The sequence below is a fragment of the Paenibacillus sp. 05T425 genome (assembly GCF_056396205.1).
Genome location: NZ_JBFTLA010000011.1, coordinates 57,672 through 115,342 on the forward strand (window position 1 = coordinate 57,672; position 57,671 = coordinate 115,342).

At 46.5% G+C, this 57,671-nt stretch carries 40 protein-coding genes and 1 pseudogene (2 of these 41 cut by a window edge); 32 read left to right on the forward strand and 9 right to left on the reverse strand.

Annotated features, from left to right (window positions below):
• The 3 genes from AC1DF0_RS23545 to AC1DF0_RS23555 all read left to right on the forward strand — a co-directional run.
• Window positions 1-560 carry the 3' portion of a response regulator transcription factor gene (locus AC1DF0_RS23545; protein WP_477575492.1) on the forward strand. 271 nt of this gene lie to the left of the window's left edge, so the window shows 560 of its 831 coding nt (coding positions 272-831); its start codon lies off the left edge, out of view; its stop codon occupies window positions 558-560.
• Window positions 557-1,945: a sensor histidine kinase gene (locus AC1DF0_RS23550; protein WP_477575493.1), complete on the forward strand. Its 1,389-nt coding sequence runs from the start codon at window positions 557-559 to the stop codon at window positions 1,943-1,945. The genes AC1DF0_RS23545 and AC1DF0_RS23550 overlap by 4 nt, the downstream gene beginning before the upstream one ends.
• Before the next feature lie 359 nt (window positions 1,946-2,304).
• Entirely contained in the window at window positions 2,305-3,126 is an 822-nt protein-coding gene (locus AC1DF0_RS23555) for an alpha/beta fold hydrolase (protein WP_475824266.1), read from the forward strand.
• A 206-nt stretch (window positions 3,127-3,332) separates the two neighbouring features.
• Here the strand turns inward: AC1DF0_RS23555 and AC1DF0_RS23560 are convergent, their stop codons facing one another.
• From AC1DF0_RS23560 to AC1DF0_RS23570, 3 genes are read right to left on the reverse strand one after another with little or no spacing between them, the layout of a single operon-like run.
• A complete protein-coding gene (locus AC1DF0_RS23560; protein ID WP_477575494.1) occupies window positions 3,333-4,502 on the reverse strand; it encodes a Ger(x)C family spore germination protein in 1,170 nt (389 codons plus the stop codon).
• On the reverse strand, window positions 4,499-6,010 hold the full coding sequence (locus AC1DF0_RS23565; RefSeq protein WP_477575495.1) for a spore germination protein: 1,512 nt from the start codon (window positions 6,008-6,010) through the stop codon (window positions 4,499-4,501). Before AC1DF0_RS23565 ends, AC1DF0_RS23560 begins: the two co-directional genes overlap by 4 nt.
• Window positions 5,979-7,103 (reverse strand): endospore germination permease, encoded by a 1,125-nt coding sequence (locus AC1DF0_RS23570; protein WP_477575496.1) that lies wholly within the window; start codon window positions 7,101-7,103, stop codon window positions 5,979-5,981. Before AC1DF0_RS23570 ends, AC1DF0_RS23565 begins: the two co-directional genes overlap by 32 nt.
• A 168-nt stretch (window positions 7,104-7,271) precedes the next feature.
• Here AC1DF0_RS23570 and AC1DF0_RS23575 point away from each other — a divergent pair, with 168 nt between their 5' ends.
• The 3 genes from AC1DF0_RS23575 to AC1DF0_RS23585 all read left to right on the forward strand — a co-directional run bounded on the left by AC1DF0_RS23575 (window position 7,272) and on the right by AC1DF0_RS23585 (window position 10,233).
• Window positions 7,272-8,363 carry a DUF3048 domain-containing protein gene (locus tag AC1DF0_RS23575; protein WP_477575497.1) on the forward strand — a complete coding sequence of 364 codons (1,092 nt, stop codon included), beginning with the start codon at window positions 7,272-7,274 and terminating at the stop codon, window positions 8,361-8,363.
• 227 nt (window positions 8,364-8,590) lie between these two features.
• Window positions 8,591-9,202 carry a DUF47 domain-containing protein gene (locus tag AC1DF0_RS23580; RefSeq protein WP_442052431.1) on the forward strand — a complete coding sequence of 204 codons (612 nt, stop codon included), beginning with the start codon at window positions 8,591-8,593 and terminating at the stop codon, window positions 9,200-9,202.
• A gap of 32 nt (window positions 9,203-9,234) precedes the next feature.
• A complete protein-coding gene (locus AC1DF0_RS23585; protein ID WP_477575498.1) occupies window positions 9,235-10,233 on the forward strand; it encodes an inorganic phosphate transporter in 999 nt (332 codons plus the stop codon).
• Window positions 10,234-11,171: 938 nt separating this feature from the next.
• On the opposite strand, the gene AC1DF0_RS23590 is transcribed toward AC1DF0_RS23585, so the two are convergent.
• Window positions 11,172-11,834, reverse strand: a complete 663-nt coding sequence (locus AC1DF0_RS23590; RefSeq protein ID WP_477575499.1) for a helix-turn-helix domain-containing protein — start codon at window positions 11,832-11,834, stop codon at window positions 11,172-11,174.
• A 136-nt stretch (window positions 11,835-11,970) separates the two neighbouring features.
• Window positions 11,971-12,552 carry a hypothetical protein gene (locus tag AC1DF0_RS23595; protein WP_477575500.1) on the reverse strand — a complete coding sequence of 194 codons (582 nt, stop codon included), beginning with the start codon at window positions 12,550-12,552 and terminating at the stop codon, window positions 11,971-11,973.
• 258 nt (window positions 12,553-12,810) lie between these two features.
• On the opposite strand from AC1DF0_RS23595, the gene AC1DF0_RS23600 reads away from it, so the two are divergent.
• The 6 genes from AC1DF0_RS23600 (at window position 12,811) to AC1DF0_RS23625 (ending at window position 18,089) form a co-directional block, all read left to right on the forward strand.
• The gene (locus AC1DF0_RS23600; RefSeq protein ID WP_020619046.1) at window positions 12,811-13,101 is read left to right on the forward strand and encodes a YerC/YecD family TrpR-related protein; all 291 of its coding nucleotides are present in this window, start codon (window positions 12,811-12,813) and stop codon (window positions 13,099-13,101) included.
• 6 nt (window positions 13,102-13,107) lie between these two features.
• Entirely contained in the window at window positions 13,108-13,887 is a 780-nt protein-coding gene (locus AC1DF0_RS23605; RefSeq protein WP_477575501.1) for a sirohydrochlorin chelatase, read from the forward strand.
• 66 nt (window positions 13,888-13,953) lie between these two features.
• Window positions 13,954-14,862 (forward strand): diacylglycerol kinase, encoded by a 909-nt coding sequence (locus AC1DF0_RS23610; RefSeq protein WP_475824329.1) that lies wholly within the window; start codon window positions 13,954-13,956, stop codon window positions 14,860-14,862.
• A gap of 114 nt (window positions 14,863-14,976) precedes the next feature.
• Window positions 14,977-16,476: a 23S rRNA (uracil(1939)-C(5))-methyltransferase RlmD gene (gene rlmD, locus AC1DF0_RS23615; RefSeq protein WP_477575502.1), complete on the forward strand. Its 1,500-nt coding sequence runs from the start codon at window positions 14,977-14,979 to the stop codon at window positions 16,474-16,476.
• A 193-nt stretch (window positions 16,477-16,669) separates the two neighbouring features.
• The gene (locus AC1DF0_RS23620; RefSeq protein WP_477575503.1) at window positions 16,670-16,993 is read left to right on the forward strand and encodes a hypothetical protein; all 324 of its coding nucleotides are present in this window, start codon (window positions 16,670-16,672) and stop codon (window positions 16,991-16,993) included.
• A 79-nt stretch (window positions 16,994-17,072) separates the two neighbouring features.
• Window positions 17,073-18,089: a type II TA system antitoxin MqsA family protein gene (locus tag AC1DF0_RS23625; RefSeq protein WP_477575504.1), complete on the forward strand. Its 1,017-nt coding sequence runs from the start codon at window positions 17,073-17,075 to the stop codon at window positions 18,087-18,089.
• 626 nt (window positions 18,090-18,715) lie between these two features.
• Here AC1DF0_RS23625 and AC1DF0_RS23630 read toward each other — a convergent pair.
• A complete protein-coding gene (locus tag AC1DF0_RS23630; protein ID WP_477575505.1) occupies window positions 18,716-19,174 on the reverse strand; it encodes a transposase in 459 nt (152 codons plus the stop codon).
• Window positions 19,175-19,357: 183 nt separating this feature from the next.
• Between AC1DF0_RS23630 and AC1DF0_RS23635 the strand changes: the two genes are divergently transcribed.
• From AC1DF0_RS23635 to AC1DF0_RS23715, 17 genes and pseudogenes are all read left to right on the forward strand, one after another.
• The gene (locus AC1DF0_RS23635) at window positions 19,358-19,792 is read left to right on the forward strand and encodes a nucleotide-binding protein (RefSeq protein WP_477575506.1); all 435 of its coding nucleotides are present in this window, start codon (window positions 19,358-19,360) and stop codon (window positions 19,790-19,792) included.
• A 49-nt stretch (window positions 19,793-19,841) separates the two neighbouring features.
• Window positions 19,842-21,374, forward strand: a complete 1,533-nt coding sequence (locus tag AC1DF0_RS23640; protein WP_477575507.1) for a TIGR02677 family protein — start codon at window positions 19,842-19,844, stop codon at window positions 21,372-21,374.
• A gap of 32 nt (window positions 21,375-21,406) precedes the next feature.
• Entirely contained in the window at window positions 21,407-22,639 is a 1,233-nt protein-coding gene (locus AC1DF0_RS23645) for a TIGR02678 family protein (protein WP_477575508.1), read from the forward strand.
• An 11-nt stretch (window positions 22,640-22,650) separates the two neighbouring features.
• Window positions 22,651-26,781, forward strand: a complete 4,131-nt coding sequence (locus AC1DF0_RS23650) for a TIGR02680 family protein (RefSeq protein WP_477575509.1) — start codon at window positions 22,651-22,653, stop codon at window positions 26,779-26,781.
• A gap of 39 nt (window positions 26,782-26,820) precedes the next feature.
• A complete protein-coding gene (locus AC1DF0_RS23655) occupies window positions 26,821-28,230 on the forward strand; it encodes a TIGR02679 domain-containing protein (RefSeq protein WP_477575510.1) in 1,410 nt (469 codons plus the stop codon).
• A gap of 555 nt (window positions 28,231-28,785) precedes the next feature.
• Window positions 28,786-29,961 carry a tetratricopeptide repeat protein gene (locus AC1DF0_RS23660; protein WP_477575511.1) on the forward strand — a complete coding sequence of 392 codons (1,176 nt, stop codon included), beginning with the start codon at window positions 28,786-28,788 and terminating at the stop codon, window positions 29,959-29,961.
• Between the two features lie 136 nt (window positions 29,962-30,097).
• Window positions 30,098-30,643: a hypothetical protein gene (locus AC1DF0_RS23665; protein WP_477575512.1), complete on the forward strand. Its 546-nt coding sequence runs from the start codon at window positions 30,098-30,100 to the stop codon at window positions 30,641-30,643.
• Between the two features lie 317 nt (window positions 30,644-30,960).
• Window positions 30,961-34,224, forward strand: coding sequence for a type I restriction-modification system endonuclease (hsdR, locus tag AC1DF0_RS23670; RefSeq protein WP_477575513.1), 3,264 nt, complete (start codon window positions 30,961-30,963; stop codon window positions 34,222-34,224).
• The gene (locus tag AC1DF0_RS23675; RefSeq protein ID WP_477575514.1) at window positions 34,221-35,639 is read left to right on the forward strand and encodes a class I SAM-dependent DNA methyltransferase; all 1,419 of its coding nucleotides are present in this window, start codon (window positions 34,221-34,223) and stop codon (window positions 35,637-35,639) included. The genes hsdR and AC1DF0_RS23675 overlap by 4 nt, the downstream gene beginning before the upstream one ends.
• A complete protein-coding gene (locus AC1DF0_RS23680) occupies window positions 35,639-37,030 on the forward strand; it encodes a restriction endonuclease subunit S (protein WP_477575515.1) in 1,392 nt (463 codons plus the stop codon). Before AC1DF0_RS23675 ends, AC1DF0_RS23680 begins: the two co-directional genes overlap by 1 nt.
• A gap of 393 nt (window positions 37,031-37,423) precedes the next feature.
• A pseudogene (locus AC1DF0_RS23685) lies at window positions 37,424-37,588 on the forward strand (PHP domain-containing protein); the annotation flags it as partial.
• Window positions 37,554-37,826: a nuclease-related domain-containing protein gene (locus AC1DF0_RS23690; RefSeq protein WP_477575516.1), complete on the forward strand. Its 273-nt coding sequence runs from the start codon at window positions 37,554-37,556 to the stop codon at window positions 37,824-37,826. The pseudogene AC1DF0_RS23685 and the gene AC1DF0_RS23690, both read left to right, overlap by 35 nt.
• Before the next feature lie 478 nt (window positions 37,827-38,304).
• Window positions 38,305-41,457: a DEAD/DEAH box helicase gene (locus tag AC1DF0_RS23695; protein ID WP_477575517.1), complete on the forward strand. Its 3,153-nt coding sequence runs from the start codon at window positions 38,305-38,307 to the stop codon at window positions 41,455-41,457.
• A 13-nt stretch (window positions 41,458-41,470) separates the two neighbouring features.
• Entirely contained in the window at window positions 41,471-41,857 is a 387-nt protein-coding gene (gene mutT, locus AC1DF0_RS23700) for an 8-oxo-dGTP diphosphatase MutT (RefSeq protein WP_477575518.1), read from the forward strand.
• A gap of 175 nt (window positions 41,858-42,032) precedes the next feature.
• Window positions 42,033-45,482 (forward strand): AAA domain-containing protein, encoded by a 3,450-nt coding sequence (locus AC1DF0_RS23705; protein WP_477575519.1) that lies wholly within the window; start codon window positions 42,033-42,035, stop codon window positions 45,480-45,482.
• A 601-nt stretch (window positions 45,483-46,083) separates the two neighbouring features.
• Entirely contained in the window at window positions 46,084-47,469 is a 1,386-nt protein-coding gene (locus AC1DF0_RS23710) for an AAA family ATPase (protein WP_477575520.1), read from the forward strand.
• A complete protein-coding gene (locus AC1DF0_RS23715; protein ID WP_477575521.1) occupies window positions 47,462-48,391 on the forward strand; it encodes a hypothetical protein in 930 nt (309 codons plus the stop codon). Before AC1DF0_RS23710 ends, AC1DF0_RS23715 begins: the two co-directional genes overlap by 8 nt.
• A 135-nt stretch (window positions 48,392-48,526) precedes the next feature.
• Here AC1DF0_RS23715 and AC1DF0_RS23720 read toward each other — a convergent pair whose 3' ends face one another.
• The 3 genes from AC1DF0_RS23720 to AC1DF0_RS23730 are packed head-to-tail and all read right to left on the reverse strand — an operon-like array spanning window position 48,527 to window position 50,175.
• A complete protein-coding gene (locus AC1DF0_RS23720) occupies window positions 48,527-49,171 on the reverse strand; it encodes a peroxiredoxin-like family protein (RefSeq protein ID WP_477575522.1) in 645 nt (214 codons plus the stop codon).
• 27 nt (window positions 49,172-49,198) lie between these two features.
• The gene (locus AC1DF0_RS23725; protein WP_477575523.1) at window positions 49,199-49,891 is read right to left on the reverse strand and encodes a cytochrome c biogenesis CcdA family protein; all 693 of its coding nucleotides are present in this window, start codon (window positions 49,889-49,891) and stop codon (window positions 49,199-49,201) included.
• Window positions 49,891-50,175, reverse strand: coding sequence for a thioredoxin family protein (locus AC1DF0_RS23730; RefSeq protein ID WP_477575524.1), 285 nt, complete (start codon window positions 50,173-50,175; stop codon window positions 49,891-49,893). Before AC1DF0_RS23730 ends, AC1DF0_RS23725 begins: the two co-directional genes overlap by 1 nt.
• Window positions 50,176-50,354: 179 nt before the next feature.
• Between AC1DF0_RS23730 and AC1DF0_RS23735 the strand changes: the two genes are divergently transcribed.
• From AC1DF0_RS23735 to AC1DF0_RS23745, 3 genes are all read left to right on the forward strand, one after another.
• Window positions 50,355-51,068 (forward strand): response regulator transcription factor, encoded by a 714-nt coding sequence (locus AC1DF0_RS23735; RefSeq protein ID WP_477575525.1) that lies wholly within the window; start codon window positions 50,355-50,357, stop codon window positions 51,066-51,068.
• Window positions 51,065-52,099, forward strand: a complete 1,035-nt coding sequence (locus tag AC1DF0_RS23740) for a sensor histidine kinase (protein WP_477575526.1) — start codon at window positions 51,065-51,067, stop codon at window positions 52,097-52,099. Before AC1DF0_RS23735 ends, AC1DF0_RS23740 begins: the two co-directional genes overlap by 4 nt.
• 517 nt (window positions 52,100-52,616) lie before the next feature.
• On the forward strand, window positions 52,617-57,671 hold the 5' portion of the coding sequence (locus AC1DF0_RS23745; protein WP_477575527.1) for an immunoglobulin-like domain-containing protein. The gene runs 2,193 nt beyond the window's last position; the window shows 5,055 of its 7,248 coding nt (coding positions 1-5,055); its start codon is at window positions 52,617-52,619; its stop codon lies off the right edge, out of view.

The following is a 57,671-nucleotide window of genomic DNA, read 5'->3' on the forward strand; positions in this document are numbered from 1 at the left end:
GCTTAGAGCTAGGTGCGGACGATTACGTTCAGAAGCCTTTCAGTCCCGGCGAGCTAATCGCGCGGATTAAGTCGCTGTACCGAAGGATGAGTTCCGAACCGGTCGGCTCGAGCGATTCAACTGTGCAGGGCGGCGGGGACAAGGCAGGCGAGTCGGAGGATTTGCTCAAGGCCGTGCAAGTGTCCAATCAAAGCTTTAGCGGCAGCTATGACCTTGGGCAAGCTCCCGCAGCGGCAACTGCTCCGGCGCTTGAAGTTCGTATTCCGCCATTCGTTCTGTCTATACCTGAGCGTAAGCTATGGAAGGAAGATCGGGAGATCATCCTCACGCCTACCGAGTGGACGTTGGTTCGATTGCTCATGGAGCGCGAGGGGGCGAGCGTGAGCCGCGATCACATTTTGAGCGAAGTATGGGGCCGGTACTATGTTGGCGATCTGAAAGTCGTGGACGTTAACATTCGCCGCATTCGGCAGAAAATCKAAAGTAATCCGTCCGAGCCGTCCTTCATTGAGACGGTATGGGGCTTCGGGTATCGGTGGAAACGAGGCGCTAGGCCATGAGAAGCGTCAAATCGCGGATGGTTTGGAGCTTTTTGCTGCTAATCGTACTCGTCGTTACGGTGCTCGGCACGACGTTCGCAGCGCTGATGTGGAACTATTATTACGGCAGCGCGCAGAGCTCGGTCAAGCAACGGGCGGAGACGGCGCTTACGCTGCATGGCCGTTCCCTCTCCTCGCTAGGGGTTCAGGACCAAGCCGATTATATGCTGCAATATATGATCGAAGGCGGGACAAGACTGCAACTGCTAGACAGCACGGGCCAAATTCGTATCGATTCAGATGGTTTCTCCGAAGACATCCGTTATACGACGGGCGATGTGAAGGCGGCAATCTCCGGTACGACGGGAAGCTGGCGCGGCGTTGACCCTTATTACGGAGAGCGGGTTATGTCCGTCACGATTCCGCTATGGAACGACATGCGCGTCGTCTCGCTGCTGCGATATTCGGCTTCGCTCGAACAGGTCGATGCGATGGTAAGCCTGCTTATTCGTATGGCCGCTGCTGTCGGAACGGCTGTCATTCTGCTTTTCCTGGGGCTGAGTTTGTTTCTAGCTCAACGTATCGTGAAGCCGATTCGCGAGTTGACGCGCGTTGCAAGATACATGGCGGAGGGGGATTGGACGCGCAGAGCAACGAAGAGAAGCGACGACGAGATCGGCCAGCTGGCGGAGACGTTTAATTCCATGGTAGTGGAGCTTAATAAGCGGGAGAAGCTGAAGAACAACTTCATTTCTTCGATCTCGCATGAGCTTCGCACGCCGCTCACTTCAATCAAGGGTTGGAGCGAGACGCTGAAGGAAGGCGATCCTGCGGACGATGAGGAGTTCAAAATGGGGATGTCGATCATTAGCCGGGAGACGGAGCGATTATCCGGACTCGTTGAAGATCTGCTCGACTTCTCCAAGCTGTCGGCACGGACGATGGATCTCCATACGGAGGTGCTGGATATGAACGGGCCCGTCAAGGAGACCGTGCATCAGCTAGCCGTTCGCAAAGGACAGACAGGCGTCAGGCTAATGGCCGAATACGGCAAAAGCCCGCTTGTCGTTCACGGCGATGCCAACCGGCTCAAGCAGGTTATTATTAATCTCATCGACAACGCGTTCAAGTTCACGCCAGCGGGAGGTACGATTCGCATATCGACGACCGCAACGGAGGAGTATGCGCAGGTTACGGTAGCCGACACGGGCTGCGGCATCGACGCGGAGGATCTGCCGCATGTGACGGAGAACTTCTATAAGGCCCAAACGGGCCAAGGCGGTTCAGGGCTCGGCCTTGCCATTTGCAAAGAAATTATCGAGTTGCACGATGGCAAGCTTACGATCGACAGTGAACGCGGAGCCGGTACGATCGTGACGATCCGCTTGCCGCTTATACGCGAATAGAACTATTCTTTATAGAACAACAGCTTCCGGTTGGCGATCACGAAGCCGATTGCAATAATAACGCCTAGGGTCAGCAGAGCCGGAAGCCAATGATTGTCCAACCATTCGAGCCATAGCGGCATGCCCATGCACCTCCTCGCATTTTCTTTTCTCATCCGGTAAAAATACACTCCAACCCTCATACTCCCATGCATAGTATTTCCTGCGAAATTGAAAATTAGTAATACATACCCGTGCTTCTATGACGACTTACATATTCGCATTTGACAGTAGCTGAATCGGATGCTAATATTAGTTTAACTTAATTCATAGTATACGGGTAGGAATTATTATATATGAATCATCAGGAGGTAGTCGGCATGGAAAAACAGATCACTTTGCGTCATGACGGGCTTGAGCTCACCGCAACGCTTCATTATCCGACTGACGGAAGTCATAAGGATTCGGAGAAGAAGCAAGCGATTATCATATGCCATGGATTCATTGGCAGTCGGATCGGTGTCGATCGTCTGTTCGTTAAGGCGGCTCGCGCTCTGGCAGCGCAAGGCTCCTATGTGTTGCGCTTCGATTATGGAGGCTGCGGCGAGAGCGGGGGCGATTACGGAGCGCTCGGCTTCGAATCGATGATCGATCAGACGCGGACAGCGATCGATTACATCTCCAGCATGGATTGTGTAGATCCGCGCCGAATCGTACTGCTTGGCCATAGCCTTGGCGGAGCGATTGCGATCATGACAGCCGTGCGGGATCGCCGTGTTAAGCGGCTCGTCCTATGGTCTCCTGTAGCTTATCCGTTCAACGATATCGTTCGTATCGTCGGTAGAAGCAGCTATGATGAAGCGGTCACATCTGGCAGCTCGGACTATAACGGTTACACGCTGCAGAAGGTATTCTACGAATCGCTGCTCCAGCATCAGCCGTTCCAAGCGGCGACAAAGTTCGGCGGTGAAGTGCTGCTCGTTCACGGAACGAGCGACGAGCTCATTCCGGTCGATTACAGCTTCCTATACCAGAAGGTGTTTTGGACGCGTAACGAAGGATTATGCGACAAAGAAATTATTTTTCAAGCGAATCATACGTACTCCAGCCGCAGCCATCAAGAGGAAGCGATCCGCGTAACATCCGATTGGCTGAGCGGTCTCGACCGCCAGCAGCAGGATTGGCATCACTGGAGCATTTAAGCAGATGGACCGAGTTCCCGAGAGTGACAGGGAGCTCGGTTTTTTTTATTAGACAGAAATAGGAGGGGGAATCCATCCTATTCGCACAAACTTAGGTTACTTGAGGGCAATAGGATGGGAAACCCATCCTATTCGCACAAACATCAATTACTTGAGGGCAATAGGATGGGAAACGCAGCTTATGGATGGTGAGAACGTCGACAACGTTATTGCAGCCGCTTATACTTGCCGAAGTACGGAATGACGACGTTGACGTCCAGCTTCTCGATGGATTGCTTATCGATGGCCAGCTGGTGGCCGTTGTTCGTCAGCTTCTGCCACAGCTTCTGATCTTTCTTATAGAGATGCTGCCCAAGCTGGAATACATCCACATTGATGTCGACGCCCGCCGTGTAGGTGTCCATGATTTGTTTCTTCACGATTTCCGAGGCGATCGCGACAAGCTCCTGATTCGACAACGGCTCCAAGTACTCGTACAAAGCCGCCAGCAATCGGACGGAGATTTGGAAGCGTACCTCGTCGCCTTTGATAATCGTCTTAATCTTGATTTTCGGCCTACCCGCGGAAATTTGTCCGTAGACTTCCCCATCCTTCTCCAGCGTTAACGGCGAGCGATTCGTGCTTTTCTGCATCCACCGATACCCAAGCAGACTTTGGCGCGACAGGAATCCGTTAATGTCATCTCCGTATTCGAAGTAGGCCCCGTTTAGCGTAAGCATCGGCTGCTGGGTTTCGTTTTCCTTCCACTGCGTATTGTTGATGCCTATGCAAGGCAGGAACGTTGTTCGCGCTGGCTCGTTGAACGAGGCCAAGTACTTGAAGAGGAGCACAGGCGGCATGACCGAGTATTGCTGATAGTTTTTCTGCGGATCGTGAAGAATGGTCGTAAGCGGCGATAGCTTGAAAAAGGAGTTCGTCGATAAAATATCTTCAATCGGGCTCTGCGTACCGTACACCCAAGTGTTATAGCGAATTTCGGGAAAACGATTCACCATCTCCACGAACTTAATGCCGATGTTCTTAAGCACGGTCTCGGAAATGACGATCGCCGATATATGTCCCCACGAAATAGGCATTTGAGCGGTCCGATACAGATCGTTAGCCGCAGCGTTCAACGTTCTCCCTCTGCCTTTGCCTACCCATACTTGCGCATCCTGATTCGCCTTGCCGCCTGCATCGGCCTTGGCGATATTGGAGAAGTCCAGCATTTGCACATAGAGGGTGAACTGATTGTCCTTGTAGTCGATGCCCAGAGCTTTAGCATAGCTGACGCTTTGAATTTCAGTTGCGCTCCAGCAGCCGGATAGAGGCAAGCATAGGCCTAGGATAAGCAGCGGCGACAGGAAGAGTCGAAGCCGGCCGGCAAAGGGATTCAACGTTTTTTTCCTGCTTTCGAAGGCTTCTGAGTATGCAGGTACTCGGGTCTGCGGCGATTCATCATGAAAGGCCATTTGAACAGCGACTTCAGCATTTCCTTGAAATTAAGCGGCGCTGCCGGCGCGAGATAAGGAACGCCGAACGAGTAGACCGAGCTTAAGTAAATGACGAACAGAATTATCGACGTAATGAACCCGTACATCCCGAACGTCGCGGCCAGCGTGAAGGAGGCGAACCGAACCAGAATCATCGAGCTCGTGAGCGATTGATTGACGAGCGTTGCGCCGGAAACGACGGTAATGGCGGTCACGACGATCATTAGCGGCGATATTAAGCCTGCCCGTATGGCAGCATCGCCGATGATCAAGCCGCCTACGACGGTAAGCGTCTGTCCGATCGAGCTTGGCAGGCGCACGCCGGCTTCGCGGAACAGCTCCATCATAACCATGATGAAGAACATTTCCAAACCTGACTCCATAGGAAGTCCGTGACGGCCGGAGGAGATGGTTGCGAGCAGCGGGAAAGGGACTTGATCGATATGGAAAGCGGTAAGAGAGATATAGAAGCCGGGCAAGAAAATCGTCGTAATAAACCCGAAGAAACGCAAGATGCGTCCCACGTTGACGGATAGGAACGGGAAATAAGCATCTTCGGGCGATTTCATAAGCAAAAATAAATTGCTTGGCGCGATAATGGCGGTCGGATTGCCGTCTACGAAAATGATAAATCGGCCGTTAAGCAGGCATTCCACGGCAAAGTCCGGTCTGCCCGTATAATGCGTAGGCGGGAACAGAACGATCGGCGAATCCGATAATAAATCTTCCAAGTGGCCGGTCGTAACAAGCTTATCGACGTGAATGTTAGTAAGCTTGTCCTTCACATTCTTGATCATCTCCGGGTTAGCGATATCGCTAACATAGAGCAGCGCCGTCTTCGTTAGCGTTCTCTCCCCTAACTGCGTGTACTCGCAGGCTAACGTATAGGTGCGAAGCCGCTTCCGGATCAGTGCGATATTGGTCGTCAGTTGCTCGACGAAACCGTCCTTCGGCCCCCGGATCGACACTTCAGTCGCCGATTCGGATGGCATGCGGCTTGGGAAGTTCGCGATATCGATCGTCCATATCGTCTGGATATTCGGCAAGCAGAATAGTAGATGGCCTTCGAATACATAGGAGCTGATCGTGCGTCGGGTCACCTGCAGGCTTGGCGAGTAGAGCACGTCCCATTGCAGATCGGCGTTATGATTCATCGTTTCGCGCCGCTGAAAGCCGGTCTCCTTGAACACCTTGTGAAGCTCGGGCAGAATGACATCGTTGATGATCTTCGTCTCCGTCATCCCGCTGCAGTAGATGAATACCGCTTGCACCGACGATCCGGCAGCGCCGAATTGATTCGTCTGAATGATCACATCATCGCAGTTCACGAACCAATTGCGCAATATATGATCGTCGAAATATTCCGGTGGCTGTTGCTCTTCATTTTGATATTTTTGCTTTTGATGCGTCATCGGTAGAGGACTCCTTTCGACTGCGGCGATAGAGCACGGCTATGGCGAGCAGAACGGTAACGGATGAGACAAAGACGACCGTTATCGGAAAATGGATTTGCATCAAATAATCAAGCGTCTGATCGTCTCTCCACAGATGCATGGCAATGACCGTCATGACCGTGGCGAGGACAAGTAACGTAATGAACCGCGATCGGGGCTTGCGAACGTCGAGCATGTCGGTCATTAAGTAAAGCGCAATGGAGACGCGGGCGAAGGAACCGCACAGCCATTGATAGATCGATAGGAAGTCGACATGCTGCAGCAGCTTGCCGATGTTGACGATCTTCCACTGGTCGAAGGCCGTGTGACGCTGCTTGGCCGCTTCGATCGGTCCGAATTCGGTGATGGCGCCGATCGTCGGCCCGATTGCCATCGTAATCATGAACAGTCCTAGCAAAATGAGCTGCCACAAGCGCAGCTTGCTCCTCAGCTGGTGCTGGAAGAGTATTAGTATCCATAGCTCCAGCAGCCCCCCAAGCGCGAAGAAGGCCCCATGCCAGACGGGCTGCCAGCCTCTCTCTAGAATGGGAAACAGCAGGCTGAGATCTTTATACTTCGTATTCGCCGTCGCGACAAAATAGCCGAGCAGAATAACGACGGGCAGCAGGACGCTGCTGGTCATCGCGATGGTTCGGAGTCCGCCGTACGCGGCCAACATGGATGTGACAATGGCGATCAGTATGATCGCTTGCACAGGCGTCTGCTGCATATAAGTAACGACCGTCCAGATCGAAGTGTCATGCAGCGTGTATGTACCTGATAGGAATAAGATGATAAAAGCGGACAAGCGGAAGATCCATGCCGGAATGACGCCGAAGTGTCTAGCGATCCAATCCGGAATTCGCTGGCCCTGAAGCTGCTTCAAGACTGCAAACAGCAGGACGAGCCATAGAAGGAAGAACGGCGTCGCTACAAGAACGGATACCCAAGCGTCCCGTTGGGCTGCGCCAAGCAGCAGCGGAATGGACATGACGTGGCTGACCAAACCCGCGCTAAGCAGCAGGATGGAGAATGACAGCCATATGCTGATTAAGCCGCTCCCTTTGTACATGGAATCACCTCTTCCTCTTTAGGGAGATAGAGATAAGATGTGCAATTTATGGATTTTTAAACCGAGCGATAGCATATTTTGTCGGGACAAGCGGGTTGTTTTGTGATTAAATGGAAGAAAGGTGTAAACGAATTCATCCCTTTAATCGCTTCGCAAAGGATGGTACTCATGATCAACAAACGTCGATTGAAAAAAGGAACGGGAGCGGCAGCCAAGGCAGCCGCGCTTGCGCTTATTCTTCTTGCAACAGCATGCGGAGGCAGCAATAACGCGGTAGCGGATCCGGAAGCGACGGCAGGAACAGATGCGCCGATCGTAACGGATATGCCGACTGAAGAGCCGAATCCGCTTGGCTTTACGGCTTCATTAACAGGCATCCCTATGGAGCAGGAAGTGAAGTCGCGGCCGATTGCCGTCATGATTAACAACTTTGCGGCAGCGCGCCCGCAGTCAGGGCTTACGAATGCCGACGTTGTCTACGAGGTGCTGGCTGAGGGCGGCATTACTCGCCTGATCGCTATTTTTCAAAGCACAGACGCGGCGACTGCTACGATCGGACCTGTACGCAGCATTCGGCCGTATTTAATACATATTGGCGAAAGCTTCGGCGGCGTGCTCGCGCATGCGGGAGCAAGCACGGACGGTTATGCCATTCTGCAGCGGCAGAAGAAGCCGTATTTGGACGAAATATCGAATGCGGGAGGCTACTTCTGGCGAAGCAAGGATCGCAAAGCTCCGCATAACCTGTATACGAGTCTGGAGAAGCTGCGTGAAGGTGCAGACAAGAAGGGGTATAGCACGGATGTGACCGTACCGACCTATACGTTCGCGGAGAAAGGCTCGACGGAGACGGGCGTTCCGGCTTCGAGTATAGCGATTACGTTCATGATGCAGAATTATAAGGTTGGTTATGAATATGATGCGACGAGCGGGCTTTACCGAAGGTCGATTAACGACAAGCCGCATATCGATATGAATAATGATCAGCAGCTGACAGCTTCTAATTTGGTCGTTCTTGGGGCTGACCACAAGACGCTCGATAAAGAGGGGCGATTGGCGGTCGATCTGGATCGGGGAGGCTCGGCTATATTGTTCCAGCAGGGCAAGTCAATCGAAGCGGAATGGGTAAGCGCTCCAGACGGCATGCTTCGAATTGTGAAGAACGGTACGGAGCTTCCTTTTGTACCGGGGAAAACCTTTTTTCACATCGTGCCTAACAATCCTACATTCGCTGAGCATGTCACATGGGTACAAAATTAGTTCATGGGAAACACTGTAGTTACAAGTGTGGATCTATGAGCTGTGGTTATGGAACGGCGGGGTCCTCTTGTGGGATTCCGCTGTTTTTGTGTCGAAAATGAAAACTTTTAAAACTTTCACCAATGTTTACATTCTCTTAACAATTGTCGGCTAAACTATGTTAAGATATTGTGGGCTTGGCAGTGTATAAGTCTAAACAAACATCAAGTCGGGTAAAGGGGATTACGATGTTCAAGAAAAAAGATATTTTCTTTAAGACGTTCGAAGAAATGGCAGACACGTTAGTCGAAGCAGTGGAGTTTTTCTCGAAGGGCATTTCTGATTTGTCGGACGTTACGGCTTTTGCCAAAACAATGAAGGAATACGAAAGCAAGTGCGACAAGTTCGTGCATACGATATTGAAGGAACTGAACAAAACGTTCATTACCCCGATCGAACGCGACGATATTATGGCGCTTACGACATCGCTTGACGACGTGCTGGACGGCATCGAGGCATGCGCATCCCGTTTCGAAATGTACAATATTCGCGAGAAAGATGAGTACATAACGCTGTTCGGAGATATTCTCGTTCGTTCCGCTCACCAAATCAAGAAAGCGATCTATCTGCTTACGGAGAAGAAGCTGCTGGCGATCCGCGAACCGAATATCGCTTTGAACGAGCTTGAGAACCAAGCCGACGACCTGCTTCGCGTATGTATCAAGAGCCTGTTCACCAACGTTAAGGATCCGATTGAGCTTATGAAGCGCAAAGAGATTTACGAAATGTTGGAAGAAACGACCGACTACTGCGAGGATGTTGCCAATACGCTGGAATCGATTATTATGCGTAACAGCTAATAGCTAATCCAAGAGGGTAGGAGTCATTCAATATGGATATGTACGTCTTATGGATCGTTGTCTTTCTGGCGCTTTCGTTTGATTTTATAAATGGTTTTCACGATACGGCTAATGCCATTGCGACTTCCGTATCGACTCGCGCGCTTAAGCCGCGCGTAGCGATCGTTCTAGCGGCGGTCATGAACTTCGTCGGCGCGCTTACGTTCACGGGCGTTGCGGCGACGATCGGTAAAGGCGTAGCCGACCCCTCCAAGCTTGAGCATGGGGTGGAGATCGTTATCGCAGCTTTGCTGTCAGCCATCGTATGGAACTTGATTACGTGGTGGTTCGGTATTCCTTCCTCCTCGTCGCATGCGCTTATCGGTTCCCTCATGGGCGCGGTTATCGCAGGTGCAGGAGTCTCGAATATTAATGCGAGCGGCTTGACGGATATCGTTACTGCACTGATCGCATCACCGCTTATTGCTTTCACGGCGGGCTTCATTATCATGTGGATATTGAAAAAGATATTTGCCAAGTCGAGTCCGCATCAGGTCAATAAAGGCTTCCGCTTCGGGCAGATCTTAACCGCTGCGTTCCAATCGTTCTCGCACGGTACGAATGATGCGCAGAAAGCGATGGGGATTATCGTATTCGCTTTGGTTGCGGCAGACGTTCAGGACGATATGTCCGTTCCATTGTGGGTCAAGCTGTCGGCAGCGACAGCAATGGCACTCGGTACTTCGATCGGCGGCTGGAAGATCATCAAGACGATGGGTACGAAGATATTCAAGATCGAGCCAATCAACGGCTTCGCAGCTGATATTGGTTCGGCTATCGTAATTCTGACAGCTACGATGATTCATTTGCCGGTAAGTACGACACATGTTATTACGTCGTCCATTCTCGGTGTCGGCAGCGCGAAGCGCTTCTCCGCCGTAAAATGGGGCGTCGCAGGCAAAATCGTCGTATCGTGGATTATTACGATTCCGATCACGGTGCTGATGGCGATGTTCTTCTACTGGTTGATTCACTTCTTCTTCCTGAAATAGGAGGGAGAAGGCCGCGGGCTTTGAGATATGAGATAGTGAGGCAATCCTCACTCGCCGTGAACTTGGGTTCACGGGGAATGAGCTTTGCCTCACTATTTTTTTGCTGTCTCGTGGTGTGAGCATATAGCGGCGGCGGTAGCACGGGGACGGGGACCTGGACAGGGGACCTGCGCTATGAAGGAGCTCATTATATAGTGAGGCGAATCTCACTAATTGCCGACTAGTTGGAGCTTCTAGCTGAAGTAGTGAGGCAAACCTCACTTGTCGTGAACCTAGGTTCACGAGATATGAGATTTACCTCACTATTTGATGGTGGAGTCGCTGTGACGGGGCGAAAGTGTGAGGCTAGCCTCATTCTGGATGAGGTTATGCTCATAGATCGCGGTGTATGAGGGTGCGGGATGGTAAGGTTTGTGCGTAGCTCGCTCGGTGGTGGTGCGTGTTGTGCATGGTGCCAGAGTAACCTGATATTGAACTTGGCTGCTCCTATGTCAGGCTGGCTTGAGTATGAAAGAGCTCATTATATAGTGAGGTGAATCTCACTAATTGCCGCCTTATTGGAGCTTCTGGCCGGAGCAGTGAGGTAAACCTCACTTGCCGTGAACGTAGGTTCACGAGGAATGAGGTTTGCCTCACTAATCGAGGGTCGAGTGGTTGTGTTGCGGCGAATGAGTGAGTCTGGCCTCACTGGGATGAGGACAACCTCACCTATTCGGGAACGGGATATGCACAAACCGCTCACAGCTGTGCATGAACGGTAATGAAATCGTGTGTGGCGATGGGCAGCAGCTTGTGGATAGAACAATAAGTCGTCTAAGGTGCACAAATGGGGGACAATTGGCTGTGGACGCAAAAGCTCAAACGTTATCCACAAGTGGACAACGTTTGAGCTTTTTATTCTTATTCGGTTAATTATTCACATATTAACAGAATATTCACTATTCATTGGGGATAGAGAGCTTGTAGAAGGTGATTCGCTGACCGGACTTCAGACCGCGGAAGATCCCTTCTTGTTCATAACGCTTCAGCCAATCGATCGCCGTTCGATTACTGATGCGGAATTCGCGTGCGACCTCGCTGGGCTTCAGCTTGGCATCACGGCGTCTTGCCAGTTGAATAAGCAGCGTCTTGCGGGCTTCCCACAGCTTGGTGTCATAGGCGGTCTGACCGTTATACGCAACCGACCACCAGTGGCCGATCGCCTGCTTGATCTGGGCGATGCATCGCTGAGAGTCATGAGCGGCTTGCCAAGCCGAGAAGCGAAGAAGGAGCCAACCCGAGAGGACGAGATCATTTTGCCTAGCGAGATGATCATTGAACTCACCGGGCGTAATCTGACTGGCATGCGTCGTAAAGCCGTCGAGTTCGATGGCGAGGCGGACGCCGTTCTTCACGAAGACGAAGTCCGCGAAGCGTTGACCGCCCTTGTGATCGATGAACGGAAACTCCGCACGCAGGCCATCATAGTTGTAATCGAACGCCGCTCCCCAGACTTGCTCGAGGAAGACTAGCGCGGTCTTATCCAGTTTGCTGCGGAACTTGCCGGTGAGCGAGGCTTCATGCTCGAACGATTCAATAAAGCGAAGTAGATTAGGATGCAAGTTGATACCTCCTTCGTCGATAGGAACGACAAAACACCCCAAGCCGCAGCGCATAACGCGCTGAAGCTGGGGTGTTCTTCACTCCGATTGATTGCTTATAGATATATCATAACGAATGGCTGAGTGTTCGGCAAGCTTAGCGGCGGCGCTTCTTCGCTACAGGGCGCTTAGTCGTAGTACCTTTGCGGCCAGAGGCAGGTTTCTTGCGGCGTCTCTTGCGCTTAGGCTTCCAATCGGTCGCATCGCTGTCATCGTCATCCTTGGACTTCTTGAAGGAGGCGAGCAGTACTTTCACAAGCGGCGCCATCTGGGAGACACTGGACACAACCTTCTGCACCTTACCCACTGTCGTCAGAATACCGTCAATACCACCCATTCGGTCGATGTAGCCTTTAATATCGCCTAAGCTTGCGAGGGAGAAGCCTCCAGTCTTCGTTATGGCCGGTGCAGCCTCCACGAGCTCGCCGAGCGTCGCATCCTTTGGTATGGTCGGAATGGAGGGGAGCATATCCGGCGTCGGAACGACAACCGGCGAAGGAGGCGGAGCGACGGGAAGGATGGCCGACGTTTCCGCGTCCACGATTTTGACGCCGCTCGATTTCAAACCGCTTGACTTGTTCCTGTACGACTGGCTGTGCTGGCTCTGGCCATGGCGGTAGGTGCCGTGTGTCGGGAACTGATGTTGATCGCCGGCACTCGGGTTATTGCGATAATCCACACGGATCACAACCCTTTTTTTTATTAGTTTATGCATAGGCGCTAGGTCGGATTGGACGAATGCCCCGATTAATGAACTTTTTCCATGATATTCGCCCTGTGCTTGTATGGGAACGGCTAAGCTTGGTCCACTGTCGACCCTTCCGTCCTGTAAAGCGTGAATACGGTAATGTTTGAAAAAACAGTCCAAAAAAGCTACAATAATAGCGATAGTTCGATAATCCGCGAGATACCTTATAAATAAATGGAGTGAATGCTCATGCAGCTTAAGAAGCTGAACGATAAAGCGATTGACCAACTGTTCGAAGCGGTTCTGACTTTGAAGTCGGTTGAGGAATGTTATGTGTTTTTTGACGACCTGTGCACGGTGAACGAGATTCAGTCGTTGTCCCAGCGTCTAGAGGTCGCGCGTATGCTCGGCAAGGGCAGTACATACAATCAGATCGAAGCGGAGACGGGTGCCAGCACGGCGACAATCTCGCGAGTTAAGCGCTGTTTGAATTACGGCAATGACGGGTATAAAATGGCATTAGAGCGTCTTGGAAGGTAAGCCCATATGAAGTCGGGCATTCTCGTTATAAGTCACGGCTCCAGGGAAGCAAGCTGGGTGGAGCTCGTTGATGCTGCTGTTAAGCAAGCCTCCTCTTCGCCTCGTCTTGCAGGCGTACCTATTGTGTCGTCCTTCCTGGAGATCGTGGAGGGACGGCTTATTCAGGATGGTATCGACGAGCTGGAGAAGGCCGGCGTGACGGATATGCTGGTCGTGCCGCTGTTCGTCTCGTCCGGAAGTACGCATGTAGACGAGATCGGGCAGGCGTTCGGCCTGCCATGGGTGTCCGATCTTGAAGGCGATCTCGGCACGTTCCGCGTAGCGGCGAAGGTGACGTACGGTTCGCCGATCGACGACGATCCGGACATTGCCGAGCTGCTGCTCGCTAACATTGCCGAGCTGTCGGAAGCGCCGGAGCGTGAAGCGGTGCTACTGATCGGGCATGGCAGCAAGGAGAAGGTGTTCCACGAGCGCTGGCAGCAAGGCCTTTCGTTGCTCGCAGCGCGGCTGCAGGCGCTTGGCGGCTTCGCTCAGTCGGAGCATGCGATGCTGCTCCCCGACCAGGCTGCGGCTAAGCTAGCGGCGATGCAGAGCGAGCATCCTGAACTGGCGGTGATCGTAGTGCCGCTGTTCTTGAGCCCGGGTTATTTTACAAGCCATGTCGTGCCGACTCGTCTTGCTGGACTTGACTATCGGTATAACGGACGTGCGATGCTGCCGAATCCGGCGATTGAACGCTGGCTGACACGGCAGATGACGAGCTGGCTTGATGGACGGAATGGTTGATAGGTAATGAAGGTTACATAATAGATAGTTGTATGGGATAACTAGGGGTGTGAGAGTCATATGAGTATTAAACGGGCAAGGCTTATCTATAACCCGACATCGGGAAGAGAAGAGATGAAGCGGCGTCTTCCGGATATTTTGCAGAAGCTGGAGCAGGGCGGGATCGAGACGAGCTGTCATGCGACGATCGGCGAAGGCGATGCGACGATGGCTGCGGCTGAAGCTGCGGATCGCGGCTATGATATGATTATCGCGGCTGGCGGCGACGGTACGCTGTATGAAGTGATCAACGGCCTAGCGAACAAGACGAACATTCCTCCGCTGGGCATATTGCCTGTGGGGACGACGAATGATTTTGCCAGAGCGACGGGCATCCCGAAGCATTGGGAGTACGCTTGCGACCTTATCATTCAGCAGTATACTCGACCGATTGACGTCGGCAAGGCGAATGATCGCTACTTTATTAACATTGCCGGCGGCGGATCGCTCACGGAGCTGACTTACGATGTGCCGAGCAAGCTCAAGACGATGGTTGGGCAGCTTGCTTATTATATGAAGGGTCTGGAGAAAATGACCCGCCTGCGCCCGACCGAATTGAAGTTCGAAGCGGCCGGCGTCGGGGAGTTCCACGACGAGTTCATGATGTTCCTCATCTGCAACAGCAACTCCGTAGGCGGCTTCGAGCGTCTGGCTCCGGATTCGTTGCTTGATGACGGCTTGCTCGACGTGCTGCTCATCCGTAAGTGTAACTTGCCGGAATTCATCAAGCTTGTCACACTCGCGCTGCGCGGGGAGCATCTGAATGATCCGCATGTGGTCCACTTCCGGACGAATGAGCTTAAGGTGACGACACCGGATTACGTTCAGATTAATCTGGACGGCGAATATGGCGGCGTATTGCCATGCACGTTCTCCGTGCTGCCGTCGCATCTTCAGATTTTTGCCGATGAAACGGGAATTTCCACATATCGTTAGTAGCTGCGGCTAGTCTCATGACCATGCGAATGGTGCAAAGAGGCTGGCCGTATTGTATGATAGGAGTTAGATTTTTGATTAAGGACGGCTATGAAGGCAGAGCGGAGAGATTACATGCGTAAAGGTACGAACAAGAGCGGCAGCCATAACGGAAGATCCAATAGGGGGCGCAACACGGTGGCCGAGAAGGAACGGGCAGACGCGCCCTTCCAGAAGAACGAAGAGGTGACGCTCGATATTATCGGCCTCACCCATGACGGCGAAGGCGTAGGACGCGCGAACGGCTTCACCCTGTTCATCCAAGGGGCGCTGCCCGGCGAGCGCGTACGCGCGAAAGTGATGAAAGTGAAGAAGCAGTACGGCTATGCCCGTCTGACGGAACTGCTGGAGAAGAGCGCGGATCGTCAGGAGCCGCCTTGCGATATTTATAAGGAATGCGGCGGCTGCCAGCTGCAGCATTTTGACTATGCGGCTCAGCTGGCATGGAAGCGGCAGCATGTCGTCGATAACCTCGTGCGGATCGGGAAGCTGAATGTGGTGGGAGAGGCCAATGGGGACGGGGTATCGTCGGCTGGAATCGTTGTTCATCCTACGGTCGGTATGGACAAGCCTTGGCGCTATCGCAACAAGGCGAGCGTGCCGATCGGCACGCATAACGCGAGCGGCGAGCTGATCGCCGGCTTCTACGCCCGCGGCAGCCATCGCATCATCGACATGGACGATTGCCTCATCGAGCACGAGCATAATGACGAGGTTGTCCGCGTCGTCAAGCGGATTGGGCGTGAGCTAGGCGTCACGCCTTATGACGAAGAGTCAGGTCAGGGAGTGCTGCGCCATGTTATGGCTCGGACAGGCGTTGTGACTGGCGAAATTATGGTGGTGCTCATAACTAACGTTAAGAAGCTGCCTTTGGCAGATCGCTGGATAGAGCGCATCCGCGAGGAGCTCCCAGGCGTGAAGAGCATCGTGCAGAACGTGAACACGCGCGAGACGAACGTTATTTTCGGCGACGAAACTCGTACGCTGTGGGGCAGCGACGTCATCTACGACGAGCTCGACGGCATTCGCTTTGCCATCTCCGCGAGATCGTTCTATCAGGTAAATCCGGTGCAGACGGTTGAGCTGTATAGAAGAGCCGTTGAATACGCGGGTCTAACGGGTAACGAAGATGTTATCGATGCTTATTGCGGCATCGGGACGATTTCGTTGTTCCTCGCTCGGAAGGCCGGCCGCGTCTACGGCGTAGAGATTGTGCCTGAAGCGATTGAGGACGCTGCGCGGAATGCGGAGTTGAACGGTATTGCGAATGCTAAGTTTGAAGCGGGACCTGCGGAGGTCGTTATTCCTCGCTGGCGCGAGGAAGGCGTGACCGCCGACGTGATCGTCGTCGATCCGCCGCGCAAAGGCTGCGATCCTGCGCTGCTGGACACGATCTTGAAGATGCAGCCGAAGCGGGTTGTGTATGTGAGTTGTAATTCATCGACGTTAGCGAGAGACTTGAGGGTGCTCGAGGATGGCGGGTATCGGACGGTGGAGGTAACACCGGTGGATATGTTTCCTCATACGACTCATATTGAGAGCGTTTCTAGCTTAATTTATAGGGGGTTTTCGTGAGTGGATAGGGACATTGGAGACACGAGTAATTTGTGTCCCAAATTTATATTGCAATAAAGCATCATTTTATTGCTTATCCGATGTCGATTTAGAAAATAATCATCCAAATAAAACGTCCAGAAAAGTGTAATCATTTGATTGCACTTTTTTGATGCGGATAGTATAATTTAGGAGCAGGAGGTGAAACATATAGATGACGACGGCGGAATTTTTACGGCAAGCAAAAGCACTCATTTCTAGCGGACGTACTTACTTCTCAAAGCGGAATGATTACGATAGCGTTCAAGCTCTTTTTGATTTAGGTATTGAAGACAGAAGAGGAGCTTGGCGGGAGATCATGAAGTTGAAGCCTAGTGACCAATATAAGCCGCCTGAGTTGGATCGTAGAGGATCCGAGGAGTTGGTTTGGTTTTTTAGGAAAGAACTTAACGGGAAAATTGCATACATTAAGTTAACCATAGATCATAATCTGTGCATGTGCATCTCATTTCATCCTGAAGGATACACACAAAATTAAATACATAGGAAGACGGGGGTTTTCGGAAACCTCGTCCCCTACTTTATATAAATTCCGACCTAATGAGGAGGGAATAGTAATGGAAATATTGAACTATTGTGAGTCTTGTCATGCAGAACATACTTATACCATAAAAAAAGAACTTCAGGTATTTAGATTTAGGGGGCAGGATATTGAGCTAGAACGAAGGATAGCGTTTTGTAACAACTGTGGTTTACTAATTGATGTGGAAGAGTTGGAAACCGAAACAATGGTTAATGTAACGCGAATTTATTCCGAAAAGTATGGTATGACATCATTTGAGATTCAGAACGTGAGGCAACAATATAAATTGGGGGTCAGGCCGTTTGCTAAGTTGCTGAATATTGGAGCTGCAAGTGTAACTAGATATGAATCTGGGAGTTTGCCGCAAGCAACCCATTTAGAGCTATATAAACGATTGCAACAACATCCACATGTTATATTAGAGTTCTTCAATAGAAATAAAGGTTTGTTATCTAGTAGGGAATTAAAAATGGCGGAAACATCACTTGATGCTTGGACTATCGCCTCACAATCATTTCAGACAGACGAACAAATTATTGAATMTATTTATAAATCACATGAAACAACGGATTTGGCTGGTTATAGTGATTTTTCCTTAGAAAAGTTCATTCATATGATCGTTTATTTCACGACAAATGGGGTTTTAAAAACAAAACTTATGAAATTGATGTGGTATAGTGATTTTCTGTATTTTAAAAGACAAACAGTATCAATAACGGGCGCAACTTATGTTAAATACCCATATGGTCCGGTGCCCAAAGATCACGATATGGCTTTGGCCCATTTACAACATATGAATGTTATTGAAGTTGATGAACGTACGAATGATGAAGGCTGGACGATGATGATGATCAAAGCTTCTGAGCCATTTGATTCAACAGTATTTTCTGATGATGAATTAGAGATTATGCAGGAAATTGAAGCGCATTTTAGAGATTATGGTTCCAGAAAAATTAGTGAATATGCACATAATGAAATTGGATGGATAGAAACAGAAGAAAAACAACCAATTAGTTATAGATACGCCGAAGATTTAAGAGAATTTTATTGAAACTATTGAGATCAAATATTGTAATCTACTTAATTTTTAGTAAACTGGAAAATAATTATAAATATTGGGGCGGACTTCAGAAAAAGCTGCTTAGTACTGCCACACGATCCTAAACAGTATTTTTAAAATTCAGTAACATCAATAGTGGTGTTAGTATGGTGCGAAAATGAGATGTGACAGGTTTGCTTCGACTGAATAATGTTGGTTTTTGATGTGGCTGTCCAACCGAGTAAATAAGTGCCCCATTAACCTGCAAGACGCTTCTATGATCACTGAATAAGTGGCTATGGAAGCGTCTTATTTATGTATATGGAGTTGAAAATCAAGCATGCTTTCGAGACAATATTATCATATGCAGACTAAGAGAATTTACTCCAAATAAGAATAGTGAACCAAAAGAAGCATGTGAAAACATCTTGAATAAAATACATTATGAATCACAATGAACCAGACTTTTGATTAGAAATAGATTGTTACTATTTGAAAATAAATGATTTTCGAGTGCCTCGAGTTAATTCCATAGCTAAGTAAAAAATATTTTCCTTAGTTGTGGTTACCGAAAAATCTACTTAACCAAATATATTTCTTCATATGGATTGTAAATAGGGTGGTTGTCTGAGAAAAGGTTACTTTTTTCGTCTGTTTTTGAATTTAGATTCTAGCTGCGGGAAAACGGAGAGAATTTCTTTTCTCCACACGTAATAGGTTTTTGAGGATATCCCTAAGTGCTGGATAATTTCGGTAGGGCTTTTGTTCGTCTTATGAATTTCAACGATGAGGTCAAGGATGGATTGGTGTTTTCTCCTTCGATAATAAAGAGGCTGTCGATTTACGACGTAAGCTTTGCTGCAATCGTGGCAATAAATTCGTACTAATGGAGCTGTTCCATGCTTTCTCACATTGTTGGATTGGCACTCGGGGCAGCGTTTATGAGGATCGCGGGCTTTTGGGTCGCGTTTTTCCAATGAATGATCAACTTGCTTGATTGTATTTTTGAGAAGCTTGCGTAATTCCTTCAATTCGGAAAGACTATTTTGTTTCGTAAATTTTTCAAGCCACAGTTTTATATTAAGTAGTTCCTCCAAAACTAATTTCCTCCATCCATATTTAGATATACGAAGTTTAATTTCTTTTCAACAGAAAAACAACAATTAACTTCCAAAAATGATCTTAATATATCTAAATGGTAGACGATGGATTGCCTTTAGGGTATGATTAGCTAAAATTTTACATGCAAGTTTGGCACGGATTAGGAGGACATCTGGTAGATGAAAATTTTCATTGGAAGCTCGAACTCGCAGCAATCGCTAACAGATCTGAGACAAGTAGCGATGATTATTGAGGAAGAAGGTCATGAGCCCCTGCCGTGGAACAAGCGGGGATTATTTCAATTGGGAAATTATGCACTGGATAGCTTGCGCGACATAAGCTTGAACGTTGATGCAGCAATATTGATTTTCAATGAAGATGATAAGGTATGGTATAGGAATGATTTTGCACTGCAGCCAAGAGACAATGTTGTTCTGGAGTTCGGTATCTTTTTTTCACAGTTGGGTAGAGGTAGAACAATTATTTGTCGACGGGGCCTGGCCAAAATCCCGTCTGACCTTAGTGGGATCGTGTATTGTAATTTAAACAAAGAATTTAAAGCACAGGCTGTATTGATTGAGTGGTTGCAATCTTTGCATGCTGGCAATCGCTAATAACTCTAGTCTACTTTGCCTCATATTTCTTACTTTCTCGGAGGTTCGCTTGAGTAAAATTCCTAATTTAATTTCATTTCGCGGTGTCACGGAGTTGAAATATGTGAATGCCGACAATGTGACTCGTTATCGCGTAATCATGCGTTTTTTGTATGAACAATATCAAAAGCTCAACTATTGGTTAAAGCCAGAGCAGATTTTTGAAGGTGTAATGTCATGGCAGCTGCATAAAAATTACACGTTAGAGCAATGCCATCTAGACCTGGAGCAATTAGTGGAGTGGGGCAATTTAAGCTCTCGCCATGATGGCGGCAGATCGCTTACCGTGGAGGAGTATTTGCGAAAAAAATACCAATATCTGTTGACCCCCTATTCGATTGAGATCGAGCGTTTGCTGGAGAGCTTGGAGAAGGTTCACGGATACGGGGGATCACTAGAGCCAACACTTTTTGACTGGATTGCCGATACGTTATTTGGAATACGAGAGCATGCAGGCGTATACGAGCAGGAGCAGGCGCTGGAGTTATGGAATAGTTTGTACAACTCGTTTCAGAGGCTCCATGAGGCATCTGTGGATTATATAGCGAGCCTCCAAACAAATAAGGCAGAGGAGCTGATGGCCACCGATGCTTTTTTGTTATATAAGGATTCAATTACCCAGTATCTACGGGATTTCGTACAAGCACTGCAGCGACGTTCGTTCAAGATCGAAGGTAATCTGGAACAAATTACAGCAGGGGTAAGAGATTTATTTCTTGAAGCTGTTGTTGAAGACCAATGGCGTATTCCAAAACTGGAAGAAACGATGACGAAAGAGAGATATTTTGAGGAGCTATATGAGAAGTGGAATGGGTTAAAAAGGTGGTTTATAGGGGAAACGGGTTCGACTAGCGAGCTTGAGCTATTAGAAGCAGCTTCTAAGGAAACGGTTGTCAAAATGGTGCGCAGCGCGATCCGCATTCAGGAGCGAAAACGGTCAACGATCAGTCGACGAAAGGAACTTAATTATTTGGGTCAATGGTTTTATCAAAGCGATGATATTGATTCCGCCCATAAGCTAGCTGCGTATGCATTTGGGCTTTTTCCGACTCGACATTTGCAGGGACAAGATAATCGGGAATCGGACAGCTCAGAGATGTCGATGTGGCATGAACCGCCAAACGAAATTACTTTACGATCGCGGAGCCGTAAGAAGAATGAACGTTTGGACACAGATTCGGTTATAGATAAATCTGCAAAAAAGGTGGTATTGAGAAAAGAATACATTCAACGCCATAAACAGGAGCTTCGTTTTGTAATTCAAATGGTAGAAAAAAGAGTAATTCGGATGTCAGAGTTCGATACCGTGTCTGTTTCGGAACGCTTGCAAATTTTGCAATGGATTGGCTTATGTACGGCTACCTCTACATCGTTATTTTATACGCCAGAAGGGGTTAAAATCCAACTAAAGCAGCCGCCCAATAAAGAGCGAACGATCTTACAATGCGAAGATGGAGAACTGGAACTGCTGAACTATGAGTTTCAGTTTGAAGTTGCCAGTGGAGATGCTTGGAACGAGATGATTCATTGGATAGAAGGTTAGAATTGTCCTGAATAACAGAGGGTGGAAGGAAAATGGAAAAGATAAAAATTGGCAAGCCAAATCGGGAGAAAAGACGGCGAACGAATCTTGTCGATAAAGCTGAGCATGAGAATCGGAAAATCGCATGTATGAATGCGCTGCTGAATCGTCCTTGGATTACTAAAGATCATGATCCGCAACTATACTACTGGATAAAAGAGAAACAATCTGAGTTGAAGCAATGGTTTATGGATTTTGCAGGCTATTCTTTATTTGTTAATGCTAAGCTAGCCAAGCTGGACAAAGCTCCTGTAGTAGCATATCCGTGGATGGGATTTCGTGAATTTCGCGAGCCGCTTGATTATGCTTTATTCACGTATGCGCTATGGTTTCTGGAAAGTAGACTAGAGCAAGAACAGTTTCTATTAACTACCCTCGTGAAAGAAATTCGCGAGTATATGTCTGAACAAGGAATGGAAGTGGATTGGAAAAATTATTATCATCGTTTGTCGATGGCGAGAGCGTTAAAAAAACTGAAAAGCATGGGCATTGTGCAAGCTGTTGATGGCCAAGAATCGCGTTGGGCGCAAAGTGACGCTAATACTAGCGATGTCCTATATGAATGTACCTCCTATTCCCGGTATGTATTACGCAACTTCCCAAAGGCGCTTACCGAATATACAACGATGGATGAACTGCGCGAAACTTTAGATTACGGTACGGAGCAAGAAGAACAAAACCGTCGCCGAAAACATCATCTCTACCGTCGCTATTTACTAGAGCCAGTCATCCATGATCGGTTTTGGCTTGACGACTTGTTGTATTTCCACGGGCAACGAAAAAATGTGTTAACACAAATTAAATCGATGTTTGGCTGGGAAGGCAGCAGGTATCGTGAAGGTATTGTTTTTTTTGAGTCGGAACTTATTGCGGAGGCGGAGTTGTTTCCTACGCTGTCTTCTATTTCAGATATAGTCCTGTTAGTATGTGGTGTCATCCGTAATGAAGTGACTACTGCTGATTCTAGTATAAGCGTGGAGCGAGATGGAACGATCCATCTTACTAAAGGAGAGATTGAAAGGATATTAATCCAGCTGCAAAATGATTACAAAAAATATTGGATAAGCGACTACAGTAAAATGAAATCACCTGAATTAGCAGTAGAGGTATGCGATCATTTGACGGAGTGGGGATTTGGAGAGTGGGGAGAAGACGGCTTGTTTGTGCTTTATGCGATTGCTGGGCGTTGGACAGCTCAGTATGGGCCAGTTGAATTAGAGGTATAAGGGGGAGCTTTATGCAAATAGATACCGTAGCGGATGTGGACGTTGCCACGGTCAACCATACTTCACGGTGGCAGATGAACCGGGCAGGCGTTTTGAATTTTTGGCATTATGATGAGGAAGAATTTTGTCTTGAAGAAGGGCGAATTATTTTAAGAGGGACAAATGGCTCTGGCAAGTCGGTTACGATGCAAAGTTTTCTTCCACTTGTATTAGATGGAGATAAAAGACCACAACGTTTAGACCCGTTTGGTTCCCGTGATCGTCGTTTGGAGTATTATTTGCTGGGTGATGCGGAAGAAGGACATACGGACAGAACCGGATATTTGTGGCTAGAGTTTTATCATACAGAAAAAAAACTATATAAAACGATCGGTATTGGTGTGCGAGCGCGTCGTGGGGTAACACAAATTGGCTTTTGGGGCTTTTTGCTGGATGATGGTCGTAGAATTAATTATGACTGCTGGTTGTATGATCGCGAGCTTTGGCTGGAACAAGGAACGAAAACGCCTTTGAATCGAAAAAGGCTGGAGGAAGCGATCGGTGAGGGGGGACAAGTCGTACAGGAGCAAAGCGCCTATCGGGATATGGTCAATAAAACTCTGTTTGGTTTTCAAGACGTAGAGTCCTACCAGGATTTATTGAAGCTGCTATTGGAATTGCGCAGTCCCAAGTTATCGAAAGATTTTAAACCTTCGTCTATGTATGAGATCTTGACGCGAGCTTTACCGCCATTGCATGATGCCGACTTGAATCCGCTCACCGATGTTTTGGAGGATATGGATCAAATTACAGATCGTTTGGAAGAATTGCAACTACATCGTACAGAAATCGAAAAGCTGCATGGCCAGTATGATCGTTATTGTAATTTTTTGCTCCAGACGTATTCTAAGCGTTTATTGGAATTAATGAAAGTGAAGGATCATCTGTCGCAGGAGCTTCATATTTTGGAAGTTCAAAAAAAAGAAGCCGAGCAGGAAGAAGCTGCTATCGTAGATGTCTTAGAGCAAAATCGGCAGCAATTAGAAAAAGCCGAAATGGAGCTTGAGGTTCTGAATAGAGGCGAAGCAATGGAGAAACAAAGAGAACTGGAGATGTCGGAAGGCCAGTTAAATGATACGCGAAATCAGCTAAAGGGTATCGGCGAGCGGATAAACAGTAATACTAAAACATCTGAAAAAATACGGAATGAGATTTTATTTTTAAATGGGAAACTATCTGAATTATCAGCTGTACAGCTTCAAATTATCGATGAACTTGAAGAGCACGCCCGGATGATTGAATTCCGTGAGCATGACATTTATCATGGCTTATGGCAGCGTGGCATGCAAGGAGATGAACGTTGGACAGTTAACTGGAAAAAAGACCTCGACAACCATAAAAAAGCGCTAACTGCAGCCTTAGAGGTGGCAAGAAAGGCGAATGAAGCTGCTAAAGCCGTTGCAGAAGTTGAAATTCAATTGGGAGAAGTTCATAAAGAGCGAAATTTGCTAGAGGAACAATATTCAATTGAAGAAGACGAATTAGACGGGCTTAAACAGACCTTAAGGGAGGAACTGTTGCGTTGGCATGAGAAGTTGAATCAATTAACATTGGAAAGCGAACAGGTGCGGGAATGTTTGCGGGCTGTATCTATGTTAACACCGCTGGAGCGTAAATACGATCTTGTTCGCCAGCCGGTTATCCAAGCTTTTGAACATCAGAATCACGAATTAATCGGACAACGGGTAAAGCTGCAACAGCAACAGGAGTCGCTGAACAAAGAATGTAAGCGAATTGAGCAGGAACTGCAACAATGGCAGGCTTCAAGAGAACCAGAGCCAGCTAGAACGACAGGACGGCTTCTCTCCCGGCAACAAAGAGGGGCTGAAATGGGAGCGCCGCTTTATGCGGCATGTGAATTTCATTCTTCCCTATCTGAAAGTGACAGAGCACAGCTGGAAGAAACGTTAGTGCAAGCTGGTCTGTTAGATGCTTGGATTATTCCAGGCGGGAAGCTCGCACTATGGCATCAAGACAATGATGAAGAGATTTGGCTTGAGCCGAACCCTGTGCAAGGAAGTACACTTGCTGATGTGTTGAATGGAACTCCTCCACTAATTAGCGGGTTATCCCTTGAGGATATTCAACTAGTGCTGAGCAGTATTGAATGGTCACAGGGAAAATTAAGCAATATGCCTTTGAACGGCAATGTGTATGTAAACCGTATTGGCAGCTTCCGCCTAGGCCCGTTGATGGGCAGAAATTTGTCGAAAAGCCGGGCGGAGTACATTGGTACAGAGACACGGTTGCGTACGAAGCAGCTTGAAATCGAGCGTTTGCAGACCGAAAAACAGCATCTTCTGGATCAGATTAAAGATGTTGAAAATGACCTGCAAGCAAATAGAGAACAACAGCAGCAACTGCGAAATGAACTGGATGCTTTTCCGAAAGATGGAGAACTACAGCTCCAGATGGATACGTTGTTACAGACCTCCTATCGGCTTGCTGAGGTGATGAAGCAAGAACAGAAAATGGAAGCTTGGTACAAAGAGAAGGTAACAGCTAAGAAAGAAATTCAACTGCAACTGATCGAACTAACAGAGGGGTGGTCAGGTTTAAAGCAGGAGATTTCGATTAGCGAAGCCATTGAACTATGCGGAGCGTATGGAAATCTAATTTCAGAGTTGTCTTCCACTTTAATACGTACGCAAGAAATGACACGAAATCATGCTAGCTATGAAGAACAGCTAGCGGACATTTTAAGGTTGCTAGAGGACGATTATGAAGAACGACAGGAGTTTGAGGAACGTGAACGCAAATATGCGGCGCAGACCGAAAAGCTGCGGAAGCTTATTCAGGAAACGGATATCGAAGAAGTTTATTTGCAAATTCAGCACCTCAAACATTTAAAGATTGATGTACGCAAAGCAATGGATGATTTGAGAGGGAAAAAAGAGCAGCTTGGTAGCGCTTTAGCGGAAACGAAAGTAAAGCTGGAATTTCAATCCAAGGAGTTGCGGCAATGTGAAACCCAAATGGGTGGGGTCTTGGTAAATTGGCATACGGAGCTTGAGCTTTCCATTACTCCGCAATGGAGGGAGTTTGCCAATCATCACGTGGATGAGAAGGCAACTCGCAAGTTGTGTAAGCAAATAGTAAGAGAATACGAAGCATTGTTTGATCATGTAACCAAGGATCGTGTTTCTCATGATCTTCAGGAGACTTTTTCGATAACCCGTGGCTCTTTAATAGACTATGTCTTGGAGCGTGAGTATCTTGCATCCGGTAGAGTGATAATTGCGTCTAAACGAGATCGTCTGCATCCTTTATCGCTAACGCAACTGTTGGAAGATGTGCGAACATTGGAGCATGAGCAGCAGGTGCTTCTGACGGAAAAAGACCGTGAGCTTTATGAGGAAATTATTTTACGCAGTGTCGGTCGGGCGATTCGACTTCGGATTCACCGGGCCAAAGATTGGGTTGGTCAGATGAATGATCTTATGAAACAACGGGATACATCAAGCGGTTTGCAGTTATCATTGCAATGGACAGCAAGGACGGGAGAAATGGAGTCCGATTTGGATACGGAACCGTTGGTTGAATTATTGTTGCGGGATTCACACCGTTTGGATGATGTAGAAATCGAGCAAGTTATTGCCCATTTCCGTAATCGAATTTTGCTAGCTAAACAAAGCGCTAATGAAGCACAAGGGACATTCCGGGATTATATTTATAATTTACTTGATTACCGTACTTGGTTTAAGTTCACGTTGTTGTATCGCAAAGGGGATAAGCTTGCCTATAAGGAATTAAAAGACGATAAGTTTAATGTCCTGAGCGGTGGAGAAAAAGCAATGTCGATGTATATTCCGCTGCTGGCTGCTACCTATTCCCGATATAGCGATGCTAGCGGAGATGCGCCGAAAATTATTTCATTGGATGAAGCTTTTGCTGGTGTCGATGATGCCAACATTCGAGATATGTTTCTGCTGCTGACCGATATGGGCTTTGATTATATGATGACCTCACAAGTACTCTGGGGATGTTATGATTCGGTTCCACGCCTAGCGATTTATGAGATTCATCGTCCCAAAGATTCGAATACAATTACGTTATTCCATTATCGTTGGGATGGGAAAAAGCGGACACTTGTCGAAAAGTGAAACCGGTAGTAAGCACAAGTGAAGTGAGGCGTTTGAGTAATGGAGACAAGAATCAGGAAATCGGCGAAACAATACTATAGTGATCCGCTGCTCCACAGTTTGTTGGAGACCGCATTTAAGAAATACAGAGGGCAAAATAGGGTAAGGGGAAATATTAACGTCGAAGTGGTATCAAGAGATGAAGCCACAAGGCTGCAAGAGTTTTTTGGCAACCGGTTAGAACGGTTAATTCGGCCAGGCTCTACGATCGAGGTTCCTTTGAAAGTATTTGCCGAGGAGATCGCACAGGGATATAAACTGGATATCCCTGAGTTGTATGAAGTATTATATGGCAAGCCTTTGGTGACTAATGCAGAGCAGCGGCAGTTGGAGGAGCAAGCATGGCACACATTGTTTGAACAGGCCAACAGTATTTTTATGAGCCGTATGGGATTCAGTGCCACTAATCAAACATTAGTGGACAAAACGTTTTATTGGCTTCAAAGGCTGCAAGATGGGAAAGCATCCGGTTACAGAATTGTCCAGCATGCTATGCGAACAAATACCGATTCCGTTGTAATGATATTTTATTGTTTAAAAGCATTATGGTTTCTACTTGTTGAAAACGACAAAATGTTAGCAGAGTTAGGTAGCCATGTCCCGTGGGTGCATCTTCCAATATTCGCACAATTAATTACAGAAGGAGACCCACATGCTTTTGATATGAAATTTCCGGCAGGCAGATTGTTATGGCATGCTTTAGAAGATATCCATACCCAACAAATAAAGAGAGGCATAAGAACAGGGAACGATCATCTGTTAGTTCCTGATTTTATGAAGCGAAGATACATTTATCGGGCCTCTGGGATTATGGCTGATGATATAAGCTCGTATGTGCATGCATTTATACCGAATGAGCATTATGGAACAGCAGCTAGAACACTGAACTTGAGTGAGTTGCATGCTAGTCAAAATTGGTTCAAACCTGCTGACCTATTTGTTTTTGAGAATCCATCTGTGTTTTCGTTTTTAGTAGATGAAACCGTTCATTTTTTGGAGACAAGCGGGGTGGCGCTTGAACAGATTCCCGATCATTTTCCGATCCTCGTATGCACCTCAGGGCAGGCACGCGCTGCGGCAAAATATTTTATTGTTAAATGTATCGAAATCAATTCGGATTGTACGATTCATTACTCCGGTGACATTGACCTCCCAGGCGTGCAAATGCAAATGAACCTAGAAACGTTGGGGCCTGTAAAGGTCTTGCGCATGGATGCTGCCACCTACAAAGAACATGTGCATTCGCGAAGCCGTCCGCTTAGTGAGCAAGATGTGAAAATACTTAAGGGAATGCAGGAGGAGTTACCGAGCGCTATGTCAGAGGAAAAGAAAAAGGTTTATCAAGAAGCGATCACCAAGGAACTGCGAGAAGACTGGATTCAACTAATAAAGAAGGTGTTGGGGTACTAGCGGGGAGTTATTAAGCGTTATAATGGGATAGTAAATTATGAGGCTGGAAATGAGGATCATAGGCCCACATGAAAATCCTAGGAGGTTCGCAACCGAGTTCTGCACACGCCCTGTCCACGAGTTACATCCATTTCAGCGGAGCTTCGGCGTTTAGGAAAATGCTCTTTCCTTTGGTGATTTTTCGAAGCTGACGATGGTACAATTCATGAGTCTCATGAGGATAATGAATCATTTTGAGGGTGTTTAATTAGGTGAATCATGAGCTTGCATAACCAAAATCACAATTTCCTAGTTTGCAAATTAATATATCTGCGCACAGCTGTATTCATTAGATTCTAGAGCTAGAAGAACAGACGGGGGAATTTGTACTCTCGTCTGTTCTTCTTTCAGTAATGAAGATTACATTACCTATAATTCGGGACGGTGAACCGGTGCGCAAATAGGTAATGATGTTTGATAAGTATAATATTCGAAATCGGATAGTTTTAATGCACTGTCGTATGATAAATTAGGAAGGTGTAGTACATATTGTAAACATAAAAAGAGGGGAATATCATGGGGAAGAAATATGTTTTTGTTTTGGCTTGCTGTTTGGCATTGCTTGTGGGGTGTACCTCGCAAGAATATAAGGATGTTGTAAAGTCAGGGAAAGAAGCAATGGAGCAAAAGAATTACACAATGGCGATTAAAGATTTTCAAAAAGCTACCGAGTTAGAACCAAAAAAAACAGAGTCTCAGGAACTGCTTCAACAAGCTAAAGCGGATCAGGTGCAGGTATTCAAAGAGGAGATTGCTGCAGCAATTACGAATCATAAAGTATTCTTAGATAAGAAGGATTGGGATCAGTCGATTAAGGTGATCAGTGACATCAAGGAAAGCTTAACAGGACATGAGGCTACCTTTCCCAAGGAAATGGAACTGCTAGAACAGTTGAATAAACAGTCTTTGGCGGGGAAAGAGATAGCTCAAGGTAGAGAGAAGCTGAATAATCAGTTATTCGACGAGGGGCTTAAGCACTTTGAAAGCGCACAGAAGCTAATAGATTCAGATGAAGCGAAATCGATGATCACTGAGACATTAAAGAAAAAGAGTGCTTATGATGAAGCTCAAAAGAGATTAGCTTTCGCAGCCAAGAACAATGTCTATAAATTTGTAATGTCTGACACCGGTGATAAGCAAACCTATGATGTGTACGTATTTTCTGAATCCGAAAAAATCCAAGTAAGTGATATGATGTGGGCGTGCTCAATGGAAGGGGATCGCCTATATAGTGGGAGTTATAACCTAGCGATTGTAGAACAAGGAACGAAGGACGTGAAGTTCTTTTCAATAGGTGAGCGTCAGATTAATTACGACAATAAAGAAGTTTTTATTGTAGAAGGTAATCCCGATTTATTCGCAATTTCAACTTGTGAGAGCTCCAATATTAGCACGGTTAGTTATTGGTATATCCATAACGGAGAGATAAAGATGGTAAATAGCGAAGATGGGTATGAGGGATTTGGTATATTGAAGGGTAATATAAAATCCGCAGGAGCTTATAAGTATCAATCCGTTTCTTACTACAACGCAGGAGATGTTTCTTGGGTCTTTGAAAACTGGATACTGGATGTTGAGAAAGGAATTTTAAAACATGATAAATCGCTAACCTTTACTTGGCAGCGCTTCGAAGAAGGTAGTAATCACTTTGATCGTTTTCAAAACGAAAAAGATTATATCGTTATAAAATAAGGAAAAGCCGATAACCGAGCAGGTTGTCGGCTCCATGTTATTGAGCACGTGAGACCAGTGTTTTCCGACGAACAACTAAATTCACTCTAGCCATTACACTTGAGTGATACTAAAAATTTTTGAAAGTTGGGATTCTGTGAAGGCTATTGTATCTTTAAGTGATCAAATTGCAATTACAATAGGATTGTTTAGCGCAATTGCGGGAATGGCAGTAACCATAATTGGTCTAGTAATTACTGCGTACATATTAAGACGTAAAGATCCTGATAAGACACCGAAAGCCCAATTTATTAGATTATCTACTTTATTAACTTTTACATACATCCTAACGCTTAGTCCAGTAGCAATTTGCATGTTTGTAATCGGCGATGCTATGAATGGTAACTTAATTGAAAACGGGTTATTCTTATTGAATAGGGGACCATTTACTTCATGGTTTTTATACGGTATCAATGCAATTTTTAATCTAATTGCGGTTATAGGTTTTATATTAATTCAAAGAAAAGCTGATTTAAGATACTATGTGGAAATTTCGTTTTCTGGCATTCTGATAGTCTTTGATCTACTATTTGCAAGTCTTATCTACACTAATGATGGAATTTTACTATCTACACTATGTATATTGTGTTTTTTACAACTCTGCTTTGGGCTTTTACAAATATGGCTTTTACTTCGAAAGTAGCATCATAAAAAAAATCAACATTGAAGTAGACCCAAGAAATTAGATATTAAGTAATTATGGGTTCTAGGGTGCTGCATTCTTAGCGTTCGGCAAAATGCTTATTTTACGGGCATTGCCGGCTTAACGTACGAAATCCGCATTTTGTTGGCGATACCCCTATTATTGTCGGATGAAGGAACTCGACCTTTATATGACGAAATAGGAATAGTGCTTGAGACTTAATAACTGCTTCGTGCTTTATTTGGATACTCATAGTCGTGCTTATCAATGATCTTAACAATAAATAACATTTGACATGACAATAGAGGAGGAGAAGGATGGGGTCTAACTTTACATTCTTAGAAAGTAACTTTCCTGTACTTGCTCAAATAGGCGCAACCGCTGAAGAATATCTTTATTCGGATCCTAATTCATGCTTGATTAAGTTAGGATTACTGGGTGAAACAATCGTCAACCTCATGATGCAGTTTGATGGACTCCAACCTCCAAGCTACGACAACACGCATGCAAATCGCATTAAGCTATTGAAGAGTCAAGGACTGCTACCACGCGAAATTGATGATATCTTATATAGCTTGCGCATGGCTCGGAATAAAGCTGTGCATTTGAACTATGATTCGCTTGAACAATGTAAAGTTCTAATGGGCATGACCCATGAGCTTAGCATTTGGTTTATGCAAACTTATGGAGACTGGCAGTATAATCCCGAACGATTTGTGTTACCTCTTGAAAAGTCTCAAGCTAAGGTTGATTACGAAGCAATCCTCCGTGAGAAAGAAGCTAGGATTGAAGAGTTGACTAAGCTTGCTGAACAAGCTAAAGTAGGCCAAACGATGACGATTGAGGAACGTACCTCAAGAGGAAGTCGCGCAGCCCAGCAGCTTCAACTGTCCGAAGCGCAGACGAGATATATTATCGACGAGCAGCTACGCAAGGTTGGATGGGAAGCAGATACGGTTCATTTGAAATATTCGAAAGGCACTCGACCACAAAAAGGCCATAGCCTTGCGATTGCGGAATGGCCGACACACAATTCCAACGGTAAATCGGGTTATGCCGATTACGCTTTATTCGTGGGGCTTCAAATGGTCGGCATTATTGAAGCGAAGCGTCAATACACCGATATTCCATCCGTAATCGATAACCAGTGCAAGGAATATGCACAATCCGTAAGTGAAGAACATGCTGCTTATCAGATGGGTAATTGGAGTAAATATAAAGTACCTTTTGTATTTGCAACGAATGGTCGGAAGTACTTGAAGCAGCTTGAGACAAAATCGGGGATCTGGTTCCTCGATGTGCGTAAACAATCGAATATCTCCAAAGCCCTCCAAGGCTGGATGAGCCCAGATGGCATTATAGAGTTGTTGAATAAGGATACGGATATAGCAGATCAAGCCTTGGGCGCAACACCTTATGATTTGTTGCGGGACCCAGATGGCCTCAATCTTCGCGAATACCAGATTGAAGCGATTGAAGCAGCAGAACAAGCCATTATCAATGGACAGGACAAAGTACTGCTTTCGATGGCTACGGGCACAGGTAAGACGCGAACGATTTTGGGGATGTTGTATCGTTTCTTGAAATCTGGCCGTTTCCAGCGTATCTTGTTCCTTGTTGACCGCACCTCACTCGGGGAACAGGCACAGGATGTGTTCAAGGAAGTCAAAATCGAAGAGCTCATGACACTGGATAACATCTACAACATCAAAGAGCTCAGTGATAAAGACATTGATAAAGAGACCAAGGTGCATGTCGCCACGGTACAAAGCTTAGTCAAGCGTGTACTCTATAATGAGAGTGAAACCACTCCTGCGGTTTCCGACTATGACCTTATTATTGTAGATGAAGCGCACCGCGGCTATATCCTGGACAAAGATATGAGCGATGATGAGATGCTATACCGTAATCAAGAAGATTACATGAGCAAGTATAGTGCGGTCATCGATTACTTTAATGCGGTCAAAATTGGCTTAACGGCAACGCCAGCGATTCAAACGACGAAGATATTTGGTCAGCCTGTGTTCAATTACACTTACCGTCGAGCCGTAGTCGATGGCTACCTAGTTGATCATGATGCGCCACATACCATTGTAACAAAGCTAAGCAAAGAAGGGATCACCTATAAGAAAGGTGAAGTTGTCCCGATTTATGATCCTGTAACGGGAGAAATTACAAATAGTGGCGAGCTTGATGATGAGTTAAAATTTGATGTGGAGAAGTTTAACCGTCAGGTCATCACAGAGAACTTCAATCGCACCGTATTGACAGAGATTGCTAAGGACATTAATCCAGAAGGCGACGCGAAGACACTCATTTTTGCCGTTGATGATAGCCATGCCGATGTCATCGTGAAGTTGCTTAAAGAGATTTATGAGCCCTACGCTGTAGACAACGATGCGGTCATGAAGATCACAGGCAGCATCGGCGGTGGGAATCCTAAGAAAGTCATGGAAGCGATCAAACGCTTCAAAAATGAACGCTATCCCAATATCGTAGTTACGGTTGATCTTTTAACGACAGGCATTGATGTGCCTAAGATTACTACTCTTGCCTTTATGCGGCGGGTCAAGTCACGTATCCTCTTTGAACAGATGATGGGTCGTGCAACACGTCTCTGCCCTGAGATCGGCAAGACTCATTTTGAGATTTATGATCCTGTTGGTGTATATGAATCACTTAAGGATTTAAATACAATGAAACAAGTCGTGATCCAGCCTTCTACATCTTTTGATGATTTGTTGGATGGACTTGAAACGTTGCCGACAGAGAAGCAGCTTCAAAATCAAATTGATCTCATTGTGGCGAAGCTGCAGCGTAAGAAGAGGAACATGACCAAAGATGTCATGGCCCACTTCCGAGACATTGCGCAAGGTGACACACCAGACCAGTTCATCGAGAAAGTCAAACATATGCCTGCTGAAGAGGCCAAAGCCTATGTACTTGAGCATCGGAAAGTCTTTGATATCATGAACGAAGGCGGCGGCGGTAAGCCAAGGGTTGTGGTGATTTCGGATAAAGAGGATAAGCTCGAATCTCATGAACGCGGTTATGGTAAAGGATTGAAACCTAAGGACTACTTGGATGAGTTCAAAGTATTCATTACGAACAATATGAACAAAATCGCAGCTCTCCAAGTCGTTTGTACAAAGCCAAGCGATCTTACGCGGGAAAGCTTGAAGAGCTTGCGTTTGGAGCTGGATCGCGAAGGGTTTACGGAACAGCAGCTGAATACTGCTTGGAAGCAACTATCCAATGAGGACATTACAGCGGATATCATTAGCTTTATTCGTAAAGAAGCACTTGGATCAGCACTCGTCAGCCGAGAAGAGCGCACGAAACATGCAATTACCAAGCTGAAGCAGAAGAACTCCTTCAGTAAGATGGAGCTGGATTGGCTAGGGCGAATTGAAACGGTATTGTTGCACGAGCCGTTATTGGATCGTGATCTATTTAACGCTGGTGCATTCAAGAATCAAGGCGGCTATAATCGTATGAATAAGATTTTCCGCGATCAACTCGATACCATTATTACAGAATTGAATCAGTACTTATTTGAAGATGGAGGACAATCAGCGTGAACAACCAAGAGATCGTATCTAAACTATGGAAGCTATGTAATGTTCTCCGTGATGACGGCATTACGTATCATCAATATGTAACGGAACTTACCTATATCCTGTTCCTGAAGATGGCCAAAGAAACCGAGACGGAAGAGCAAATCCCAGAGCAATACCGTTGGGATCAACTGCTTAAGCCAAAAGGTATTGAACTTAAGAAATATTATAAGGATCTGCTCAACCACTTAGGCGAGGATACCAAAGGTCGTGTACGTGAGATTTATGCAGGTGCTTCCTCAAATATCGATGAGCCGAAGAACCTGGAGAAGCTCATAACTTCGATTGACGCACTCGATTGGTATTCGGCTAAAGAAGAAGGCCTAGGCAACCTGTACGAGGGCTTGCTTGAGAAAAATGCAAACGAGAAGAAGTCTGGTGCTGGCCAGTACTTTACCCCTCGAGTCTTGATCGATATAATGACGAAGCTTGTTAATCCGCAGCCAGGCGAACGGTGTAATGACCCTGCATGCGGTACTTTCGGCTTTATGATCGCAGCGGACCGCTATGTTAAGGATCAGACGGATAAACTCTTTGCTCTGCCACCAGACAAGGCAGACTTTCAGCGGTTACATGCCTTTTCTGGCTCTGAGCTTGTCCATGAAACCCATCGTTTGGCCTTGATGAATGCCATGCTGCACGATATCGAAGGACCAATTAAGCTAGGAGACACATTGTCTAATCAAGGGAAGACGATGAAGGACTTTGATGTCGTACTTACGAATCCGCCATTCGGAACGAAAAAAGGCGGCGAACGCGCGACACGTGACGACTTTACTTACCCGACATCGAATAAGCAGTTGAACTTCCTACAGCATATTTACCGCAGCTTGAAAGCAAACAATGAAGCACGTGCAGCTGTTGTTCTTCCTGATAACGTATTGTTTGCAGACGGTGATGGTGCTTCTATCCGTAACGACTTGATGGACAAATGCAATCTGCATACAATCTTGCGTCTGCCTACTGGAATATTCTACGCACAGGGTGTTAAGACCAACGTGCTATTCTTTACGCGCGGCAAGTCGGATAAGGACAATACGAAAGAAGCATGGATCTATGATTTGCGCACCAACATGCCATCGTTCGGTAAAACTAACCCACTTAAGGCAGAGCATTTTGATTCGTTTGTTTCGGCTTATACTGCGGAAGACCGTCACCAGGTACAGGATGAGCGTTGGAATGTGTATACCCGGGAACAAATCCGAGTGAAGAACAATAGCCTTGATTTAGGGCTTATTCGTGATGATAGTGTTCTGGACTATGATGATCTCCCAGATCCAATCGAAAGCGGAGAAGAAGTCGTAGCACAACTTGAAGAGGCCGTTGACTTGATCCTCAGCGTAGTAAAGGAACTGAAGTCATTGGAGGTTAGTCGCTAATGGCTAGGAGTAAGAAACAGAGTTTATCGGTAGAGCAATGGATGGATCAGGCAGTGGTATCTGATAATGATCATCCGTATGAATTACCGATGAACTGGATCTGGACAAAGTTGGGAAGTGTTTGTAAAGAGGTTCAATACGGCTACACAGCGAAATCTTCGACCGAAGAAATTGGTCCAAAGCTCTTGCGGATAACTGATATTCAGGACGGAGGAGTAGATTGGAGTAACGTCCCTTTCTGCGAGATTTCACAAGTTGAATACTCCAAATTCAAACTAGATCCGAATGATATTGTAGTCGCTAGGACAGGAGCGACTACGGGCAAGAGCTATTTGATATCTGAACATGTGGATTCAGTGTTTGCATCCTATTTAATCAGGGTTAAATTGAATAATCTGCTTAACTATAATTATTTATATCACTTCATGCAGTCAAATCTCTATTGGGGTCAGATTACTGAGTTAGCTCAAGGAATTGCACAACCTGGGGTCAATGCATCTAAGCTACAAACAATGAGTTATCCACTTCCACCACTTGCCGAGCAGGAACGTATCGTTGACCGAATTGAAAGCCTGTTTACAAAGCTCGATCAGGCAGAGGAATTGGCCCAAACTGCTTTAGATAGCTTTGAAACACGTAAAGCTGCTATCCTACACAAAGCTTTCACAGGGGAGCTCACTGCGAAGTGGCGTGAAGAGCATGGTTTGAGTATGGATAGTTGGTCGACTAGTCTCCTTAAGGAGACTGATATTCAAATTATTGATGGTGACAGAGGTGAAAACTACCCTAAGAAGGAAGAGTTCACTATCGAAGGGTATTGTTTGTTTCTGAATGCCAAGAATGTAACTAAAAATGGATTTGTTTTTGAAGAACTCCAATTTATCTCAAAAGAAAGAGATAGTATTCTAAGGAAAGGTCGCCTTGAAAAAGGTGATATTGTTTTAACGACTCGGGGTACGATAGGAAACATAGCATATTTTGATGAGAGTGTTCCTTATGAGCATTTGCGGATCAACTCAGGTATGGTTATCTTTCGTGGAGGAGTAGATTTCTTCAAGCCTTTTCTTTGTTGGTTATTTCGAACAGGTTATATCACAAATCAGATATCAGATATCTCCACTGGTAGTGCTCAGCCACAATTACCAATAAAGATAATGAAGGATTTGAGGCTTCCTATTCCTAATATTACTGAACAAGAGGAGATCGTTCGTATTTTAGAGGTCTTGTTAGAAAGAGAGACTCGTACTAAAGAGCTCGTTGATGTAATTGATGGCATTGAGCTTATGAAAAAAGCTATACTTGCCCGTGCTTTCCGTGGTGAACTGGGAACGAATGATCCAAGTGAGGATAAAGCATTTGAATTGCTGAGAGAAGTAGTTGTGACTCAGTAATAAAATGATTGTATTATTGCTGTGGGAGGGAATGTGATCACATCTATGATCACGAACCCTGGATTGTCTTCGGAGATCAAAGGATACAGCAAAAAGACCGAGGTCCGAAAGCCGCACCATAGCAGGCATTCGGATACTTCGGTACATAGCAGGACACCGTGTATACAACGCTGGCAGCGAAAAGGTCAGGGGTTCGAGCTCCTATTCTCCACCAATACCTTATAATCAAACGGCAGAAATGCCGTTTTTTTTGTGTTTTAGTACTCTAGACGTACCTTTGTCTGACAAATATAGTGAATGGATTCGAAATGTCTAAATTAGGCTGTTTTTGAAGGATATAATAATTAATTGTTGAATATAGTCTCCAAGTAGAAAATTCTAGGGGGAATAGAGTTGGAATACAAAGGAACTAGATGGTACAAGTCTGATCTTCATTTACATACGCCAGCCAGTAAGTGCTTTAAAGATAAGAAAGTTTCAGCTCAAGATTGGGTTCAAAGATGCCTAGATCAAGGTCTTAAGTGTGTGGCGGTTACTGATCACAATACTGGCGAATGGACTTGAAACTAAAAATTATAATGGCGAGATCAAAGGGACGTGCGAGGATCGGAATTGGAGCGTTGGCAATCGGTTTAAAATGTACAATCCGTTGATGCAAAACTATGGCCATATTAAAGCGGTAGAGCAGCAATTAGCGGATTTCATAAACGTAAAATACAATTCTATGATCTCCTTCACGATGAGATGCAGGTTTAACATCGATCCTGAGCTGAAAGAAAAAAATCGGATCGGATGAGCTTATCGTTTACGATGTGGAACTCACCGAGTTCGTTGAGCGGAAACTGACGAGACTTAAAGCGGAGAACCCATCTCCACGATTTACTGATGATGAAGTTAGGTCTATCAAGGAGAGACTTGCTTCGCTTAATATAACAGACCCTGCTGATAGAGCTCAACATATTGAGCGGGCAAAAGCTTCAAAGGCTAGCTCAAAGTAGATTAAGGAGAGAGGTAGGCCCATATGATCCGTATTACTACACTTCCCGAGTTTGAGAGATTAATAGTAGGGTCGGGATTTATTACAATAAAAGACAAGCCTATCAAGACGGTAAAAGTACATGTTGTGAATTGCCCACATGTTAGCGAAACTAATTTCACAAAGAAAGTCATAGAGAACAAAGAGGAAAACGGTTGCTACTATTGGAAAAGCATCTTAATTGAAGCTGTTTCAGAATTACAAGCAGAACCATGCTTGCTATGTGGGTAGGTGAAGCATGAAACAAGGTCTATACGAACAAATCATCAACAACGTAACGATGAGGCAACTCGCTGAACTGGACTCGACTCTGTATGACATCGGGAAGGAGTCGTTGGATGCCGAGGAAGCGAGGAAGCTGCTTTCGAACTATTTGGCGATGGTCACACGCAGGGCGCTGAAGGCGGTACGTGAGCAGAACAGCAATGATGAGGAAGCAATTTTCGCGCAGGTGCGAACCTGTAATGATATAATTGCAACCCTCAAGGATAGCTTAGGGCAAGCGGAGTACGAGGAGCTACAGCTGGATGAACAGGGCGAGGTACTTACCTACGTTTATTCGAAGCTGAATCATATTCGAGGTGTTAGGGCCGAGAAGGTTCTTCGACCTACAACCCCGATATCGCAAAGCTCGTTGTTCACCGGGGCGCATTCGGAGCCGAATATGATGAGCGAATTGAAGCATGAGATCGTTACGTCGGATCAGATTGATTGGCTCGTTTCGTTCATTAAGTGGAGCGGGCTTCGCGTTCTGATGGAGCAGCTTGAGCAGTTTACGGCGAATGGCGGTCGTCTGCGCATCATCACGACAACCTATATGGAAGCGACCGATTACAAGGCGATTATGGAGCTCGGCAAGCTTCCGAACACGGAGATCAAAATCTCCTACGATACGGAGCGTACGCGTCTTCATGCCAAAGCTTACATGTTTAAAAGGGATACCGGATTTACGACGGCATATGTAGGCTCATCGAATCTATCCAATCCCGCGCTTACGAGCGGCTTGGAATGGAACTTGAAAGTAACCGAGAAGGATTCCTATGATGTGCTGAAGAAGATCGAAGCGACCTTCGAGAGCTACTGGAACGATCGGGAGTTTAAGGCCTTCCATCCCTCCGATGAGGAGCATGATCTGCTGCTCAAGGAAGCGCTGGGCAAGAAGAGGGAGCAGGGGCGGAACGACCTGACTTTCCATTTTGACATTACGCCTTATGACTACCAAAAGGACATTCTCGAGAAGCTGGAAGCACAGAGGACGTTGTATGGCAGGATGAAAAACCTGCTCGTTGCGGCGACGGGCGTCGGCAAAACGGTCATCTCCGCTTTCGACTACAGGCGATTCGCTCAGCGCAATCCGAGAGCGCGTCTGCTCTTCGTTGCGCATCGGGAAGAGATTTTGAAGCAAAGCATGGACACGTTCCGCTACATTATGAAGGATCTGAACTTCGGCGAGCTGCATGTCGGCAGTAATCAAGCGGAGTCTATCGATCACCTGTTCATCAGTATACAAAGCTTTAACTCTATGAAGCTCGCAGAGCGTACCACGTCGGATTTCTATGACTATATGGTCGTGGACGAGTTCCATCACGCGGCGGCACCGTCCTATCAGAAGCTGCTTGCTCACTATCAACCTAAGATATTGCTGGGGCTAACAGCTACGCCTGAGCGGATGGATGGCAAAGACATTTTACGTTTCTTTGACGAAACGATCGCGGCGGAGATTAAGTTGACGGATGCGATTGATCGCAAGCTGCTTGCGCCGTTCCAATATTTTGGAGTGACGGATAGTGTGGATTTATCGCAGGTGAAATGGTCGAGACGCGGCTACGATCTGCAAGAGCTGGAGAATCTGTATACGCATAATAAGATTCGAGCAACTCAGATTTTGAACAGCTTGAGAAAATACGTCACCGACTTGGACGATGTGAAAGGGCTCGGCTTCTGCGTAAGCGTCGACCATGCGTTGTATATGGCCAAGGTGTTCGAAGATGTGGGCATACCTGCGATAGCGCTGCATGGCGGTTCAAGCGACGAGGATCGTCAGCTCGTGAAGGGCAAGCTGGTGAGCGGCGAGCTCAAAATGATTTTTGTCGTCGATCTCTATAATGAAGGCGTGGATATTCCGGAGGTTAACACGGTTCTGTTCCTTCGTCCGACGGACAGCTTAACAGTGTTCCTGCAACAGCTTGGACGGGGACTGCGGTTGGCTGACGGGAAAGAATGCTTGACCGTGCTAGATTTTATTGGACAGGCTCATAAGGACTATAACTTCCAAGATAAGTTCCGTGCATTGCTCGGCAAAACGAAGCATTCCGTTCAGCATTACGTGGAGCATGGCTTCTCCAGTCTGCCGCGCGGAAGCTTCATTCAGTTGGAGAAGCAGTCTAAGGACTATATTCTCAGCAATCTGAAGCAGGCAACGACTAACCGGAAGCGATTGGTGAACAAGATGAAGTATTTTGAAGAAGATACCGGGATCAAGCTGACGCTTAAAAATTTCGTTCAATATCACGGCATGTCCTTATCCGAGTTCTACGGCGGGCGTACAGGTAATCGGATGTTCCGCAGGCTGATGGTAGAAGCGGGACTTCTCGATGACTACACCTTCGCCAAGGAAGATGAGCTGACGAAGCGGCTTCCAGCTTTGTTAAGCATGAATTCGCGTAGGCTGCTGAAATTCTTAATCTCGTACTTGGATGACGGAGCGCAGGCGGAGTCGGAAGAAGAGCGGCTGATGCTGAATGTGTTCTACTACACCTTCTATCGGACCGCGCCAGCGAATCTAGGTTTTGAAGGAATTGAAGGCGGCATCCAGTCGGTTATGGACTGCCAGGCTTTCAAGGATGAAGTATTGGACATCCTGAAATATAACAGCACTCATATCGATTTCGTCGACAAAAGGAATGAACTGCCATACGCTTGTCCACTCGATCTGCACTGCAAGTATTCAACCGATCAGGTGTTAGCCGCGTTCAGTTACTGGAACGAGGAGAAAGCGCCGAGCTTCCGCGAGGGCGTAAAATATTTTGAAGACAAGAAGACGGATATTTTCTTTATTACGCTGAATAAGTCGGATAAGGATTTCTCGCCATCGACTCTGTATGAGGACTATGCGATGAATGAACGTCTCTTCCATTGGCAGACGCAGAGTAAGATTTCCGAGCAAACGAATACGGCTCAGCGATACATCCACCATAAGAAGACGGGCAACCGGATCGCACTGTTCGTGAGGGAATATAAAGAGGAGAACAACTACACCGCTTCATTCGTGTTCTTAGGTGAAGCTGAGTACGTCAGGCACGAAGGAAGCAAGCCGATGAGCATCATTTGGCGTCTGAAGGAAGACATGCCTGCGGCGCTGGTGCCAGTGGCGAACAAAGTGATTGTATAGGATGTGAACGGAAATGATTGAGGTAGCAGCTGCCATTATCGAAGATGAAGCGGGTCGAATACTGATTGCACGGCGAGCCAAAGGGAAGTCGCAGGAGGGGATGTGGGAGTTTCCCGGTGGCAAGCTGGAGCCGGGCGAATCGCCAGAGGACTGCTTACGTAGAGAGCTGCTGGAGGAAATGGGCATTACGATCGAGCCATATTCGTATGTCGGCGTAAATGAGCATGATTACGGGACGGTGATGATCAAGCTTATCGCATACAAAGCGAGATTCGTGAGCGGGGAGATCGTGCTGACGGATCATGATGATTATCGATGGGTTGGGACGGAGGAGTTCGAGGAGTATACGTTTGCTCCTGCGGATGTTCCGTTTTTGAGGATGTTGAATTGCAAACATTAGGTAACAATAAACACATGAAGAAAGTAAAGAATATAGATGAGTTAGAGATTAAAGCCGCAGCTCCAAGCTGCGGCTTTTCCAATTTTGTCAGTAGTTGCAGGATTGTGTAGAACGGTGGAGAATTTAATTTCCATAAGGGTAATTTTACCTAAATAAGGGATGGGTTAAATAAACGATGAACACATTAGATTACTGGCGCAACAGTTTAGCCGATGCTGACCGATTAAATCCGAATTTCGATAATATGAAAAAAAGTTCTATTTCAATAGATTTGGATAATATTAAGACTGGGACAGTTCCCCACGAAACCACAGTTAAACTATTTGGACAAAATTATAAAAATAATCAAATATCTTCTATTCCGGTTCTCTTATGTCCCATTATTGCTTACATCAAAAAAGAACACAGCAGAAGCAAAGGCAATCACCCAGAAACGCTGACTCCCCTATGGGTTCCAGCCCTTCTTAATAAGGAAGGTCGTTTACTAGTAGCGAGTAAGAAGAATCCATGGATTCCAAGGGACTACTTAGACCCTTGTTTGAGTGGCGTTTTTCCTATTAGCACACTTAGCGCAGTCKATCAGTTTCTTACGGAAAAACCTTTTAAATTCGATAATTKGAAGGACTACTGGGCTCATACGGTTCAGATGTTCTCTGAGCTAACTGATATGGAACTAAATGAATTTAATCATGAGCAATACACTCCAACCACAGAGTCCTATATTTTGTGTAATGAGCAGATGTCAGGAACGACTACGGCTGTACAGATGCTCTACGATCATATTCGAGAAAACAAGCCGACGACGACACTGCTGAACCATTTTGCCACAATAGAAGACCGACCTCAAGAAGCAGCCGAGTCCATAGAGAATTCCTTTCGAACATCATCCAGACACTATGGGCAGATGGGGCAGCAATACCCGTTATCGGCATCGCAAAGAGAGTCGATTCATAACTGGGTTAACATTGATACTGGGGAGTTGTTAGCCCTTAATGGTCCACCAGGAACAGGAAAAACGACTTTTTTGCAGAGCGTCATTTCGACTTCATGGATTGAAGCCGCGTTAAAGCAGAGCGAGCCACCAATCATGGTCGTTTCATCTTCTAATAATCAACCCGTAACCAATGTCATTGAAAGCTTCGCCAAAATACAAGAGGTTCAGCATCCTCTAGCAGGACGGTGGATACCTCAAGTAGAGGGATACGGATCGTATTTGGCTTCCAGCATAAAAAAAGAAAAAGAGTTAAAACCCCATTGGCAAACCATTAAAATGGACTCTTCAGGCAAGAAAGGTCTACTTGCAAGTATAGAAAATTTAGATGATGTATCTAAAGCCGCATACGAGTATCTAGAGCATGCAACTAGATTCAGCGGTATACAATTCGTAAAAGTAGAAGATGCAGTTGATTATCTTCATCAAAGTCTAGTCGATTGTGTGAACCGTATGGAGCAAATTATTGATACTTATGATCGACTACTCCAATTCGAAGGAGACCTAAACAATAAGTATCCCGAAGGCATAGCAGTCTTTAAAGAACAAGCTGCAGAGAAAATTAACAAACATAAATTGGGGTTAAAAACGACTGAGGAACTACATGCGGAATGTAGTGAATATATGAACAAGTGGCCACTTAAATGGTTTTTGTTCATTCCGATCGTTAGAAAGATCAAAAACGACAGAGATCGGAAGTTTCTCGAATCTAAAGGAATCTATGATGCGGCAAGTGAGGATCAAGTTAGAACTTACTTTAATCATACAATAGCAAATCTTCAACAGGCTATTTCGAATATCGAAGATAGCTGTAGAGTGGCTGAGCAAGATGAGCAACAGCTGTCTCTTCTTAGACAAAGCTCTGACCAGCATAGAAATCAAATGATTGACGAAATCTTAATGTACTTTCCTGATGAAGAAGGGCAAGGCAGAATCGATAACGATCCATTAGCATTACTGGACCGAACCTTAAGATATGAAGCATTCAAGCTTGCCGTTCACTACTGGGAAGGGCGATGGATATTAGAGACAAGAGACATGTTAAATGATCCCAACTTTAAGCAAACGAAAGGGATCAATAGTCAGCAAAAGCTATGGAGACGTTATGCTAAGCTTACTCCGTGCTTCGTAACGACGTTATTTATGGTGCCTTCCTTTTTTAAAGCATGGCAGGGAAGCGACCGATATTTATACGAGTTCATAGATACATTGATTATCGACGAGGCTGGGCAAGTAACGCCGGAATTGGCAGGTGCCTCATTTGCTCTGGCAAAGAAAGCGTTGATTGTAGGTGATATCTTGCAAATTGAACCGATATGGAATATTCCCGTTGCTATAGATGTAGGGAATCTATTAGAGTATGGCGTCGTCAATGATGAGCAAGTTGCATTCGAATTTAGTAGCGAGAAAGGGATTACGGCGTCTGGCGGTTCGGTTATGCTGGCAGCTAGAAGAAAGTCGAAGTATACGTTGTCCGAACACGACGGTGGGATGTGGCTTGTGGAGCATCGTCGATGCGTTCCGGAAATTATTAACTATTGTAATGAACTGGCTTATAAAGGAAGACTTGAACCAAAGAGACCATCACTGTCCTCTTACCACTTGCCGCATATGGGATATGCCCATATCCCAGGAGAAGCGAAGAGAAAAAATGGGAGCTATTATAACGAGATAGAGGCTGACGCTATTGTAAGTTGGATTCATCGCAATCAGGATCTATTGACAGAACCTTATGCTAAGGATGGATCTGATTCGAAAACGATAGATCAGGTTATAGCCATCATCACGCCATTTTTCCAACAAAAAAAGCTGATACTGGATAAGCTGGCTAGAACCGAGCTAAAAGCTATGAAAAATATTACGGTCGGGACTGTGCATGCCCTGCAAGGAGCAGAAAGGCCCGTAGTTTTATTTTCTCCCGTCTATGATGGGAATTCCGCATCCTCTCTCTTTTTTGATGCAGGTGTAAACATGTTGAATGTGGCCGTCTCGCGCGCACAAGATAGCTTTTTAGTGTTTGGGGATATGCGTATATTCGATCCGTCGGCTAATACGCCATCGGGTCTATTAGCCCGTTATCTGTTTGCTTTAGAAGAACAGGAAATCCAAAACGTAGAGATGCCAATGTACTACAAAACGCGCCTTGCATTGCCAGTGGATCATATTCGAGATCTGGAAGGACATCGAACCATACTTGCTAATAGTATTCGTACTGCCAATAAGGAGGTTCATATTGTTTCTCCATTTTTGTCCTCGAATGCATTGGAAGCTGACGGATTGGAAACAGTGTGCAAGGAGGCCATTGGAAAAGGGATAGAGATTGTGGTTTACACCGATGAGGCACTGAATAAACGCCATGGTTTATTATTCCCACATTTCATAAGAGCAAAAGAGATGTTAACCGAATGGGGCGTACAAGTTGTGATTACGAAGCGCGTTCATAGTAAGGCGCTCTGGGTTGACAAGGATATGCTTATTGAAGGCTCGTTTAATTGGCTCTCGGCGGTTCGAAAGCCTAATAGCCAGTGGTGTCGCTATGAGACCTCTTTAATTTTCCGTGGGGACAAAGTACTTGAGATGATAGGAAAGATTAAAGAAGATCTTGAAAAACGGATGCTTGTGGCGCAAAAATAGTAATTCTAACTAGACGGTATGGAGGAACAAGATGGAGATTCTGTATATATGGTTTAATGACTACGGGCCCTTTCAGAAACAKGGCTTTCAGTTGGATGCCCAATTGAGATTTGAATTCGATGCAAATGATGGCTTTCTATCTGTTTCACGTAATCCTGAATACATACCGGGATTTTTCCGATATAAGGATACAACCGCGGAAGATTCGGCCGTCATATCTAATATCACAGCAATCGTTGGAGAGAACGGAGCTGGAAAGACGCGTTTTCTTGATTATATAAAATACGTACTGGTTCGAGCACAAAACAGGGATATATACCAAGCTTTGGTCGTAATCCGGGACGCGCGAAACGATGTCATCATCTTGTACGATGATTCTGTTATCCCTCGCTTGCAAGTGAAGGATCCTAATGGCTATCTCTCGAATCCGCAGCAGTATAGGAAGGCGGAAAGTTCACTTAAGCTGCCGGAGAGCTCGGTAATATTTTATTCGGGTATATTCGACCATACATATGAAGAACAGTTAAATAACTACTATAACTTATCTACGAACTACCTTGTCCGTAAAGATAAAGTCCGACGGATGGAGGAGGGAATGGACATGGAGAAGCAGCACTTGCTCGACGTGCATCGGGACGAGGATTTGAATCGGCAAGTCATTCTTGTACATGAGTTCCCGAATACGTTCGACGAGCCTCTACCCGTTCGAATTCCAGAACAGCTAATCGTTAGGATCAGAGAGTTCGATGCAAATGACGACAAAAGCTTAGGTGGATTTGCTTATTTCTATAGTCAGATACATGAATATGTCGATAATAAATTGATCGAAATCGTGCAATCGATTCAACAGCAACCTTCAAATGATCATCGGATATTGGCGAAACGGGAATTATTCAAGTACCGTGCCCATCGGGCGTTATTTCGTAGCTTTTTGAAGGAATTATCGATTTACATGAACGAGCATCTGTTAAAGGAAAATGATTCTCTTATGGATCTTACAAGCGTTGTTTCTGGTAAGAAATCTTTTTTGAGTTATACAAAGAAGTTCTTCCAAGCGATGTATAACAGGTCTGTAACACCTGAAGATAGGACTTGGATAGATCACCTTAATGGAATGGTCGATGTTTTCACTGAGTTTTCACACGCCGTCGATCCCAAAGACTGGACCGACTCGACCTTCACGATTCCGGTGCGGGCTCAGTCCGTTAAGTCGAGTGAATCACACCGATTCATTAAGTTGTACCGTGGCTCTTATCAAGCATTTCCGTACCTGGATTTCGACTGGCCGTTGAGTTCCGGTGAGAAAGCTTTCCTGAACCTGCTCTCGCGACTGTATACAAGAGCGGACGGACAACCGTTCGGCAGCAATGTCTACCTTACCCCAAAAGTAATATTGCTAATAGATGAGGGAGAGCTGTATTTCCATCCGGAATGGCAGCGAGTCTTTATTAATCGCTTAATTCGTTTCTTGTCGGCCATTTATGGACCGAATCGCCGTGTCCAGATCATTATTACTTCGCATTCCCCGTTCCTGCTTTCCGATTTGCCCGCCTCAAGCGTCAATTACTTGAAACGCGATGGCGCGAAAACGACGGTATCGGATGGACTTTATGGAGACGAGATGAAATCAACATTCGCCGCCAATATTCATGATTTGTACAAAAGAGGCTTCTTTATGAAATCCACTTTCGGTGAGTTCGCGCAGGATAAAATTAACGGTGTGATCAGGGACCTCAAGAAACTAGAGGATGAGCAGTATGAACAGCTCGTGAAAGAAAAGCAAGTGCAACCACTGCAGAAAGCAGAGCTTGAGTCTTTACTTGACGTAATTCGTTTGATTGGCGAGCCTGTACTTTCGGGGAAATTGTTGGAAATGTATAACAACTTATTACCTGAGCGCAGACAAGAGGAGCGCACGAGGCAGCAGTACGAATTTTGGAAGCAAGAAATGAAACGCCTCGGCATTCCGGAGGAGCGGAATGATTAACATCTATGATACGGAACAAGACCAGCTGGCTAAGGAACATTATAATGAAATTGCCGACCATATTGGAAAAAGCCGAAAATATCAAACGGATATGTTCGATAACTGGTTTGGCAGCTTTGACAGCAGTTATAATTTAGAGTTGGTAATCACGGCTAAGCCACAAAAACTTCTAGAGATACGGAATAAGTGTGGAGTTCCAGGTGTTTATCCTGATTATATTAAATACTTGGTAAATATGTATGAAGATAAATTTTCATTACGGAAAAAATCTATTGGAAATAAAGGCTATAATGCTCTTGTTATGACAGACCGTCTTGGTATTCGCGTCTGCCCGCTATGCAATCGGAATCATATAGGCAATATTGACAGAGGAGCGCGTGGAAGAAAACGAACATGTCAGCTCGATCATTTTCATAATAAGTTCAAGTATCCGTTTTTGGCTATGTCTTTCTTTAATTTGATCCCCTCCTGTCCCAGCTGCAATCATACGAAAGGGACGGATGACATAGACGCTTCGCCCTACGATGAGCATAAGGATATGGAAAATTTGTTTCGGATCCATTTCAATATTCAAGACGTAGAGTCGATTCTCGAGGAGAGGTTGTTGTCCGTTTCGCTTACTGAGGACCCGAGCGTAACACGTAACGTAGACGTGTTAGGTTTAAAAAGTTTGTATAAAACTCACAACGATGTAGCCTTTGAGATATTGCAGAGGTTCAGATTTTACTCCGATTTGTATCGAGAGGATGTGCATAAAGCCTTCCCGGGTTTATTTAAAAGCGAAGACGAGATCCAGAACAGGTTGTTTGGAAACTATCTGCAAAAGGAGAACATGAAAAAGCAGGTTTTGGCCAAGTTGAAGAGGGATATTTATGAGCAGTTGCAGCAATACGTCCAGCATAAAGGTGCTGGGGCGATTTGATATCTTATATATTGTGTAACGGAAAAGGTAGGAGCAGCAGGGGATTTGTGGAGTGAAAGGCATAAGTCATGACAGAAGAAGGCCCATGCGTCGTCGGCGCATGGGTTCTTTGTCTTGAGTCGTGACGAGGGCAGTTCACAACTTCCTTAATTCATCCAGAATATCCTCAGGATTCAAGCGCATCATAAAATCCGGATTGACATAAGCAGAGCGGATAATGCCGGATTCGTCGATCATGAAGGTKGAAGGAATGGGGAGTATCCACCGATCGGTCGCGTTGTATTCGGCCAGATTCAGCTGGAACAGGTTCGTCATGATCTCCTGCATGTACGGCGGTACGTCGTACAAAATATTGTAAAAGGCGGCCACCAGACCGTTGGTATCGCTCAGCACCTGGAACTGCAGTTCTTCCTTCTCCTGATGGGACAGCATGTTGTCCGGGCTTTGCGGGCTAACGGCGATGAGCCTGGCGCCCAGCGCTTTAATCTCCGGCAGCACTTTCTGATATGCCCGGAGCTGGGAGTTGCAGTAAGGACACCAACCTCCGCGGTAGAAGGTTAGAACGACAGGCCCTTTGGCCAGTTCGTCGTACAATTGAACGGGAGTGCCCATCGCGTTTTTCAGCGAAAAATCTTTCGCCTTCTGCCCCTCCTGCAGGCCATACTGGATTCCCGACTCCTGCTGCTCCCGGATCGAACGGAACATCGCGGCTTGGACTTCTGCGGGCGAATGGGCGATGAACTGTTGTTTCATTTCTGTTAGCAATTGATTTAATGACATGAATGAATCTCCTCCCACTATTACCTATTATTTTATAAACCCAATAATCAGAAAAACGATGCCAATCGCGATCGAGAGGTAGCCGGCAACTTTTTTTACAGGACCGCCCCACTTTGCCAATTTGCGTAGAATGGAAATGGAAAAGACTGCAACAGCCGCGAGTATCACGCCTTTCCCTAACGAATAGGTAGTCATGAGCAACGCTCCGTGAAGCGGACTCCCCTGAAGTGCAATATAGCTAATCAGCGCAAAAAAGGTGGGGATTGCACAAGGCGAAATGACAAGTCCATAAGGAATCCCTAGTTTGAAAGCGGCCGCGTTGCCTTGGGGGAGTTCCGGCCGGCCGGGCGACTTTTGGAAAGTAGGCATTGCGAATGAAATGACGCCAAGCAATTGCAGTCCAGCCAATATGTCAAAGAGAGGCGGAACCCAGTTGAGTAAACGATATTTCTCGACAAAGGGCAGGAACTGTTGGCCGAGCAGCGCGATGATTAGACCAGTCAACAGCGAAGTGACAACCATACCCAATATAAAGTTGACAGCTAGCAGAACGGCCTTTCTTTTATCGCCGGCTGCTCCTCTCTGGACATAATTCGCAAACATAGCAAGCACAGGCATATAGCATGCCAATATAGCGCTCACGATTCCGACGATGAACACAAGAATGTAAGTAGAGGCAGAAATGCCGCCTTCAATAGTGAAATGATATAATTCTTCCATTAGTTTCTCCTTTGATCTAGTGAATGACTTTCGGGATTGAACAATTCATATACGCGTTCGCGAAGCTTAGACAGTGAGGGTACAGAGCCGAATTCGACTTTCCCATTGATGAGAATCGCTCCGGCGCTGAAAATATTCAGCTCCTGGAGACGTTCAAACTGATCAACCACATGTAACTCCTGAGTCTCGATTTGCGGATATTCCGCCGCTATTTGCTTAACTAGATTTAACGCTTTTTGACAAATTGAACACCCTGGTCCAGCTGTTACAACCTCAATGAGCAAAAGAACTCCTCCTTCTTACCATTCTGTTAAACATCCCCCATGCAAAAGGAAGATTTGCTTTGATTATAATGATCGGGCTGTTAAATTCCTGTTAAGTGAAGCTCTAGAAAACCGTATGATTTTCCTCGCATCGCGAAAATGTGTGATAATCTATTGTAAAAGTAGGAAGGGGTGGTGACATGCGAATCCTCATAGTCGAAGATGAGGAAGATCTTTCACGTGCGTTAGCCAAGGGTTTAAGACGGGAAGGTTATGCAGTGGATATCGCCCTTGACGGGCTAACCGGGTGGGAGATGGCGGATACCAATGATTACGATGTGATTCTCCTTGATATCAATCTTCCGGAGCTGGATGGTATTTCACTTTGTCAACGAATTCGCCAGTCCTCGCACCATAGCAATGTGTTTATCCTCATGCTGACAGCGCGCAGCCATCCGGACGAGGTGGAGGAAGGACTCGATTCAGGCGCGGATGACTATCTCCGTAAACCCTTTGTGTTCAATGAGCTGCTTGCCCGCATCAGGGCGCTCCTTCGGCGTAGTTCACCAGTTAAAAGCACCGTCCTGCAGTTCGATCAGCTTACCCTTGATTCCAAAACGAAGGAAGTTTGGTTCGAGAACGTTCTTCTTTCATTAACGAGAAAAGAATTCGGGTTGCTCGAATATCTGATGCTGCATCCCGGCGAGGTCAATTCGTCCGAAAGGCTTCTTGAGCATGTTTGGGATATCCATGCGGACCCGCTTACCTCAACGGTCCGGGTTCACATCAATTCCTTGCGCAGAAAGCTCTCGCAACATGATCCGGAGACAGGAGAAAGGTATATTCAGACCGTTCAAGGTTATGGGTACAAATGGGCTCCGAGCACGGCTGGGAAGAAAGAGGAAACGACATGAGACGATGGAACCGGCTTTCCCTGCGTGCCAGAGTGACGCTGTTTTCTATTCTTTTTTTGGCGATATTGATTACTTTATATGTGGGTATCGAGTCTTTTTTCTCCGTTTACGGAATTGTATCCGAGCTGCAGGGGCAAATCATAAGCTTGGTTGTCGTTCTAACGGGCATGATTCTCAGCTCGCACTGGCTCGCCGTGATTATCCTGAAACCCGTGAAACGGATGAGCGAAACGGCTGCCGGAATAACGGCGACCACCCTGCACAAACGTCTAGAGATTGACCTGCTCCATGATGAATTGAAGAAGCTTGGGATCGTATTTAACACGATGCTGGACGGGCTGGAACACTCCTTTAATCAGCAGGCCCGTTTTGTTTCCGCGGCCGCGCATGAATTAAGGACGCCGCTCTCCATCCTGCGCACGAATCTTGAAGTAGCCGGAGACAGCGACGGCATTGATCCAAGCGAATGGAGCGATTACAGGGAGACAACGGAGCGGACGCTTTCGCGACTAGAATCTTTAACGGAGGATTTGCTGCTGCTGGCTGACGGAACATACGATCGGACGGATAAAGAACACAACGTCGTAGAACTTGCACCCATTCTCGCAGAGGCAATCTCATTTATGGAACCGATGGCAGTCAAATACGGGGTGACGCTTCATCTGATGGAGCCTTGCGCCGCTTTGGTTAAGGGGGAAGAAAGCTTCTTATTCTTGGTCTTTCGAAATCTGCTGGACAACGCCATCCGGTATAATCGGCCAAATGGGAACGTTACTCTGCAGGTCGTGCATGAAGATGGACGGGTCGTGGTTCGGGTTTCGGACACGGGAAAGGGAATATCCTCTCAGTCCAAGGAGCTGGTGTTTGAGAGGTTTTATCGAACCGACTCGTCACGGGCACGCAGGCTTGGCGGGGCTGGTCTAGGTCTATCGATCGTTCGTCATTTGCTTGCATATTTCCAGGGGACCGTTGAACTGGAGACGAGTTCCGAATCAGGAAGCGTGTTTAAGGTCACGCTGATTCGGGGTTAAGATACTCGACTTCATGAGAGGAGCCATGTTCTTGATGAGCAGTCAGTGTCTGCTCATCGTTCAATTAGGGGCGGCTATTCATAGTCGTCCTTTGTTATTTACCCATCCAGCGACTGATGAATGATTTAAGGTAATAATGCCCCCGTAAAGGATAAGTCTGCCTCATTGGAACTCGATTGCAACCCTCGTATGATAAAATCAGTCCACATATTTACAGAGTATGTTCGGGAAATGATGACAGGATGAAAAGAAGTAGTAAGGTTACGTTATTGCACGTACGCTTATCGCTCTTTGAATCCTGTTGTTTTTTTGAGTTTTTGAAAACGCTATCATTGTATCGACTGTGGACGGACGCGCTTTACCAAGATCGGTAAAAAATGATTCTCACACAGGGGGCTGATCAAGAGTAGATAGACAACGCATGAAAGGTTTAGTAGTTGCTAGCTTAAATGTTGGCTAAAGAGCTAAGGGATCTATGCAAAACCTAAAAAATATGAAGTATGGAGGAAATTTTATAATGATGAAGAGACGGTTATTAGCATCGTTACTTGTGACAGCGATGCTACTTACTTTGTTTTCTCCGGTTATGACAGTAAGCGCAGCATGGGGAGATAACGTAAATCTTTTAACCGTAAATGCAGGTACAGATAGTAATACGGCGACATCCGCCGTTGCGCCGGACGGACAGACAGCGTGGAGCCTGAATACCGGAACCTCGAAGAACGGAGCGCCTTGGGACAACCTCTTCACGCCGAATGTGTCGCCTTTAAGAGATGTATCTGCTTATAAGGACGGCTACTTTGTATTCGAGATGTACGTTCCGAGTGAGAGCTTCAAAAGTATGCAAGGAAATAACTGGATCGTCATCGTAAGCGACAGCAATCCCTCTAGTGACAAGTTCAACAATGATTCTCGTCTCCAGCTTAATCTAAGCGGTGTCACGAATGCAGCGGTGGGCACATGGGCGACGGTCTATACGAAATTATCGTCTTCAAGTACCGTAGCTGGTAACTTCAATGACGCTTGGTTGGACAAAGTAACCAGACTGGCTATGCATCTGCAATGGGGTACGAGTGTCCCTAGCGCCCCGGTCTTCATCAAGAATCCGCGTTTCCAGAAAAGCAATCTAGGCATTCCTCTCTCACCATCAGCGGTCCCCGCACTTAACGTAGCAACGAGAACAGCATCCACGAACGCACCCGCTACCGGGCAAGCGGTAGAATTCGCAATAAGCCAAGATGGGAATGCTCCTACATCCGGTTGGGCAGATGGAATTCTCAATAGTGGCGTGTATTCATATCAATTCGCCACATTACCCTCGGTAACTACCTACTATGTATTCGCGCGCACGAAAGCAAACAGCAGTTATCCCTTCATCGGCGCATCTACAAGAACTACGGTAACATCTACTAGCGATCAAACAGTGGTTAATAATGCAGCAGCGTCTCTGACATGGGATACGATTAAAGGCAGTAATACTTCGAATACCGATGTGAAATCAGCACTTAGTCTTCCGACGCTAATAGGAACAACGAACGTCGCATGGACCTCGAACAATGCGGCAATTAGCAGCATCGGAATCGTCAATCGGTTGTTGAATAGAGAAGTAGACAAAACCGTCGTACTCACAGCGACCATAACGAAGGGCACTGCAAGTACTACGAAAACCTTCACTGTGACGGTGAAAGCTGCGCCGGCGGCGGTCAACGCTCAGGCTGCGACATTCTTCCCTAATTCGAATGAAGGAGCAAATGCTGTTGCACCGGACGGCAACAATGCGTTCAAGCTGGGCGCTGGAAGAATCGGCGCAGGCATCGAACGGATCTGGGATGCTCGCTTTATTAACAGTAGCGGCAACCAGGATCTATTAGGTTACGCGAATCAATATTTTGTATTTGATATGTTTGTTACGCATGCGGATCTATTGAATTTCAACGGGAACAACTGGATTGCCATATCGGCAGGCGGCAATAATATTGACACCAATTCGCGTCTTAATCTTAACGTTAGCGAAATGCGAAATGGACCTGCTAACGGATGGATTACGGTAGCTGCACAATTATCAGCAGCCAATTCTCCTAATGGTTTCAATCCCGTTAATCTGGATACGGTAGAATCAGGAAGATTGCAATTGCAATGGGCAGCTCTGCCCCAAGGCGACATCTACATGAAGAACCCGCGCTTCCAGAGCACTACGGATTCACCGAGACCGATTCCCGCAGCTGTTGTGACGGCTAGCAACGTAACGTTATCGTCAGCAGCGCCGACGAACGGTCAGGCTGTGCAGTTCGCGATCAACACGACCGGCAGCACTCCTGCAGCAGGGGATTGGACGACGGGTACTCTGAGTGGAGGCGTGTATTCCGCGACATTAACGAAACCAGCAGGGAACATCTACTATACATTCGCTCGCACGGCTCAAAGTACGCAGTATCCTTTTGCAGGAACGCATACAAGAGTTCAAGTCGAGTATAATGCCGATAGTCAGGCCATAGCGGATGCAGCCGCTAATCTGACTTGGAACACGATCAGAAATGCGAATACCGTTCAATCCGAAGTGAAAACGGCGTTGACGCTTGCGACAACAGGTACGAATGGTACTTCTATCGCATGGTCGGCTACACCGACAGGTATCATTAATACAGCAACTGGCAGTGTAACTCGCGACGCTAGCCAAGACAAAGCCGTAGCCCTTACGGCGACAATAACCAAAGGCAGCGGAACGCCTGTTACAAAAACGTTTAATTTGACCGTACTCCGTACGGCTGCCGAGCCTGCTACAGTGTTCATTGACATCAACGATGCTAACACATTCGTTCAATCGGGCAACAAGCTTCAAGGTAACGGCATTGGCATCAGCCTGAGCGGAGACATTACCCCGGTGGTAGTCGCGCCACAAAGTGGTGTAGGCTCTGCGCAGGTAGGCGACTTCATGTACGTCATTGTAGATGACCTTAAGCTTAAGCAAGTCAACAAGGTCCAATTAGAGGTCAAATACTGGAGACCGAGCGCGACCGGCGGTATTTCGTTACACTACAACACCATATATCCTGGCAGTTTCTCCGGGTATGATGCGTATCGATCAGCGAGCCTTCCGGCGACAGGAAGCGGCAACACTTGGGTAACTTCACAAGTTGTGCTTAACGGATCTAACTTCGCGATAGGCGCACAAAACCAAGGCGCGCACTTACGTTTCGCTACAGCAGGAGCAATCATTCAGAGCATTCGAATAACCGAAATTGCTCCAACGGATGCAGAAGCGATACAGCTTGCTTCAGACGCGCTGACTTGGGACGCGATCAAAGGCGCGAATACCAATCAAGATTTGGTTGAAACCAATCTGACTCTTGCCGCATCAGGCTCGGCGGGCACGAACATTGTGTGGACATCTAACAATAATACGGTTATCAACAGCACCACCGGCGCTGTTAATCGCCAAGCAAATAATGTATCCGTAACCCTTACGGCGACAATAAGCAAAGGTACGGCAACTTCGGTTGTTAAAACCTTTAATATTGTCGTTCGCGGAACAGGTATCGGAACCGACGAGGGTGCAGTAGCTAATATGATCAACAAACTGACATGGAATCTAATCAAAGGTGTAAATACATCTCAGAGTAATGTGACAACGAACTTAGTGCTTCCGTCGACGGGTGAGAATACGACGGATATTACATGGACGACATCCGCGGCTAATCTCATTACCGCAGCAGGCGTAATCCCGACCAGCCGTCCAGACAGCGGCGGTACTGTAACGCTTACGGCAACGGTAAAGAGAGGTCTGGCAGGCGCTCTTGTAACCCAGACTAAGTCATTCGTGCTGACAGTCCCGAATCGATACGATTACGCGAAACATATGAGAACGGCAATCGATCAAGTGAACGACGCGAAGGATTGGGCGATCTCTGACTTTAACGTACTCGCTTTCGGTGCGAAGACAGAAGCGATGGCAGCGACAGAAGGCTTAGTTAACTTCGATAACAGAGCGGCATTCCAAGCGGCGATTGACGCGGCTTACAATGATGGCGGCGGCGTAGTGTATATTCCAGCGGGGACCTATGCGTTCCGTTCGGAAACTACCGGCACAATCAGCGTGAAAAGCACGACAGGCAATACAACCTACTCATACAAACAAGTATTAAACTTGCGAGCAGGCGTACAGCTCCGCGGCGAATGGGATAACCCGGATGCGGCTGGTTACGATGGCAAAATCGACGGAACGATTCTCGCAGTCTATGCCGGACATAACTCCGCTAACTATGACACGTATGTTGACTCTGACGAGCGTGAGAACCAGACTGGCGGCAAAAAAGTAGCGAACGTGTCCGATCGATTCATCGACATGGAGCAAGGCACAGGTGTAAGCAACCTGTCCGTATGGTACCCGAATCAGGATATTAATGCGACAACCCTTGTTGAGAAGAGAAACGCAGATGGTCAGAAGACAGGACAATTTGAGAACATCAAAGGCATTCCGTATCCGTGGACGTTCTATCAAAGAACCGGAAACAGCGTGACGCTGGATAACGTGACTTTGGTCAACGCTTGGGGAGGTTTCATCTCCCTGCCGAGCGAGATGCATTATGTGCTGAACAGCAATATGACGGCTCTCTACAAGGGCATCGTGGTTCACACCTGTACGGACATTGGGCGTATCGAGAACGTTAATGTGAATCCGAAATACTGGGCGAATTCGGGACTGGGCGGCGCACCTTCTCTAGCGAACGCGAGAACGTACACAAGAGCGAATGCGACCGGATTCATGATGCACCGTTCCGACTGGGAGTACGTATCGGGATTGAACATTTCCGGCTACAAGACGGGGATGTGGATCGGAAGAGAGCCTGGCGGCGACGAAGCTCCGAACGCGCAGTTCTATGGAGTGAAGGTTGAAGACAGTGTAACAGGTATGTACATTGACAACGTCAACGGCTTCGGTCTGCTGATCTCCAATTCGGAATTCGGCGGCGATACGGCAGTACAATTCGACGAACGCTTCAACACGTCGGTTCAATTCAACGGTGTTGCATTCAAAGGTCCAATTGTAAGCAACGCCAGAGGCGGAGTTATATCGTTCGAGGACAGTACGTTCGATCAATATAGCAATTACGCGCTGAATTTCCTTAACCGAGGCAACGCACTAGTCAGTCAGAGCAACTTCAAGCAGGCTGGCAACCATGTCAATCTTGGAGCGAACTTCGGGGCGTTCAAGTCGGTGAACTCAGGCTATAACTTAAACATCGAGAGCGCTAACCTTGCCGCGCATATCAGTAACCTGAACCTTGACGTAGACGGTGGCGGCAGTAGCACGACCAAACAGATCGTCAATGACGTCGAATATTTGTTCGAACCGATTCCGAAGAATGTCAAAACAGATATTGACGTACATCCAAAACCGACATCAGACGCAGTGCTCAGACTTGACTTCCCGCGCTCGTTAACAAGCAGCGCACCGACCGTGGATATCTCTGTGAGATTGCAAGAAGCGCTCAACTATATTAAAGCGAATCACGGCGGCGGCACGATCTATCTGCCAGGTGGAAGATATCGCTTGGATAATCCAGTCATTGTT

Coding starts and splice junctions, on each gene's coding strand:
- AC1DF0_RS23575 (WP_477575497.1), top strand. CDS start 7,272: ATGATCAACAAACGTCGATTGAAAAAAGGAACGGGAGCGGCAGCCAAG.
- AC1DF0_RS23620 (WP_477575503.1), top strand. CDS start 16,670: ATGACGACGGCGGAATTTTTACGGCAAGCAAAAGCACTCATTTCTAGC.
- AC1DF0_RS23585 (WP_477575498.1), top strand. CDS start 9,235: ATGGATATGTACGTCTTATGGATCGTTGTCTTTCTGGCGCTTTCGTTT.
- AC1DF0_RS23565 (WP_477575495.1), bottom strand. CDS start 6,010: ATGACGCATCAAAAGCAAAAATATCAAAATGAAGAGCAACAGCCACCG.
- AC1DF0_RS23680 (WP_477575515.1), top strand. CDS start 35,639: ATGGCTAGGAGTAAGAAACAGAGTTTATCGGTAGAGCAATGGATGGAT.
- AC1DF0_RS23715 (WP_477575521.1), top strand. CDS start 47,462: ATGATTAACATCTATGATACGGAACAAGACCAGCTGGCTAAGGAACAT.
- mutT (WP_477575518.1), top strand. CDS start 41,471: ATGATTGAGGTAGCAGCTGCCATTATCGAAGATGAAGCGGGTCGAATA.
- AC1DF0_RS23605 (WP_477575501.1), top strand. CDS start 13,108: ATGAAGTCGGGCATTCTCGTTATAAGTCACGGCTCCAGGGAAGCAAGC.
- AC1DF0_RS23645 (WP_477575508.1), top strand. CDS start 21,407: ATGGAAAAGATAAAAATTGGCAAGCCAAATCGGGAGAAAAGACGGCGA.
- rlmD (WP_477575502.1), top strand. CDS start 14,977: ATGCGTAAAGGTACGAACAAGAGCGGCAGCCATAACGGAAGATCCAAT.
- AC1DF0_RS23725 (WP_477575523.1), bottom strand. CDS start 49,891: ATGGAAGAATTATATCATTTCACTATTGAAGGCGGCATTTCTGCCTCT.
- AC1DF0_RS23655 (WP_477575510.1), top strand. CDS start 26,821: ATGGAGACAAGAATCAGGAAATCGGCGAAACAATACTATAGTGATCCG.
- AC1DF0_RS23555 (WP_475824266.1), top strand. CDS start 2,305: ATGGAAAAACAGATCACTTTGCGTCATGACGGGCTTGAGCTCACCGCA.
- AC1DF0_RS23735 (WP_477575525.1), top strand. CDS start 50,355: ATGCGAATCCTCATAGTCGAAGATGAGGAAGATCTTTCACGTGCGTTA.
- AC1DF0_RS23600 (WP_020619046.1), top strand. CDS start 12,811: ATGCAGCTTAAGAAGCTGAACGATAAAGCGATTGACCAACTGTTCGAA.
- AC1DF0_RS23580 (WP_442052431.1), top strand. CDS start 8,591: ATGTTCAAGAAAAAAGATATTTTCTTTAAGACGTTCGAAGAAATGGCA.
- AC1DF0_RS23695 (WP_477575517.1), top strand. CDS start 38,305: ATGAAACAAGGTCTATACGAACAAATCATCAACAACGTAACGATGAGG.
- AC1DF0_RS23740 (WP_477575526.1), top strand. CDS start 51,065: ATGAGACGATGGAACCGGCTTTCCCTGCGTGCCAGAGTGACGCTGTTT.
- AC1DF0_RS23550 (WP_477575493.1), top strand. CDS start 557: ATGAGAAGCGTCAAATCGCGGATGGTTTGGAGCTTTTTGCTGCTAATC.
- AC1DF0_RS23570 (WP_477575496.1), bottom strand. CDS start 7,103: ATGTACAAAGGGAGCGGCTTAATCAGCATATGGCTGTCATTCTCCATC.
- AC1DF0_RS23650 (WP_477575509.1), top strand. CDS start 22,651: ATGCAAATAGATACCGTAGCGGATGTGGACGTTGCCACGGTCAACCAT.
- hsdR (WP_477575513.1), top strand. CDS start 30,961: ATGGGGTCTAACTTTACATTCTTAGAAAGTAACTTTCCTGTACTTGCT.
- AC1DF0_RS23660 (WP_477575511.1), top strand. CDS start 28,786: ATGGGGAAGAAATATGTTTTTGTTTTGGCTTGCTGTTTGGCATTGCTT.
- AC1DF0_RS23635 (WP_477575506.1), top strand. CDS start 19,358: ATGAAAATTTTCATTGGAAGCTCGAACTCGCAGCAATCGCTAACAGAT.
- AC1DF0_RS23710 (WP_477575520.1), top strand. CDS start 46,084: ATGGAGAAGCAGCACTTGCTCGACGTGCATCGGGACGAGGATTTGAAT.